Consider the following 55,196-nt stretch of genomic DNA (forward strand, 5'->3'; position numbering starts at 1 on the left):
TATCAGCACCCTGACCGGCGCACCGGCAAGAAGCTCATGGCCACCCTCATCGACAAGCTCCGCCGTGGGCTGCCCGACGGGCTGGAGGAGATCGCCCAGCTCGGGCGCACCTTGTGGCGCAAACGAGACCAGATCTTGGCGTTCTTCGACCACGAGGGAGCCTCGAATGGGCCTGTCGAGGCGATCAACGGACGACTGGAGCACCTGCGCGGGATCGCCCTCGGCTTTCGGAACTTCACCCACTACGTCCTGCGCTGCCTCCTACACTCTGGCCAGCTCGCCGCCCGCATCAACGCACTCTGAATCCGGAAGAGCCATCAATTCGTGAACTCGCCGAATCCACTGACTTCTCGATCTTCCAGTCGCTCGAACTTAACGAGATGCTCGACATACATCGGAAGACGCAGTACTTCGCCGCAAGGTTTGGGACTGCGCTTCCTGCTCGACCTCCGGTCGAACAGGCCCCGGAAGTTCCTGCGCCAAGCGAAGCGATCTATGTAAGGAAGCTTGTAGACGTCTATAACGAGCAGGACCCCGCATCCTGCTCCGATGTCGAATCGGTCGCTGCGCATGCCAAGCACGGTCCGCACCTCCAGAGGCAGCGAGAGGCCTTCTATTCCGCCGAAGCGCTTCGCCTGTACGCGAGGGACTCGGTGCCCGACGGTACGTATGAACTGCTCCAAGACGACGTCTACATCGGCGTAATCGATACCGCAGAAGCGAATCACTCCAGTGGCCTTTCCCGACTCCGAGCTCTGCTTACACAGTCTGGCCAACTCGACCTTGGCGCCCACACGCTTATCTCGATGTCGAACCTCAAGGACCGTCAAGGTATCTGCCACCAGCTAGCCAACGCCGACAAGCTGACGTGGGTGGAAGTCGATGAGTAATCCCCTCAACAGTCCTCTTGAAGTGGGGATGCGTGTCCTGATGATCCTCGTCGAAGCTTTTCCTGCTCATCTGGATATCAACCGCCTTGTCCTCCTCGACCACGGCTTACTACACAGCGCGGACCTCAACGGCCCCGAGAGCCTCCACCCTCCTATCCCCGTACGAGTCGGTGAGCTCGGGGTGAAACGACAGCACATCGAAGATGGCCTCCATGTCATGATCCGAGCTGGACTCGCCGAGATGTCACCGGAGGACAGTGGTATCGAGTTCTGGGCTAGCGAGAGCTCCGAGAGCTTCCTGAAGCTCCTTGAATCTGAGTACGCGCGCGCACTCCACGACCGTGCGCACTGGGTTGTTGAAGAACTCGGCGCCGTTGATGACGCGCGCCTGCGAGAGCGCATGAGGGAGATCTCTTCGCATTGGGCCGAAGAGTTCGAAGTCATGCAACACGAGAGCGGGAACGACATCTGATGGGACGGCTCGCGCTTTCGCACTTGACATTCACCGGCACAAATGCCGCCCCGGCCTCGGTCGACTTCAGCCCGCACGTCACCGTCATCCATGGGCCCTCGGACACCGGCAAGTCATTCATCGTCGATGCGATCGATTTCGTCCTCGGCGCCAAGGAGCTCAAGGAGATCCCGGAGCGGGAAGGGTACAGTCGCGTCCTGCTCGGGCTGGAACTCCCCACCGGTGAACGCATCACGCTCGCACGGTCGGTGGACGGCGGCAGTGTCTCCCTCTACCGATCCGACATCCGCGTCGAGCCCTCGACCCCCGCGGATGAGACGCTCGCGGCGAAGCACAGCGCAACGAGCACGAAGAACATCTCCCGGTTCCTCCTCGACCAGGTTGGTCTCGACGAGAAGCAGGTGCGGAAGAACGCGCGGAACGAGACTCACATGCTCAGCTTCCGCGACTTGACCCGCCTGTGCCTCATCGGTGAGAGAGAGATGCAGGCCGAAGAAGCCCCTGGCCTCAGCGGCAACCCAGTCAACAAGACCAAGGAAGTCTCGGCTCTCAAGCTCCTTCTTACGGGAGAAGACGACTCTGCGTTGACTGCGGTTCCCTCGGCACAAGAGCAGAAGCGGCTGCGCGGCGCTCGGCAGGAAGTTGTCGAGAGGATGCTCAGCCAACTTGAGTCGCAGCTCCAAGACGTTGCTGAGCCGACAGAACTTACGACGCAGCTCGGCAAGCTGAACAGCACAATTGACGAGCACAGCACGATGATCGGTAGCCTCACGGAACAGCGTGGCCAGCTCCTCGTTGCGCACAGCAAACTTCAGTCCGCCGACAACGCCCAGCGGTCGGAGTATTCAGATGCGGCGGCGCTCCGCCAGCGGTTCACTCTCTTGCAGAAGCAGTACGAGAGTGATCTGGCACGCCTCGAAATGATCGCAGAGGCCGGGAACCTGCTTGGGTACTTTAGGCGCGGGACCTGTGTCTTCTGCGGTGCAGAACCGGCCAGTCAGCATCTCAATTTGGATTGTGAGGGAGATGCGACCAGCTTCGGCGCCGCCGTCGAATCCGAGACTCGGAAAACCCAGGGCCTTCTGGATGATCTTCGCGTGACCATCGAGAGCCTCGATGCGCGAACCGAGGTGCTTCGCACATCGATCAAGACGACTCGTCGAGAAGCCTTTTCGTTACAGAAGCGCATCGAGAATCTGGACGCGAGGATGAACCCAGAGGAGGGGAACCTCCGGGAACTTCTCGCGAAGCGTAGCGAGATCGAGAAACACCTCGGCCTCTATGGGCAAGTCAAAACCTTCGAGGACATGATTCGACGGATCGCTGACGAGACTGAAGCGGAGGTGGCAACAGCGGTTGCGGGATTGAGCCTCACCGCCGTACGGGAGTTCTCGGCGGAGATTTCCAAGCGCCTCGCCGAATGGGACTACCCGTCCGCAGCATCTGTTCGTTATGACCGAAACGAACTCGACATTATCGCGGGCGACCAACGGCGCTCGGCGCACGGCAAGGGAGTACGCGCAGTTCTCCACGCCGCCTTTACGCTCGCCCTCGCCCAGTATTGCTTTGACCGGGAGCTGCCGCACCCTGAATTCGTCGTGCTCGACTCGCCCCTCGTCACCTACCGGCCACCCGATCAATCAATAGACGCCGACGGCGAGCCACCGGAGGGCGTTATCCGGGCCTTTTACCGTGACATCCAGGCCAACTTTGACGGCCAGATTATCGTCATGGAGAACACTGATCCGCTGGATCCTCTCGGACCCGATGCGCGCGATATCCGCTTTACGAAATACATCGACGTGGGAAGGTACGGCTTCCTGCCTGTCGTCGACGGCGCGGAGACCACTGACACCCTCGTGATCGAAGGCTGACCGGCGGCAACGGCGAGGCCCGTTCCACCTAACGTTCGCGGCCGTGGGGATCGCGGAGCGCCATCCCCGCGCGGAGCAGGTACACCCGAACAGAACTTGGATTGAAGCCGAGCCTCTCGCCGACCCTCGCCAAGGACTCGCCCTGCTCGTAACGCAGGCACATCTCGCGCACCTGCTCAGATGACGGCTTCTCACGGCGCAACCGCACACCTCGCGCCCGCAACCGCTCAGCGAGACGCTGACGGCTCATCCCCAGATCACCCGCGATCACGCGCAGGATCTCGCCGTCCTTGTAGCGGCGCTCTGCCTCATCCAGCATCGCCGCCGTCAACTGCGGAACTGGTCGCGGCAAGGGCCGCGAGAAGGCCGGGCCTGACCCTGCCGACCTACGGCGACGCCGGATCGCCCGATGCGACGAGACCGCCAACTGTAGAGCCGGGGCAAGGTTAGAGCACTGTCGCGCTACCTCCACCAGAAGGTCGTTGTTCACAAACCAGCGACATCACCGGTTTGAGTTCCAGACTCCGCCTTCCGTCCTTGGCGGTGGCGGAGGGCGAGAGTCTGCACGTCCGGGAAGAACGCGTTGAACGGGACTCTGGGTTCGCTGTGGATGGTGTCGTCGTGGACGATGAGCATGTCGAAGAAGGCTTGGTTGGCGATCCGGCGTAGTGAGTCGTCGATGCTCATGTAGATGGCGTGCATGTCGCCTGCGAGGGCCGCTGCACCCCAAACACTGTCACCAACCTCGCGGCATAGAACATCTAGATTCGGACGGGGTCTGATCGCGGTCGCACCGTCCGGATTGTCCCTGCCGTGCGGCTGGGCCGTGCTCGAGTGCCGTCACCTCAGATGGTGGTGCCAGCGAGGATGGCCACTACGCCACCTGCGATGAGGAGCGAGTGCAGGATCATGTGCTCAAGATTCGGACGAGGTCTGTCCCCGATGGCTGGCAGCACGGTGACCGTATGCGCGTAGGTGCGGGTATGTAGCTCGCTCCAGGACTGGTCGGTGCCTGCGGTGGCCCAAGGCACGCTGATCCCCACGAGGTATGGAAGCCACCACAAGACGACACCGCCTGCGGCGACGACCAATTCAATGGCGCCACCGACATACGCGAGTGCGGGCAGGTGCCGTGCGGCGGCAAAGGCGACCAAAATGATCGGGACGGTCAAGATTGGCGCATTGGTGGCAATTTCTGCGCGGCGTTCCGCGTGTGTCGCAACACGTGCGTTATTGAAAGGGAAGAGATCGACGATGGTTGTCACAAGAAAGTAGACCAATGCGAATGCTAGTAGGACGAGAGCGGTAATGAACATGCAATGGTTCTCCGTTCAGGCGCGGGGAGCCTGGGGGCGGTAGCGGAACTGGACGCCGTCGAGAAACGTTTCGACTGCTACCTCGTACCAGGTGTCGTAATAGACGGCGGGCGCGGCCGGTGGGTTCGGCACATTGCCGCACTCGGCCGACGCGAGCCCCACCACGAGCACAATCAGGCCCTGAAGCAGGTGCAGTGCAGTCTCGTCATCGATATCGAGAGCGGGGAGAAATGCGTCGTTGACAAGCGGCATGACCGGATCGAACACTGCTGGTGAGACCTCTTGGACGGCGACGATCTGCGCTGCACCCGGATGCTCTCGAAGGACGGAGCGCATCCCATCAGCCAGTCCGCGCGCAAGCGCCCGCCAATCAGGTGTAGCCGACACCCGTGCGAGAGCTGTCTGAGCGACGCTGTCTGCAACGAGACGCAACAGTTCGTCTCGGCCCGCGACATGGTGATAGAGCGAAGCCGCTTGGACGCCCAGCCTGGTAGCGAGTGCGCGCATCGTGAGTCCTGCGAGACCTGCGTGATCGATCAGTTCGAAGGTCGCAGCCACCACGGCGGTCCTGTCGATCCGCTGAGCCGGACTCATCGGAAGCTCCTCTCTCACAATGCTGGGACAACCTAACGGTGTTAGAATGGAGTGTCAATGCTGTTTAGAGGGCAGCTCCTCGAGTGCCTCGGTCAGGGCGTGGAGGGCGGCGTATATCCGGGCAGTTCGCGGTTCGCCGTATCCTGACGGCTGTACCTGATTCCGGGCGCTCGGAGGAGCGATGGCCACCAACCGTCTCACCCACCTGCTCGGAGTCCCCGAACCGATCCTGCTCGGCGCCTTCGGCGGGGTGTCCTCGGTGGAGCTGACCGCCACGGTCAGCGACCTCGGTGGGCTGGGGTCCTACGGCCTGTACGGCTACGACGCCGACCGCATCACCGAGACCATCACGTCGCTGCGGGCGGCGACCTCCGCACCGTTCGCGGTGAACCTGTGGGTGCCCACCGGAGACGAGGTACACCCCAGCAACGTCGACCTCGCCCCAGCCCGGGCCGCGGCCAAGCTGCTGTTCGACGAGGTCGGTCTGCCGCTCCCGGACGCGCCGGAGAAGTTCCTCCCGGACTTCGACACCCAGATCGAGGCCATTCTCGAGGCGGCCCCGCCTGTAGTCAGCTTCGTCTTCGGCCTGCCCGACCCAAGCGTGATGGACCGGCTGAAGACGGTCGGCATCCGGGTGTTGGGCACTGCGACGACGGTGGCGGAGGCGGTGCACCTCGCCGAGCACGGCGCGGACGCCATCATCGCCACCGGCAGTGAGGCCGGCGGCCACCGCGTCTCCTTCCTCCGCCCCGCAGAAGACTCCCTGGTGGGCGCGTTCGCGCTGGTGCCGCAGGTGGTCGACGCTGTCGAGGTGCCAGTGGTGGCTGCAGGCGGCATCGCCGACCGGCGCGGGGTCGCCGCCGCGCTCGCGCTCGGGGCCGACGGCGTGCTGGTCGGCACCGCTTTCCTGCGCACACGGCAGTCCGCTGCCAGCCAGGCGCACCGGCAGGCGATCGCTGCCGCCGGTGACACCGGCACGATCCTCACCACGGCAATGAGCGGCCGGCTCTCCCGGGGCGTGCCCAACCGTGCGGTCGAGGTGCTCTCCGAGGCCAGACAGATCGCGCCGTTCCCGGCGCAGAACTGGCTCACGGGCCAGTTCCGCGCAGTCGCCAACCGAGAGGGAATCGGCACCCTGCAGTCGCTGTGGGTGGGGCAAGGAGCCGGCCTGACCCGCTATGCGGAGACCGCTGAGGTCTTAGCAGAGCTGCGCGCCGGCCTCTAGGATGGCCTACCAAGGGATTGATGATGAAGGACGTGCTGCTCACCATCGGGTTCTTCGTCGGCAGCGGACTGCTGCTCTGGCTGTTCGTGTGGAGCTGGCGGGGACGGTCTCACGTGGCCCGGTGGTGGTACCAGGACATCTACGGCAGCGACAGCATGGCCATGGGTGTCTTCCCGGGCGCGGGGGTCGTGGTGTTCGGCGTCGGACTCTATCGGGCGCTGCCCGAGGGACTGGTGGGGCTCTCGTACCTGTTCATCGTCATCGGCGCCCTGGGCGGCATGATCGGCATGGTGTTGCCGTTCCTGTGGGGCCCCCGGTTCTACAAGGAGTACCGCAAGCGTCAACGGGCGAGGGCCAAGGGCAGGTGAGCTCCGCCGTCGTGCTGGAGCGGGGGCCACGGTGCAGGAACGCAGACCGGGAGGGCCAGCGCCCTCCCCTCAGTACCCGCGCAGCCGGGTGATCTGCCGGCGTTCCCGCTTGGTCGGCCGCCCCGATCCACGCTCGCGGCGAGGGACGGCCGGCTGCTCCACCTTCGGCGGGGGCGGTGGTGTCTCGTCGATCATCGCCTGTGCGGCCCGCGGTGCGCCCACCCGCTTGCGCAACGGCTCACGCACCACCACTGTGCGCTCCCGGTCCGGTGCCGTGACCATGATCCGGGTCCCGGGGCCCACGAGCGTCGCTGGTTTGACGCTTTCGCCGTCGATCTTCACGTGCCCGCCACGGCAGGCCGCCTGCGCCTGGGTGCGGGTCTTGAACACCCGCACCGCCCAGAGCCAGGAGTCCACGCGCACCGAGTCGGCCATGCTCTGAGGGTACGGCCCGGAGGTGCATGTCGTCACTGCAGGGCCGCGGGGAGCGGTACCAAAGGCAGGGTCGGTAGATTCGGCCGGGTGACCCACTACCTGGACCCCTTCGACGGCAGCACCTATCCGTTGGACGAGCCGCGCTGGTGCTCGGCGGACGGCCGGCCGCTGTGGATCGACCCTGGGCCCGGGATCGGACGGGACGAGATCGATAGCACCCAGCGCTCGTCGTGGCGCTACCGGGCGGCCCTGCCTGTGGACCTGACCGCACCGATCACCCTCGGCGAGGGGTGCACACCGCTGCTGGAGCAGGACTGGGGAGAGGCGGGCCGGGTGCTGGTGAAGGCCGAGTGGTTGAACCCCACCGGGAGCTTCAAGGACCGCGGCAGCAGCGTGATGCTTTCCTACCTGCGCGAGCGCGGTGTGGCCGCTGTGGTCGAGGACAGCTCCGGCAACGGCGGATCCTCGGTGGCCGGCTATGGCGCTGCCGGTGGTTTGCAGGTGACGATCGTGGCACCGGAGAGCACCTCGGCGGCGAAGATCGCCCAGGTGCGTGCCTACGGCGCCGACGTCGAGCTGGTGCCCGGCCCGAGGGAGGCCTCCCAGCAGGCAGCGATCGGCATCGCCGAGTCCGGCGAAGCGTTCTACGCCAGCCACAACTGGCAGGCGTTCTTCCTGCAGGGCACCAAGACGCTCGGCTACGAGCTGTGGGAGGACCTCGGCTTCCGGGCACCGGACAACGTGATCCTGCCGGTCGGTGCCGGCAGCAGCCTGCTCGGCTGCTCCCTGGCCTTCTCCGAGCTGCTCACCGCCGGGCAGATCCGCCGGATGCCGCGACTGTTCGCCGCCCAGCCGCTGCACTGCTCCCCGCTGGATGCCAGTGTGACCGCCGGGGTGGGCACACCCGTGGACCGGCCGGTGCGACCGACCGTCGCCGAGGGCACCGCCATCGCCCGGCCGCTGCGGCTGGCGCAGATGGTGGCCGCAGTGCGCAGCACCGGCGGCGGCACCATCGCAGTCCCCGAGGACCGGATCGTCGCCGCACTGGAACGGCTCTGCCGGCGGGGCCTGTTCGTGGAGCCGACCAGCGCCACTGCGGCGGCTGCCTGCTCGATGCTGCGAGCAGCCGGGACGATCCGGCCAGAGGAGAGCACCGTCGTCGTGCTCAGTGGGTCCGGGCTGAAGGCCGGGAGCACTGTGGCCGAGCTGGTGGAGCCGCTGCGGGACTGAGCCGGCGGTCCCGCCCGTGCGGCGGCGGTGGCAGCCACGCCGCAGCGATCACGGTCGCGCCGCGTGCGGGAACCCGGTCCAGCGCAGCTCCGGGGGGAAGCTGGTTCAGCCGGGGAGCCCGAGCGCTCCCGCCTCCTTCCTGGTCAGGTGGACGAGAGCGTGACGGACCCGGCGGTGCCGTCGATGGCGATCGTGCTCCCGTCCGGGATGGCGCTGGTGGCCTCTGGCACTCCGAGCACAGCCGGGATGCGGTGCTCCCGGGCGACGATCGCCGCATGGGAGAGCACGCCACCGGTCTCGGTGACGATGCCGCCGGCGACCCGGAACAGCGGCGTCCACGCCGGATCGGTGTGCCGGCAGACCACGATGTCCCCACGCACCACCCGCCCCGCCTCGGCGATGCTGCGCAGCACACGGGAGGGCCCCCGCGCGGTGCCCTGGGCGCCGGGGGTGCCGGTCAGGGCGCGGCCGGGTTGGCGGGCCAGCTGGGCTGGCGGCGGGGGAGGGGCCGCGGTCACCGGGCGGGACTGCAGCAACCAGACCTGCTCGCCTGCTACCGCCCACTCGATGTCCTGCGGCCGGCCGAGGACCGCCGCCACGTCCTCGCCCAGGGCCGCCAGGGTGCGGGCAGTGCTCTCGCTGATCGCCGGGACGTCCTGCAGTGCCCGCGGTACCGGCGTGGTGGCCAGGCCGGTGCCGCGCTCGCGCCGGTCGGCCCGAGTCGCCTTGCGACCCAGGTGGACCTCGGCCGGCTGCCCGGGACGCAGCTGCCAGCTGTCCGGTGTGACCGTGCCGCCGACCACTGCCAGACCCAGCCCCCAGGACGCCTCGATCCTGGTGCTCGCGTCCGGACCTCGGGTGAACATCACCCCGGAGGCGGTGGCATCGACCAGCTGCTGCACGATCACCGCCATCGCCGGGCGCTCGAGGGACGCCGCACCGGTCAGGTGGGCCCAGTAGTCGGCCGCGTGGACGGCGCCGGCGGCCGCCCAGCACTGCTGGACCGCCTGGCCGACCGCCACCGCACCGTGCACACCGAGCAGGCTCTCGTACTGCCCGGCCCCCGATGCCTCGGCGGTGTCCTCGGTCGCAGCCGACGAGCGCACTGCCACATGCGGATCGCCCCACGCGGTCAGCGCCTGGGCCAGCTCGCCCTGCAGCGTGCTGCTCAGACCAGCGGGCGGCGCCCCGCAGGTCTCCACCCCACCCTGCTGCGCGTCGAAGGGGACCACGACGCCGTCTGGCACCGGCAGCCCAGCACGCAGCAGCGTTCCCAGGGCTGCGGCCTTGCCGCCGCAGGTGGCAGACCGGGCTGCGCTGAGCGGAATGAGCACCGGACCCCAATCAATGAAACATTGACAATGGTTCGTTGATTCTGCATGGTGGCGTCATGGAACGCAAGCAGGAGCAGGAAGCCGACGCCAGCGCAGACCAGACGCGGGCGAGGCAGGAGCAGGCGGCCGTCCAGCGTCTCCTCGATCGCGGTGCAGACCAGCTCGAGCCTCGCCCATGGCGCCCACCGCCGGTGCCGCCGACCGCTGTGGACCTCACCCAGCACGCGCTCTGGCGCGGCGGTGAGCTCGACGAGGAGGACCTGCGTGCGGCGCTCGCCCTGCTGCCGGCCGCTCGTGCGGAGGTCGACGGCGTGGAGTCGGGTCTGTTGTTCCTCGCCCGGAGCGCAGGTCTCACCTGGGCACAGATCGCGGACGCGATGGGCTTCCGCTCCCCGCAGGCCTGCCAGCAGCACTTCACCCGGCTCGCCGCCCGAACCGCGGACGCGAAGTGAGCAGCACCCAGGTGCCCGTGCTGCATGCCGTCCGGCTGCTCGGCTTCGCCGACACTCCCGAGGTGGCGATCCGTGCGCGGCTGCCGGTGCAGGAGGCGGCCACCGCACTGGCCGACGCCGAGGCCCGCGGCTGGTTGCAGCACACCGGGTTCGCCGACCTGTACGGCTGGTCCCTCACCGACGCCGGCCGCACCGAGGGGGAGCGCATCCTTGCTCTGGAGCGGCAGCGGGCCGATGGGGACGGCGGGCTGGATGCCATCTACGCCGCGTTCTTGCCGCTGAACACGCGGCTGCTGCGTGCCTGCACGGACTGGCAGATCCGGCCGACGCCGCAGGAGCCCCTCGCCGTCAACGACCACGACGACCCGGTCTGGGACCGTCGCGTCCTGGGCGAGCTCGGGGCGCTCAGCCACGACCTGACGCACCTGGTGACCAGGCTTGCTGCCGTGCTGCCGAGGTTCGCCGGCTACGACGACCGGTTCCAGACGGCGCTGCAGCGCGCCCAGGCGGGGGAGCGGGACTGGGTGGACCGGTCCGACGTCGACTCCTGCCACCGGGTCTGGTTCGAGCTGCACGAGGACCTGGTGGCGACGCTGGGCATCACCCGGGACGGGTCCTAGTACCAGGTGGCGGGTGCGTCAACCCAGCGCTGTGGCGAGCCAGTCCCGGGCGCGTTGCTCCACCGCCCGTGAGACCTCCGCCTCCGGCGCCCAGCCCTCGAACCCGTGCGGCACGTCCGGCACCACCTCGAGCGTGACCGGCACCCCGGCACCGGTCAGCCGCTCGGCGTAGGCCACGTCTTCCGCCAGGAAGAGGTCCAGGTCCCCGACGCTCACCCAGGTCGGCGGCAGCCCGGACAGATCGGTCCGCCGGGCCGGGGCGGCATGGTCGCTCACGTCCGGGCCGCCTGGCTCGGTGCCCAGACAGGCCGACCAGCCGAAGTGGTTCGACCGGTTGTCCCACACCCAGTGCTTGATTGCGTCCAGCTCCCGACGGGTGGCGGTGCGGTCATCGAGCATCGGTGCGAACAGCCACTGCGCCACCGGCTGCACTCCGCCCATGTCCACCAGGTGCAGCACCAGACCCGCCGCCAGGTTCCCGCCTGCGCTCCCACCACCGAGGGCCACCCGGTCCGGGTCCACCCCGAGCTGCTCGGCGTGGTCCTGCAGCCACTGCCAGGCGATGAGCGCGTCCTGGTGCGCCGCCGGGAACGGGTGCCGTGGGGCGAGCCGGTAGTCCGCCGAGACCACTGTGATGCCCAGCTCCTCGGCCACGGTGGCGCACAACCGGTCGTCCATCACCGCCGCACCGATCACCAGCCCGCCACCGTGGAACCACAGCAGCGCTGGTCCCGCCCCGCCGCCGGACCGGACCGGCTGGTAGACCCGCAGCCGTGGGCGGCGCACCCGCCGGACCCGCACACCCGGGCGGCGGTCGCGGGGGAGCAGGTGCACCCCGGCCCGCACCAGCAGGCGTCCCCACAGCCGGTACACCGGGAGGTCCGGCATCCGCCGGGCGGCCCGCACCTGCGGGTCCACCCGCTCAGCGTCCATCAGCGGCGTACGTCCGGCTCGGTGGGCTGGCGCCCGGCCTGGCCGACGAAGTGGTCCATCGTCTGGTTGATGCCGAAGAAGTCCATCATCGCGTCGAACGCCCGCACCGGGAGCACCCGCCCGATCGGCACCAGCCGCGCCAGCAGCGGGGCGATGTACTGCTGCCGACCGGCTTCGACCGCATCCAGGATCGCCCGGGCCACCTTCTCCTCGCTCAGGATCGGCAGCAGCCGCGGAAACTTCGTGCGCACCCCGGTGAACATGCCGGTGTCCACGTAGTACGGGCACACCAGCAGAGTGCGCACTCCCGTCACACCCGCGGTGCGCAGCTCTGCGCGCAGCGACTCGGTGAAGCCCACCACGGCGTGCTTGCTCGCCGAGTAGTCCGTCTGCCGCGCCACGCCCGCCAGCCCAGCGGCACTGGCCAGGTTCACCACAGTGCCCCTGTCCCGGTCCAGCATCCCGGGCAGCAACGCACGCGTGGTCCAGTACAGGGCGAGCACGTTCACCTCGAACGTGCGCCGGACCTGCGCACTGGAGTTCTCCAGCAGCGCCCCGCCACTGACGATGCCGGCATTGTTCACCAGCACATCCACCGGGCCGGCCTGCTCGGCCGCCGCCTGCACCGCCTGCTCGTCGGAGACGTCCACCCCCGCCGCCCTGGCAGCCCCGCCCCGGGTGGTGATCTGCGTGCAGGTGGCCTCGGCGGCGGCCAGGTCCAGGTCCCACACGGCCACCCGGGCGCCGCGGTCGGCTGCCAGCAGCGCCATCCGCCGCCCCAGACCGCTGCCGCCACCGGTGATCAGCACCTGCTGACCCGCCAGCGGCAGTCCTCGGCGGCGCATCAGCCGACCTCCGGTGTGCCCCGGGCAGCGTTCGCGGCGCTGAGCAGGTCGTCGACCAGCTGCTCGGTGATCGGAAGACCGCCGTAGCCGGGGAGCCGCCCGACCGGGAAGGAGGACATCAGCGTCATCATCTCCTCGTCCTGCAGCAGCCCGGCCGCTGCGGGCACCTGGTCGGCCAGCTGCTGCACAGCCTGCGCGACCAGCGGCGCCGCATGCCGGTCAGCGAGCACCTCCGCCAGCGAGGACTCCCGGGTCAACGGCGCCTGCAGCCCGTCCCCGGGCAGCTCCACGGTCGCGCTGGTGCGCAGGTCCCGGCTGGAGGCACCCACCTGCACCAGGTACTGCCCGCCCTCCACCCACCAGGAGCCGGTGCGCACGTCCCAGACCGCCAGTGCGCTTCGTGGCACGGCCACCTCTACCTCCGCGGTCTGCCCGGGTGGGATCTCCACCGAGGCGAACCCCTTGAGCTCCCGGGGTGGGCGAGAGACCGCCGAGCCGGACAACGACACGTACACCTGCACGACCTCCCGCCCCAGCCGACCCCCGGTGTTGGTGACGGGCACGCGCACCTGCCAGCCGCCGTCGTCGGCCGTGACCACGCTGGCCTGCCCGTAGGAGAACGTGGTGTAGGACAGACCGTGGCCGAACGGAAACGCCACCGGCATGGTGCGTGCGTCGTACCAGCGGTACCCGACCAGCTGGCCCTCGCCGTAGCGCACCTGGCCGTTCTCGCCCGGGAAGTTCCCGAACGCCGGGGTGTCTGCCAGCCGCAGCGGCACCGTCTCGGACAGCCGCGCCGAGGGGTTCACCCGCCCGAACAGCACATCCGCGGTGGCCCCGCCGCCCGCCTGCCCGAGCAGCGAGGCGTCCACGATCGCCGGCACCTGCTCCGCCTGCGGGACGTGCACCACCCCGCCGTGGGAGAGCACCAGCACCACGTTCTCGGTGGCCGCCAGCACCTCGGCCAGCAACGCCACCTGCTCGGCCGGCAGGTCCAGGTGCTCCCGGTCGAAGCCCTCCGACTCCGCCTCCGGCGGCAGACCGAGGAACAGCACCGCGACCTCGGCCCCGGCCGCCACGCGCACCGCCTCAGCACGCAGCGCCGTCACGTCCCCGGCACCGTCCAGGGTGAACCCCGGCGCGTAGGTCACCTCACCGGTGCCGAGCGCCCGGATCTCGGTCAGCGCATCCTCCAACCGGGTGGGATCGATGCGGGAGGAGCCCGCCCCCTGGTACCGGGGCTGCTGCGCAAACGCGCCGATCACCGCCAGCCGTGCGTCGGTCGCCAACGGCAGGAGCTCGTCGGTGTTCTGCAGCAGCACCACGCACCGGCCGGCCACCTCCCGGGCCAGGTCGTGGTGGGCGTCCACGTTCAGCTGTGCCGGCGCGGGCGGACGCTGCCCGGCACGGCGGACCAGCTCCAGCACCCGCCCGGCGGCAGTGTCCAGGTCCGCCTCGGCCAGGTCACCTGCCGCCACGGCGCGCACCACCTGGCCGTCGGTGTAGCCACCGGTGGCGGGCATCTCCAGGTCTAGCCCCGCTGCTATGGACGCCACCCGGTCGGCCACCGCACCCCAGTCGGAGACCACCAGGCCGTCGAAGCCCCACTCCTCGCGCAGCACCTCGGTGAGCAGCCACCGGTTCTGCGCGGAGTACACGCCCTCGATCCGGTTGTAGGAGCACATCAGCGTCCACGGCCGGCCCTCACGCACCGCGATCTCGAAACCGCGCAGGTAGATCTCCCGCAGCGTGCGCGCATCGACGTCCACGGAGACGCGCATCCGGTCGGTCTCCTGGTTGTTCGCCGCGAAGTGCTTCACGCATGCGCCCACGCCCCTCGACTGGATGCCACGCACCAGGCCGGCCCCCATCAGCCCGGAGAGCAGCGGGTCCTCGGAGAAGTACTCGAAGTTGCGTCCGCACAGCGGGGAGCGCTTGATGTTGATCCCCGGGCCGAGCACCACCGCGACGTCCTCGATCGCCGCCTCGGTGCCGATCGCCTCTCCCACCCGCTCCGCCAGGACAGGGTCGAAGCTGGCGCCCAGCGCCACCGCCGGTGGGAAGCAGGTGGCCGGCACGCTCGGGCCCAGCCCGGGACCGGAACCTGCCTCCTTGCGCAGCCCGTGCGGCCCATCGGTGACCATGATCGCCGGCACGCCGAGGCGGTCGATCGCCTTGGTGTGCCAGGCGTCGGCTCCGCTGGTGAGCCCGGCCTTCTCCGCCACGGTCAGGTCCGCGGGCGTGACCGGGACGGTATCGCCGCCAGCCGCACCCGGCGCGCTGGCCGCGCCGGCTGCGGGCTGGGAACCACTGGTCGTCGGATCGGACATGGGACTCTCCTTCGGACGTCGGCTCTCTCACCGTACGGACTTGATCGGGACCACGGCGGCCGCACCGAGCAGTGCCAGCACGATCGCCGTCGGGAACAACCAGGCGTACCCGGCCACCAGCACGATGCCCCCGGCCAGAGCCGGGGCGAGGGTCTGCGGCAGGGTGATCGCCATGTTCACGATGCCCAGGTCCTTGCCGAAGGTCTGCTGGTCCGGCAGCACCTCGGACATCAGCACCGAGTCCACCGACTGGAACACCCCGTAGCCGAACGCACCGATCGCATAGGCCACCACCATCCCCGCCACTGTGGGGCTGACCAGCGGTGCGACCATCGCACCGGCGAACAGCACTGCGGCCACGCCGATGAAGATCTTCCGCCGGTCCAGCCGGTCCGAGAGCGGGCCAGCCACGGCCGTGGCCAGCACCGCCCCGGGGGCACCGGCCAGGGTGAGCAGCGGGATGGTCGCTGCCGCCCGGTCGCTGCCCAGGTCGATGTAGTCCGCGAGCACGTACAGCAGGTAGCCGCCGGCCACCACGTAGTAGGCCAGGTTCAGCAGCATCCGGCCCGCGAACCCCCAGGCGAAGTCCGGGTGCTGGCGCGGACTCACCCAGTAGGTGCGGGCGAACGTGCGCAGCGAGAACGGCTCCCGCGGGTCCGCGGCGCTGGAGCGGTCCGGGTTGCGCCAGGTGAACACGGTGAGCATCACCAGGCACGCGGCCGCCAGCACCAGGTACGCCAGCAGCACCACGTCGGACAGGCTGGAGGCGAGGAGCTGACCGGCGAGCATCCCCACCAGCGTGCCCATCCCGGTCACCGCGGAGAAGCTGCCCCGGGCCAGCCGCGGGATCCGGTCCGGCAGGATCGCCGTCAGCGGCGCCTGGGCCAGGTTGTAGGCGATCGAGACGCCCACCCAGCCGAGCAGCAGCCCGAGCAGAGAGTGCTGCATGCCGAGCACCACCATCAGCACCGCCCCTGCCGCGGTGCCGACCACCATCCACGGGGCACGGCGCCCGTGCCGGGAGCGGGTGCGGTCGGAGATCAGCCCGGCCACCGGCTGGGTGAGCATCGAGACCAGCGCGCCGGCCGTGGTCACCAGGGCGAGGTTGGCCACCTTCTGGGCCGGGTCGAGCCGTTCCACCTGCAGTGCGAGCAGGATGCCGGGCACTGCACCCCAGACCGCGAACAGCACCAGGTAGGTGGGCGCGAGCCAGAGCAGCAGCCGGCGCAGCGGTCCGCGCACGGTGACCGGACCCTCGTAGGAGCCGTCGAGCAGGTGCTCCTGGGAGGCGGACGTGCGCGTCGTCGGCATACCGGTCCTCTCTGCACCATGCACCGGGAGTGAAAACAGTCTGCCAGTCGGTTTTCAATTTGCCAAGAGTCCGGTTTACTGGACGGCATGGGCAAGCGAGGACCGTACGCGAAGGGACTTGCCCGGCGGGAGGAGATCGTCGCCCGGGGTCTGGAGGTGATCGCGGCCGAGGGCTACTCCGGCGCCTCGGTGCACCGCATCGCCTCGGCCGCAGGGTTGAGCAAGACCGGTCTGCTGCACCACTTCGACTCCAAGGAGCAGCTGTTCACCGAGATCCTGCGCAAACGGGACGAGGTGGACGACCCTGGACTGGATGAGCTGAGCGCCCAGCTCGCCGACCTGGAGAGCGCCTACGTGCGCATCGTGCAGCGCAACGCGGACATCCCCGGGCTGGTGGAGCTGTTCACCCGGCTGTCGATCGAGGCCGCCGACCCGGAGCACCCGGCGCACGAGTTCTTCTCACGCCGCGACCGCGACCTGGGGGAGCGGGTGGCGCGCACCATCGAACGCGCCACCGCCGACAGTGGGCGGCTGCCTGCCTCGGCCAAGACGATGGCCCTCCTCCTGCTGGCGGCCACCGACGGTCTGCAGCTGCGCTGGCTGCGCGACCCGGAGCTGGACATGGCCGGCACGCTCACCGTGCTCTTCGAGCTGTTCGAGCACGCGATAGCCGACGGCGCAGCCCGGCCGGAGTAGCCACGCTCACCGTGGCGGCGCACCGCCTTGGTGATCCAGATGGGCGCGTACGGGCAGGTGTACCAGGGCCCCGCCTGTCACACTTCGCCACCTCGTTCCGACACACCAGGTGACGCCAACCGGCGCCTGCCAACCCTGGAGGGAAACCATGCCCCGGATCGAGATGGGCCGCACCAACAAGCTCGGCTACGCCGCCGTGATCGGACTGGAAGGGTACGCGCGCAAGTCCGTGGACCCGGTGCTGTACGAGCTGATCAAGCTGCGTGCATCGGTGCTGAACGGGTGCGGATACTGCGTGGACATGCACGCCACCGCCGGGCGCAAGCGTGGCATCCCGGTGCGCAAGCTGTTCGCCGTGGCCGCCTGGGAGCACTCGCCCACACTGTTCGACGACCGGGAGCGGGCCGTGCTCGCCCTGACCGACGCCGTCACCCGGCTCGGACCGGACACTGTCACCGACGAGATCTGGGCGGCCGCCGCGGCGCACTTCGACGACGGTGAGCTCGGCGCCCTGGTGCTGGCCATCGCCACCATCAACGTGTGGAACCGGATCGCGATCAGCACCGAGATGGCCCCGCCGGTGGACGCCAAGCACCCGGTGGAGTGATCGACGACGCCGACCGGGCGGTCAGCCACCCTGGTCGGTGCCGTCGGTACGGTGGAGGTATGACTGCCGCCTCCCCGGCCGCCGAGGCCTGGCGTGCTGAGCAGCACCGGCTGACCGGGATCGCCTACCGGATGCTCGGCGACTACGGGCTGGCCGAGGACGTGGTCTCCGAGGTGGCCCTGGCGGCCGTCCGCGCCGAGCGCACCGGCGGGGCGGAGGTACGGTCCTGGCCGGCGTGGTTGACCACGGTGTGCGTCCGGCGTTCCGTCGACCAGCTCCGCGAGCTCGCCGCCGAGCGGGAGTTCTACCCGGGGCCGTGGCTGCCCGAACCGGTGGCCACCGACCGGTTGCCTGAGGACGTGGTCGCCGACCGGGAGCTGCTCAGCATCGGCCTGCTGCACCTGGCCGAACAGCTCAGCCCGCACGCACGCGCTGCCCTCGTGCTGCACCGGGGGTTCCGGATGACCTCCGCGGAGATCGGCACAGTGCTGGAGCGCAGCCCGGCCGCGGTGCGCCAGCTGGTCTCCCGGGCCGAGCGCAGGCTGCAGATCGACGACGCCCCGCCAGTGCGCTCAGCGGCTGCCGCCCAGACGCTCTCGGCGATGGTCACCGCGATCGAACGCGGCGAGGTGGCCACCCTGGTGCACCTGCTGGCCGAGGACGCCGTGCTCTGGACCGACGGCGGCGGGAAGACCAGGGCGGCCCGCAACCCGATCTACGGGGCGGACCGCATCATCCGGTTCTACACCGGGGTCTTCACCGCCGCGATCACCCAGCGCCCGGACGCGGTGCGGGCCAGGCTCGTGCACATCAACGGCGAGCCCGGGCTGGACGTGCGCACCCTCGACCGGCGCGACCTGGTCGCCCTCGACCTCGACCCCGCTGGCCAGGTGCGCGGCGTGCGGCAGATCGCCAACCCGGACAAGCTCACCCGGGTGCCGGTATGAGGGCACGGCGCCCGGTGGTCGCGTACGTGTTCGGCTACGGTTCTCTGCTGCATCCGGACTCGCTGCGCCGCACCCTGCCGGAGGTGGACCTGGACGCCTGCATCCCGGCGCGGGCGGCCGGCCTGCTGCGCTGCTTCGACGTCGCGTTCCCCAACGACGGCAGCCAGCAGGACAAGGCCTACTACGACACCGGCGGGTCCCGCCCGTCCCGGGTGCTGCTGTGCAACCTGCGCCCCAGCCCCACGGCACGGGTGAACGGTGTGTGCATCCCCGTGGACGCTGATGACCTGGACGCGCTGCGCGCCCGCGAGCGGCGCTACGCACCCCAGCAGATCGCCGTCGAGCCCTACCCGGGCTGGCCCCACCCGGAGGCAGAGGTGCTCGCGTTCCTCGGCCGGGCCGAGTTCACCCGGCCCGACGACGTCTCCCGCGGGCTGCTCTCGTCCCGCTACCGGGAGGTGGTGGTCACCGGCGCGCAGCACTGGGAGGGCCAGGTCCGCAGCTTCGGTGCCGACTTCCGGGAGAGCACCGGCTTCCCGCCGGCCGAGCAGATCCACCCCCTGCAGCGCGTGGACCTGGCCACCGACGCCGATAGGGTGGCACGGCCAGACCACCACGAGAGGTGACCGTGCTCCGCGAGTGCGCGCTCGGGCTCGAGGCGCTGCACCGCTGCCCTCGGTCCACGCGGGTGCCCTTGTGGTCGTAAAACCGCGGTGCTACAACCACAAGAGCACCCGCGACGTGGGGTGGGTACGCTCGGCACAAGCGACCAAGGAGGGCGTCGGTGGCCGAGAGGGTGGACCTGACGAAAGAGCTCGACTCCTACCGTGCCCGCCGCGGTGAGTTCCGGGTGCTCGACCTGCCCACCCGCCGCTACCTGATGATCGACGGCCACGGTGACCCGAACAGCGCCACCTTCACCACCGCCGTCGAGAGCCTCTACCCGGTGGCCTACACGCTGAAGTTCGCCTCGAAGCACGAGCTCGGCCGGGACTACGTGGTGCCACCGCTGGAGGGACTGTGGTGGGCCGAGGACATGAGCACCTTCACCACCGCGCGGGACAAGTCCGCCTGGGACTGGACCCTGCTGCTGCTCGTGCCCGACTGGGTTTCGCCCGCGATGGTTGAGGCGGCGATCGAGCAGGTGGATCGCACCAAGGTACCGCCCCGGCTGGCCGACGTGCGGCTCGAGGAGCTCACCGAGGGACGCTGCGTGCAGACCCTGCACATCGGCCCCTTCGACGCTGAGACCGACGTGCTCGCCCAGCTGCACCAGGAGGTCATCCCCGCCCACGGGTTCACCCTGGCTGGCAAGCACCACGAGATCTACCTCTCCGACGTGCGCCGCACCGCGCCGCACCGGTTGCGCACCATCCTGCGCCAGCCGGTGACCGGTGGTCGGACATGACCGCGCCGGGGGAGGAGCCGCCCGTTCCCGCGGACGCACCAGGATTCGGGGAGCTGCCGGTCCCGAGCGGACGTGGCCGTAGCCGGGTGCGCCGGTTGCTGCTGTGGGTCATCGTCGTCGTGGTCACGATCGGGGTCGCCCGGCTGATCGGCCGCATCGAGTGGGCGGCGGTGTGGCAGGCGATGGGCCGCCTCAGCTGGTGGCAGCCGTTCGTGCTGCTGGCCCTGCTGGTGGTGCGGCAGGTGGCGAACGCGGCCCCGCTGGCGTTCTACATCCCCGGGGTGAGCCTGTACCGGGCCACCGTCAACGACCTGGGCGCCGCCACGATGGCCGCCTTCGCCCCACCGCCGGGCGACATGGTGCTCCGGGTGGCGATGTTCAAGTCCTGGCAGGTACCTGCGGGCCGCGCGGTGGCCGGCACGCTGATGAACGCGCTCAGCTTCTTCATCGTGCGGTTCTCCGCCCCGCTGCTCGGGTTCGTGATCGTGCTGGTCAGTGGGCGGTCGCTCGGGCTGCGCTGGCTGGACCTGATCAGCCTGGTGATCGCCGCCGCGCTGGGGACCGGTTTGGTGCTGCTGCTGCGCACCGATGCCTGGGCGGCCTGGCTGGGGCGCACCGGCGGCCGGCTCGTGCACCGGGTCCGCCCGGCCGTGGACCCAGAGGGATGGGCGGCCGCGTGCATCCGGTTCCGCGGCGAGATCGCGGCCCGGTTCGGCTACGCCTTCCCCCGGGCGGTGGCCGCGTTGCTGGTGATGCTGCTCGCCGACCTGTCGATCATGCTCGCAGCCTTACGGTTCGTGGGCCTCGGCGCGGAGCAGCTCTCCGTGCTGGACGTGGCGGTGGCGTTCCTGTTCGCCTACCCGCTGACCGCCTTCGCGATGTCCGGGCTGGGCATCGTGGACATGGTCGCGCTGGCGTCCCTGGTGGCCTCCGGCGGTGACCCGGTCCAGGAGCCGGCGCTCGCGGCCCTGATCATCTGGCGGGTGTTCACCGTGGCCGGCCCGCTGCTGATCGGGCTGGGCGCCGTCGCGCTGTGGCGGCGTTCCACGCGTACTGTCGACCAGGCGAGGCCCACGACCGGCGGGAGAGACCGATGATGCGTCCTGACCCAGACACTGCAGCGTCCGCCGACCCCGCTGGGCGCGGGCAGAGCCAGCGGCTGGACCGGAAGTGGAACGAGCTGCTGCAGGAGCTGCGGGTCGCGCAGACCGGGGTGCAGATCCTCACCGGGTTCTTGCTCACCATCCCGTTCTCCGCCCGGTTCGGGGACCTGGACCAGACGATGCGCACCGTCTACCTGTGCGTCCTCGCCGGTGCTGTGGTCGCCACCGCGTTCCTCATCGCGCCGGTCGCCTTCCACCGCAGCGTCTTCTACCTGGGTGAGCGGCCCTGGTTGCTGGCCGCGGCGAACCGCACCTCCCGGGCCGGTCTGGCCACGCTGGCGCTGACCATCTGCGGTGTGGTGTGGATCGCCTTCGCCGTGGTGGAGTCCACGATCGTCGGGACGATAGCCGCCGGGGCCACGTTGCTGTTCTTCTTCCTCCTCTGGGGGCTCGCGCCGCTCACCGGGGGGCAGGCGGGGGTCGCAGGACAAGGATGGTTGACCGGTTCGCCTAGCGCGGGAGGGCAGGGAGTGCGACGGTCGAGAGATGATCCCGCAGGTTCCGCTCCGCCGACTGTCCGCTCTGCTCAGCCAGGGGTACGCATTCGTCTCCCGCACCTGCGACGAGCTCGGCACCGATGCCTTCCGCACCAGCGTGGCCGGCCGGGAGGTGACATTCCTGCGCGGCGCCGAGGCCTCCGGCCTGTTCTACGGCGGCCAGGGCCGCTTCACCCGGTCCGGTGCCGTACCCACGTTCATGCAGCACCTGCTGCAGGACGAAGGGTCCGTCCAAGGGCTCGACGGCGCAGCGCACCAGCACCGCAAAGCGATGTTTCGCGCTCTGCTCACCTCCTGCGACGCGGGCACGATCGTGGATCTCTTCGCCGAGGATTTCGCCCGGGCCAGCACGTACTGGGCCGGTCAGGACCAGGTCGTGCTGCACGACCAGGCCGAGCTGCTGCTCACCCGCACCGCGCTGCGCTGGGCCGGGGTGCCTCTGGTCGGCACCAGTGTGCGGCACCGGGCGCGGGAGCTGTCGGCGATGGTGGACTGGATCGGCCTGCTCGGGCCGGGGAACTGGGCGGCGCGCGCGTTGCGTCGGCGGACCGAGGCGTGGGCGGTCGGTCTGGTGCGGGCGGTGCGCACGGGTGAGCTGGCGGCACCGTCCGGCAGTGCGTTGGCGGTGATCTCGCAGTTCCGGGACACCGGCGCTGAGCTGCTCGACGAGCAGGTGGCTGCGGTGGAGCTGATCAACGTGCTCCGCCCGATCGTGGCGGTCAGCTACTTCATCACCTTCGCTGCCGCCGCGTTGATCACCTACCCGCACTGGCAGGAGACGTTCGCCAGCGGCGAGGAGACCGACCTGAGCTCCTTCGTGCACGAGGTCCGCCGCTACTACCCGTTCTTCCCAGCAGTGCCGGGCCGGCCCACCCAGCCGGTCACGTTCGCCGGTGCTGAGCTGAACGCTGGAGCGCTGGTGGTGCTCGACCTGTACGGCACCAACCACCATCCTGCGCTGTGGCAGCAGCCGGAGCAGTTCCGTCCGGAGCGGTTCCGCGACTGGTCCGGCGACCCGCACACCCTCATCCCGCAGGGTGGTGGTGACCGGGCCACCGACCACCGTTGCCCGGGCGAACCGATGACCATCGCGCTGATGGCCGAGGCGGTGCGCCAGCTCACCCGCACGATCCGTTACCGGGTGCCCGCCCAGGACCTGAGCGTGCCGTTGAACCGCGCCCCGACGCTCCCGCGCGAGCGCGTGCTGCTCGCCGACGTGCGCCCGGCCGGGTCTCGGCAGAACAGCTGATCGTGCGGCTCGTACCGGAGCCCGATGTCACCTCCGTCGCGGCTGCGTTGTCCTGACGGTGACAGGGCAGGTACGGCTCGAGGAGGGATGAGGATGGCCGGTCAGGGTGTGGGGAAGGAGGAGCCGACCGCACGGGCCGAGGAGTTCGTGGCGCTGCAGCCGCTGCTGTTTGCGATCGCCTACCGGATCCTGGGCAGCGTCACCGAGTCGGAGGACGTGGTCCAGGACACCTGGCTGCGCTACGACGCCGCCGACGTCCGTCCGGAGTCAGCGAAGGCGTACCTGTCCACGATCGTCACCCGCCTGGCGGTGAACGTGCTCAAGTCGGCCCGGGTGCGCCGGGAGGAGTACGTGGGCGAGTGGTTTCCCGAACCGTTGCTCGAGGACCCGTACCAGGACCCGCAACATTCGGCAGAGCTGGCCGACTCGGTCTCGATGGCAGCGCTGGTGCTGCTGGAGCGGCTCAGCCCGCTGGAACGTGCCGCCTTCGTGCTGCGGGACGTGTTCGGCTTCGACTACACCGACATCGCGGCGGCGCTCGGCCGGAGCGAGGCGGCCTGCCGGCAGCTGGTGGTCCGGGCCCGGCGGCACGTGCGCGCCGGTCGGCCACGGTTCCGGGTCGACCGGCAGGAGCAGCAGCAGCTCGCGACGCGGTTCTTCGAGGCCATCCGCACCGGCGACGTGGACAGCCTGCGCACTTTGCTTGCCGCCGACGTGCAGCTGGTCACCGACACCGGCGGCAACGCCCCGGCCCCGCCGCGGCCGATCGTGGGTGTGGAGAACACCGTCCGGGTGCTCGGCTCGGTGCTGCCGCAGCTCGGCCGGGTGGGGCTGACTCTGCAGCCGCAGCAGATCAACGGGGAGCCGGGGGCTCTGGCCCGGGACCGGGACGGTCACGTGGTGCAGGCGATCACCCTGGAGATCGCCGAGGGCCGGATCCATACGATCCGGTCGGTGAGCAACCCGGACAAGCTCACCCATCTCGGACCGGTGGCCGACCCCTGGCAGCTCGCCCGCGACTACCGCGAGGCCCGCCGCGGGCACCGCTGATGGCGCGGAGGACGCTGCCGGCGTCCCGTCGGCCGCAGTGGTGATGTCACGGCCGCAGGAGCCGGGTTGTCCCAGGGGTGGACATGGTCCCACTCACCCGGGAGGCACGATGACCACGCACACCACCGGCACCGAAGCTCTCGCACCCGGCAGACGTCGACAGCTGCGTCTCGCGGTCACTGTGGTGCTGACCGCCACCGCCGTCAACCTCGGCCTCTATGCGATCGGCCGCTTCGCTGGCGCCACGCTCCGGCTGGACCCTGCCGTCGGGCCGGCCAACCACCAGATCACCGCACCGGACGTGGCCTGGAAGACGGTCGTCCCGCTCGCTGCCGGGGTGCTGGTGCTGCTGCTCGCTCGACGACGTTCCACCCGTTGGTTGACCGCGGTCACCGTGCTCGGTGCGGTGGTCGCTCTGGGCACCGGTGCAGTGCCACCGCTCGGTGCGCACGACCCGCTCACCGGGGTGCTGCTGGCGGGGATGCACACCGTCCCGGGGGTGGCCATCGTCCTGGTGGGGGCTACGCTGCGGCGCAGGGCATCTGGTCAGTCGGATGCCGCCGTCGTCGAAGACCCCGCCAGCCGGCGCAGCAGGTAGCGCTGCTCGCCGAGCTGGACGGTCTCACCGGTCAGGCTCGGCGTGCAACAGGTCAGCGAGGGACTCCAGCGCGGGCAGTGCCGCTGCGATCCGTTCCTGGTCCTCGGCTCCGAGCCTTCCCAGGGCACGGGAGAGCCGGTCCGAACGGCGCTCCATCTTCACCGCCCGGCGTGCGGTGGCGCCGGGGGAGAGGAAGAACTGGGCGGCGCGGCCGTCCGCGGGATCGGCCTGGCGTACCAGCAAGCCGCTGCGGGTCAGCGCGCTGCACAGCCCAGAGACGGTGTTCGCACGCAGGCGCAACGCGGTCGCGATCCTCGAGGTGCCGCGCCCCGGATGGGCGGCGACGTACCGGAGGATCTCCTCCTCCGCGGGCGTCAGCCGGGGTGCTGTCTCCTCTGAGCCGTCGGCGGACCCACCGCCGGGCCCCGCGGAGGGGCGGCCCGACGGCCGCGTCGCGGCGTCGGCGACCGGCGCTCCAGAGCTGCGCCGCAGGCTCCGGCGCAGCTCCACGATCAGCGCAGCCAGACGGTGCGGGTCCGGTGCAGACACGACCCCTATCGTGCCCGATCCGCCCGGCCCCAGCGCACACCTGGGCCGTAGCGTCTCGCCCAGGCCGTGCGGCATCCTGCGGTGCCGCACCCGGCCGGATCGCCGTCCACAATTCGACTAAGGTTTGCCTAATGAGGTTTACCTAACCTAATATCTCGATGGCTCGGTTACCGAGGTATTTACCGAGGCGGATCTGTGCCGACCTGTCCTTGTCCTCGTTCATCTGGAGAGAACGTGTCTCGATCAACGCGACGTCCCCTGTTCGTGTCCCTGGCCCTGGCGGCCGCTCTCGCACTGACCGGTTGCGGCTCGGGTCAGAGCAGCAGCCCAGAGGCGGCCGGGGAGCAGGACGCACAGGGCAGTGCTGACCAGGGCGGCAGCGAAGGTGCCCCCACCACGGCCGAGGCGGACGGGCAGGTCCCCTCCGTCGAGGCGGCCGAGCCGCAGCTGCCGGTCACGTTCACCGGTGATGACGGCGTCGACATCGAGGTGGTCAGCCTGGACCGGGTGCTTGTCCTGGACGACCCGACGATGGAGATCATGCAGGCGCTCGGGCATGACGAGCTGATCGGCATCGCCCCCGACACCTCCCTCATCGAGGACGTCGCCGCCCAGGCCGAGGAGCGGATCACCACCGCCGGGCGGGGCAGCCTGACGGTCGAGGGAGTGGTCGCCCTCGAGCCCACCCTGGTGATCGGTACCAGCATGCGCCGGCATGCGGACGTGATCTCCGGGCTCCAGGCCGCCGACATCCCGGCCACACTGATCGACTCCAGCCAGGAGGCGCCGGACAAGATCCGCAAGACCGCCGAGCTGCTGGGAGTGCCGGAGTCCGGGGAGGAGCTGGCTGCCCAGGTGCAGGAGCAGTTCGATCAGGCCGATGCCGCCCTGGAGGGTGTCGAGGCGCGCCCGCGGGTGATGATCCTGTCCTCCAGCGGCGCCGGCGACAGCGGCAACACCACCGCTGCTGGGGAGGAGACCCCGGCGCACCAGATCATCGTCAACGCCGGCGGGCTGAACACTGGCGCGGAGTCCGGGCTGGACCGGTACCAGTCGATCACCGCCGAAGGTCTGGTCGCCGCAGCACCGGAGGTGATCGTGGTCGCCGCCTCGGAGATCGACGACCTCGGTGGCGAGGACGGGATCTGGGAGCAGGTCGACGGGCTCAGCGGCACCCCGGCGGCGGCCACCGGCTCGCTGGTGGTGATGGACGACATGCAGCTCAAGGGTGGTGCGGTCAGCGCCGGCCTGGGCATCCTGGCTCTGCAGGCCCAGCTGCACCCGGACGCATGACAGCCACCGGCGTCTCTTCGGCACGCACGGTCGAGGACACCGAGGGGACCGTCCGCCGCCCGTACGGCCCGGTCATCCTCGGAGTCTTCCTCGCCCTGCTGGTCGTCGCGCTGGTGGCCGGTGTGGCGATCGGGCCGCTGCGGCTGGCGCCCGGTGCGGTGCTGGACATCATCGCCGCCAAGCTCGGTGTCGGCGAGGCCACTGGCTACACTGCGGCCGAGGTCAGTGTGGTCTGGGACATCCGCCTGCCCCGGGTGCTGCTCGCCGCGCTGGTGGGCTCGGCTCTAGCCGTCTCCGGAGCGGCACTGCAAGGCTTGTTCGGCAACTCCCTGGCCGACCCCGGTGTCATCGGCGTGACCGCCGGTGCCTCCCTGGGCGCGATCACCGCCATCGTCCTCGGCCTGACCGTGCTCGGCAGCTGGACCGTGCCCGGGATGGCCTTCATCTTCGGGCTGATCACCACCGGGCTCATCTACGCTCTGGCACGCCCGGGGCGCAAGGGCGGCACTGTGCAGCTGCTGCTCGTCGGTATCGCCATCACCGCGGTGACCGGTTCGGTGAACGGCTTCTTCACCTACATCGCCGACACCACCGAGCTGGAGTCCATCACCTACTGGTCGATGGGCTCGCTGAACCGTGCCTCCTGGACCACGTTGGCGGCCGGTCTGCCGTTCTACGTGGCCGGTGTGGTGGCCGTGCTGAGCCTCGCCAAGCCGTTGGACGTGCTCGCCCTCGGCGAGCGGCAGGCCCACCACGTCGGGCGGAACGTGCGCCGCACCCGCATCCTGCTGATCGTGGCCAGTGCGCTGGTGGTCGGCGCCGCCGTGGCCCTGGCCGGCTCGATCGGGTTCGTCGGACTGGTCGTCCCGCACATCGTGCGCCTGCTGATCGGCCCTGGGCACCGGTGGTTGCTGCCGCTGTCCGCGGTGGGAGGGGCGTTGATGCTGGTGGTCGCCGACATCGGCGCGCGCACCCTGAACCCACCGTCAGAGGTGCCGATCGGGCTGTTCACCGGGCTCGTCGGTGGTCCGTTCTTCCTCTGGCTGCTGTTCCGCCGACGTACGGAGATGCGCGCATGACCCCCGTGCTGCAGGCCGAGGGCCTGAACGTGGTGCTCGGCACCAACCACGTGCTCAAGAATGTCGACCTGGACGTTCATGCCGGCCGCCTGACCACGCTCATCGGCCCCAACGGTGCCGGCAAGTCCACCCTGTTCGCGGCACTGTCCGGCGACCTGGAACCGAGCAGCGGACACGTGCTGCTGCAGGGCCGCGAGGTACGTAGCTACCGGCCCAAGCAGCTCGCTCTGCTGCGGTCCGTGCTGCCGCAGGACCACCTGGTCCGCTTCTCCTACTCGGTGGAGGAGATCGTGCAGCTCGCCCGGCTCTCCCACGCACCGGATCCGGACCGCGATGCGCAGATCGTGGCCGACAGCCTGGCCGCCGCCGAGATGGCCGGGATGCGTCGCCGGGACGTGCAGACCCTCTCCGGCGGTGAGATGGCGCGCACCGCCTTCGCCCGCACGCTGGCGCAGACCACCCCGGTGGTGCTGCTGGACGAACCCACCGCCGCACTCGACCTGCGCCACCAGGAGGTGGTGCTCCGCCATGCCCGCCGTCTGCGTGACGAAGGAGCCTGTGTGGTGGTGGTGATCCATGACCTGAACCTCGCCGCGGCCTACTCCGACCGGGTGGTGATGCTGCAGCACGGTGCGATCGTCGCCGACGGGCCAGCGGAGCAGGTGCTCACCGCCGAACGGATCGGTGCGGTCTACCGGCAGCGGGTGCTGGTCACCGATCATCCGACCCGCGGCTGTCCGATGGTGGTCACGGTGGACTGACCGGCTCAGTCTGCCGGCTTTGCCACCGGCTCGTGGGCGCTCACGCTGGTGGCCAGCGGCACCTCCTTGAGGAAGATCAGGGCCACCAGCGCCACCACCGCCAGCGGCACGAGGAACGCGAAGATCGGCATCAACGCATGGTTGTAGGCGTGCACGATCACCGTGCGCACCTCCTCCGGCAGGGCGTTCACCCCGGCCGGGGTGAGCGAGTCGATGCTCGTGCCGGCCGGCACCCCGCCGGCCGCGGTGAACTGCGCCACCAGCTCGCTGGTCAGCCGGGAGGCGAACACCGACCCGACCACGGCCGACCCCAGCGTGGCCCCGACCTGACGGAAGTAGTTGTTCGCCGCCGTCGCTGTGCCCACGATCGCGTTCGGGAACGTGTTCTGCACGATCAGGGTGAGGATCTGCATGCTCATCCCGATCCCGAGGCCGAACAGGCAGATGTAGGCGCACAGCACCACCAGCGAGGTCTCGACCGTGAGCGTGGAGATCAGCACCAGCCCGATCGCCATCACCACCGACCCGGTGAGCGGGAACGCCTTGTACCGCCCGGAGCGGGAGACCATCTGCCCGGAGACCACCGAGGCGACCAGCAGCCCGCCCATCATCGGGATCATCAGCAGACCGGCCTCAGTGGCGTCCACTCCGGTGACCATCTGCAGGTAGGTCGGCATGTACCCGATGGTGCCGAACATCATCACCCCGACGGCCAGGCTGGCGGTGGCGGTCAGCACGAAGTTGCGCTCCCGGAACAGGGTGAGCGGGATCACCGGGCTGCTCGCGCGCGACTCCGCCCACACGAACACCGCCCCGAGCACCACGAACGCGGCGATCAGGCCGAGGATCTGCGGGGAGGCCCAGTCGTAGGTGCTGCCGCCCCAGGTGCTGGCCAGCACCAGTGCGGTGGTGGCCCCGGCCAGCAGCGCCATGCCCAGGTAGTCCAGCCGGGGGCGGGTGCCGGTGCGCCGCGCGGGCAGGTGCAGGAAGATGCTCACCGCGGTGATCGCCAGGGCGCCCAGCGGCAGGTTGATCCAGAACGCCCAGCGCCAGCCCGGTCCCTCGGTGAACCAGCCCCCGAGCAGCGGTCCGGCCACCGAGGAGACCGCGAACACTGCGCCCATCGCCCCCATGTACCGGCCGCGCTCCCGGGCCGGGACCACGTCGGCGATCGCGGCCTGGGAGAGGATCATCAGCCCGCCGGCGCCCAGGCCCTGCACCACCCGGGCCACGATCAGCAGGCTCATGTCCTCGGCCAGCGCCCCGAGGATCGAGCCGATCATGAACACGGCGATCGCGGAGATCAGCACCGGTTTGCGGCCGAGCTGGTCGCTGATCCGGCCGTAGATGGGCATCATGATCGTCGAGGCAAGGATGTAGCCGCTGATCACCCAGGTCATCTGGTCCACGCCGTGCAGCTCGCCGACCATCGTCGGCAGCGCAGTGGCGAGCACGGTCTGGTTCAACGACGCCAGCAGCATCGTGACCATCAGTGCGGCGAACAGCAGACCCACGTTCGTGGGGCGTGTCTCCTCCTCGACTGGCGCAGGTGTGGATGAAGGCACCCATGCACAGTACGCATGTAGATTACATAGAACAAGCGGGGGTCGGATGCTGGACCGGACCGACCGCTCCGCGACCTCCGGTGGTGCTCAGTCCTGGTCGGCGCGGGTGTAGCCGTACAGGTCGCGCTGGGTGCCGTTCACCCACAGCTTCGCCCCGTGCGGGGCATCGATGAGCAGCGTGCGGTTGTAGGCCTCGTCCACCACGGTCGCGCTGGCGCCCACCTCGGCCAGCGCCGGCACCAGCGCGTCCAGGTCGCCGGAGTGCTCCAGGCTCAGCTCGAGCGCTACGGAGGGTGAGCCGTGCCAGGCCACCTGACCTCCGCCGTCGGCAGTGAAGTCGCGCCAGCTGCCCGCATCGGAGGCGAGGCGCGGCGCGAGCCCGAGCGCGGACAGCACCTCGAGGGGCTGCTGCGGGTCGGGGGAGTACCAGATCGGCATCACTGCCACCTGCCTCTGGCCGGAGGCCAGGGTCGGAGTGCGCAGATCGTCGACGGCGGAGCTCACCGTGATCGTGGTCCCGTCCGTGGCCTGCACGGCTGGTCCGGTGGTGCGGGCCACGTTCCCGGCGGCCGCGAGAGTCGCGGCCGGGTCGGGGACCAGGACCTCCAGCTCGGTGGCACCGTCCTGGTCGGCCGCACCGGCCTGGCGGATGGTCAGCAGCCCGCTGCCGGCCCAGGTGCCGGGGCGGTCGGTGGCGCCGAAGCCGAGCACCGGCAGCACCCGCTGCCACCAGGAGACATCGTTGGTGTGGTGGATGGTGTGCACGATGGTCACGGCGCGTCCTCCTCGAGGTAGTCGGTCATCACCCGTTCGACGAGGGCGGACAGCGACTCTTCCTCGTCGATCGCGCGATGCTTGATCCGGCGGACCAGGTCGCCGGGCAGATACACGTTGAACTGCACCTTGGGCTCTCGCATGCTAGCACCATAGCATCAGTCCCAGGGGTGGCGGTACCGGCCGCCGCTGCCCGGTGGGCATGGCCCCAGCCCGTGCGGACAGATACATTCGAGGTATGGACGCACCGCTGCACCTGCATGACGTGATCGACTTCCTGGAGCGGCGCTACCCGCCCGCCACCGCCGAACCCTGGGACGCCGTCGGCCTGGTGGTCGGCGACCCGGTGGCGCCGGTCGAACGCGTGCTGTTCGCCATCGACCCCACCGAGGAGGTGGTCGCCGAGGCTGCCGCCGCCGGCGCCGACCTGCTCGTGACCCACCACCCGCTGCTGCTCAAACCGGTGCACTCGGTGGCCGCCACCAGTGCCAAAGGGCGGGTGGTGCACAGCCTCATCTCTGCCGGTGTGGCCCTGTACGTGGCCCACACCAACGCCGACATCGCCGCCGGCGGGGTGAACGAGGCACTCGCCGCCACCCTCGACCTGAGCGGCACCCGCCCCCTGGTGCCCGCCCCCGGTCAGGCCCTGGACGTGCTCGTGGTGTACGTACCAGAAGAGGACGCCGAACAGCTGCGCGGCACGCTCGCCGCAGCCGGAGCCGGTGCCGTGGGGGACTACACCGGCTGCGCCTGGTCGGTGTCCGGCACCGGAGAGTTCACCCCGCACGACGGCGCCGACCCGACGATCGGGCAGGTGGGCCGGCACGAGCGCGTGGCCGAACGGCGCATCGAGATGGTGGTGCCCCCGCAGCGGCGGGAGCAGGTGGTGGCGGCACTGCGGGAGGCCCACCCGTACGAGGAGCCCGCCTTCTCCTTCCTCACCACTGCGGCTCCGGCCAGCGCCGTGGGCTCGGGCCGGGTCGGGTACCTGCCGTACGAGATCACCCTGCGCGAGCTCGCCGAGCAGGTGGCCACCGCGCTGCCGGCCACCGCCCAGGGCATCCGGGTCAGCGGCGACCTGGACCAGGTGGTCTCCACCGTGGCGGTCTGCGGCGGCTCCGGGGACGCCTACCTGGATGCCGCGCACCGCTCCGGGGCGGACGTGTACCTGACCGCCGACCTGCGCCACCACCGAGCCGAGGAGGCCCGCGCCGAGTCCGGTGCCCCGGCCCTGATCGACGCCGCGCACTGGGCCACCGAGTGGCCCTGGCTGCCGGTGGCCGCCCGCGCGCTGGACACCGACGCAGGCGGGCGGCTGGAGACCATCGTCTCCACGCGGGTCACCGACCCGTGGACCATTAGGCTGGGCGCAGCCGAGACCGGAGGTACCCCGTGACCACAGCACCCGCTGCCGACCAGGTGCGACTGCTGGACGTGCAGGCGCTCGACACGCACCTGGCCAAGCTCGCCCACCAGCGCAAGACCCACCCCACCCTCACCGCCCTGGCCGAGCTCACCGCCCGGGCTGAGGACCTCACCCGGGCGAAGACGGCGGCCGAGGTGCTCGTCTCCGACACCCGGCGGGAGCTGACCAAGGCAGAGACCGACGTCGAGCAGGTCACCACCCGCGCCGCCCGCAACCAGCAACGCCTGGACGCCGGCGCCGGCAGCCCCAAGGACCTGCAGGCCCTCGGGCACGAGCTGGAGTCCCTGGCCAAGCGCCAGTCCGACCTGGAGGAGGTCGAGCTGGAGGTGATGGAGCGGATGGAGCGCGCGGAGAAAGAAGCAGCAGCAGTGACCGACCAGCTCGAGGCGCTGCAGGCGGACGTGGCCCGCACCGAGGCCGAGCGGGACGAGGCGCTCGCCGGTCTGGACGCGGAGATCGCCGAGACCCAGACCAAGCGGGACGCGGCCGCCGAGGGCATCGACTCCGGCCTGCTCGCCCTCTACGAACGGATCCGGACCCAGACCGGGGGACTGGCCGCCGTCGCCCTGCGCGGGACGGCCACCGAAGGGGTGCAGGTGCCGCTCAGCCTCACCGAGCAGGACGCGATCGCCAGCGCCGGCCCGGACGAGGTGATCCGCAGCGAGGACTACGGCTACATCCTGGTCCGGGTGTCGTGACCACCGCCGGCACGGGCACCGGTGACTGGGTCGCCCTCGCCCTGGTGCGCCACGGCGAGACCCCGCTGACCCCCACCGGGGCCTACTCCGGCTCCGGAGTGCCCGGCCCGCCGCTGACCGCCTACGGCCGGGCGCAGGCCGCCGCAGCCGGGCGGATGCTGGCCCGGGTCGGGGGCGTGCTCTTCGACGACCTGCCCCGGCCCTCGGTGCTGATCACCTCCCCGATGGTGCGCGCCCAGGAGACCGCGCAGATCCTCGCCGAAGAGCTCGACGACCTGCCGGTCCGCACCGACGAGCGGGCCCGGGAGTGCCACTTCGGGCAGTGGGAGGGGCTCACTGAGGCGGACATCGACGCCCGCTGGCCCGGGGAGCTGGACTCCTGGCACGTCACCGGCACCAGTCGTCCACCCGGCGGGGAGTCGATCGCCGAGGTCGGTGAGCGCAGCGGTGAGCTGATTGCCGACCTGCTCGCTGCGCACGCCGGGAGCACCGTGGCGATCGCCGCGCACGCGGTGACCATCCGCTCGATGGTCGGTCAGTGCCTGGCTGCGCCGCCGGGGGCCTGGTGGCGGCTGCGGCTGGAGGCAGCCTCGATCAGCGTGCTGCAGGTCTACACCGACGGGCTCGCGAAGGTGCATGTGGCAGGGCTGCCGAGCGACGCCTGAGATGGGGCGCTTCTACGACGCCCTGGACGGCGGACCGCTCCGGCTGGAGCTGCGCAGCATCGACGGGCGCTCCTTCGCCCTGCTCCGCCCGATCGCCTACGCCGCGACCGGGTACGCCGAACCGTTCGTGGTGCCCGCGCACCTGGAGACGTTCCGCACCGACATGGCCTCCGTGCCGTGGGTGTTCACCTGGCTGGTGCCGCGCAGCGGACGGTTCCTGCCCGCTGCGGTGCTGCACGATGCTCTCGTGGTTCCCGGTGCCTACCTGGGCCCGTCGATCCCCCGGCCGGAGGCGGACCGGCTGTTCCGGGTGGCGATGGCCGACCTGGGCACCGGCCGGATCCGGTCCTGGCTGATGTGGGCGGCCGTGACCATGGCGACCATGTGGGACACCGGACGGCCGCGCTGGTACTGGCGTGGCGCCGTCATCGGCCTGATCGGTGTGGTGACCGTGCTCGGCATCCTGGCCACCCTGGACCTGTTCGACGTGTGGAACCACCTGCCATGGATGGGCCGGCGGTCGCTGGGTGCCGAGCTCGTGGGTGGGGCGGTGGGCGCTGTGGTGGTCCCGGCGGTGCTGGCGCTCAGCTGGGGGCGGTTCGCCCCGGCCGGCATCATCACCGGGGTGGCGCTGGCGTTCCTGGTGCACGTGACCCTGGCGATCGCAGCGATCTACACCCTGTACTGGCTGCTGGAGCGGGCGGTCAGCGGCCGGCAGGTGCGCCGCGGCCCACCGTTCGCGCGCTGACCCCCGCCGGTCAGGCGAGCACGAGCTCCAGGGTGTCCGGGCCCTTCGCCGCCGGCAGGTGGTTCACCTCTCGCAGCACCGAGCCGACCAGTTCGCTGGCGGCAGCCACGGCCGCGGACACAGTGCGCGGCGGGCGGCCCGGCCGGGTGAGCAGGTGGTGGGTGAGCACCCCGCGGGTGTGCTTGGCGTGGTGGGAGACCACAGTGCGGACGCCGGCGTTCTCGGCCACCACCCGCACCGTCAGCCACGGGGTGCTGGCCGGTGGCTTCCAGGCGGCGAGGTAGGCGGCCGAGCGGCAGTCGATGATCACGTCCTGACCGGCACCCGGATGGCCCTCCTGCGCACCTGGGGCGTTCTCCTGCGGGCCCGCGGCCTGGCGAAGACCGGTGCCCAGTGCGCTGCTCCAGTGCCGGGCGAGCGGGCCGACGCCGGGCAGGGTGGTGCCCATCGACTGCCGGTAGGCGGGGATCCGGTCACCGGGAGCCAGCACACCCCACAGGGCGGAGACGATCCGCACCGACGCGTTCGCCCGCCGCCGCGCCGCACCGGTCAGGTCAGCCAGCCCGGCGGCGGCGTAGAGCACCCCGGTGTAGACCTGGTCTGCCGGGGCTGTGGGCGCCTCGGTCAGGTTGGTGTTCCGGGCGACCTCCTCCCGCAGCGAGGCGCCCACGCCCAGCAGCGCGGCAGCGTCCCGGCGGCTGCTGGCTCGCTGCAGCGCCTGTAGCACCTGCGTGCGGGCGTCGGCGAGGTCCGGGCGTGTCAGGGCGGTCAGGTCGACCGGGCGGCCACGAGCGGGAGCGGTCTTGCCTTCCGAGGGCGGCAGCAGGATGAGCACGGGCAACTACTCTACGACGGCTCGCCGGCCGGTAGACTGAGGGTGGATGAGTCGGCCAGGCGGCCGCGTCGCGGGGCGACCCGCGCCGAGGAACGTCCGGGCTCCACAGGGCAGGGTGGTGGGTAACACCCACCCGGGGTGACCCGCGGGACAGTGCCACAGAGATCAGACCGCCACCCGGTCCGCCGGGCGGTAAGGGTGAAACGGTGGTGTAAGAGACCACCAGCGCACCGGGTGACCGGTGCGGCTAGGTAAACCCCACCCGGAGCAAGACCAGACAGGAAGTGTTCGAGGGCTGCCCGCCCGAGCTTCCGGGTAGGTCGCTGGAGGCGTGCGGCAACGTACGTCGTAGATGGATGGCCGCCACCGGACCGCGTGCGGTTCGGGACAGAACCCGGCGTACCGGCCGACTCATCCGCCCATCACCGGGCGCCCCGCGCCCGCGCCGCCCACGCCGCGCCCCGGGCCCGCGCCCACTCGCTCCGATTGGAACACCCTTAGCGCATTCGAACCAGGCTGCAACCGTGCTCCAACGCGCTAAGGGTGTTCGAATGCGCGCGGGGCGCGGGGTGCGGGCGCCGGGTGGGGAGTGCCCGGGTGGGGAGTGCGGGCGCCGGCCGGGGGAGTGCGGGTGTGTGCCCGGGAGTGCAGAGGTGCGCGCGGGTCAGGCGTTCTCCGCAGCCAGCGCTGCCGCCCCCACGATGCCGGCCTTGTTCCGCAGCTTCGCCGGGACGATCGGCGTCTTCAGGTCCAGCAACGGCAGGAACTTCTCGTGGTCCTTCGACACCCCGCCGCCGACCACGAACAGGTCGGGGGAGAACAGGAACTCCACGTGCGAGAAGTACCGCTGCAGCCGCACCGCCCACTGCTCGTAGCTGAGCCCTTCCTCCTCCTTCACCGACGACGCAGCGCGAGTCTCCGCGTCATAGCCGTCGATCTCCAGGTGGCCCAGCTCGAAGTTCGGGATCAGGTGCCCGTCATGGATCATCGCCGATCCGATGCCGGTACCCAGGGTGATCACCAGCACGGTCCCCTTCTTGCCCTTCGCGGCGCCGTAGGCGACCTCCGCGTAGCCAGCGGCGTCGGCGTCGTTGGCCACGTAGGCGGTGTGCCCGGTCCAGCGGCGGGTCACTGCGGCCACGTCGGTGTCGATCCAGCGCTTGTCCACGTTGGCGGCCGAGTGCGAGACACCGTTCTTGATGATCCCGGGGAACGTCACCCCGATGTGGGCGATCGAGGGCAGCTCGAAGTGGGCCACCACATCGGCCAGCACGGCCCCGACCGCGTCCGGGCTGGACTCCGCCGGCGTGGGCAGGCGGAACTTCTTGGTGAGCAGCTCACCGGTGCGCAGGTGGACCGGTGCCCCCTTGATGCCGGAGCCGCCGATGTCGATGCCGAAGCCGACCTGTTCGGCCGCGACCTCCGCCACCTTGGCAGCGTCCTTGTCCTTGCTCATCTGTGCGTTCCCTTCATCGTGCCAGGAGAGTACCCACACAAGCCACGGCAGGACTCGGGGCAGGCAGCAGTCTAGAGTTTTTCCCAGCAGCCGGTGGCGGCGCCGGCCGAAGAGAGGGACAGGTGAGACCGTGGCGAAGAAGGACAAGCTCGATCCTGGTCAGGCGTACTACTACAACCTGGCAACTGGTAGGGTAGAGCGCGGTCTGGTCAGCGACTGGATCGAACGGATGGGCCCGTATGCCACCGAGGCCGAGGCTGCCAACGCTCTGCAGCGCGCACAGGCGCGCAACGAGGAGTGGGAGCGCCAGGACCGGGAGTGGGACGGCGACGACGAAGACTGACACGAGGAGCGCGCAATGAAGCAGGGCATGCGTCGACTGGCTGGCGCAGCTGCTCTGGCGCTCGCCTCGTCTCTCGCGCTGGCACCTGCCGCATCGGCGGATCCGCCGTTCGTCCCGGAGGGCAAGGGGCCCGGGCTGCCGGTGGCGGCGCAACCGTTGGTGGGCGTGCGCATCGCCGTGGACCCCGGTCACAACGGCGGCCGCACGCAGGACCCGGAGGCCGCGAACCACCCGGTGCCCGACGGCCGCGGCGACCGGGTGGCCTGCAACACCACCGGCACGGCGAGCGTGGACGGCTACAGCGAGCACGAGTTCGCCTTCGAGGTCAGCGAACAGCTCGCCACCCACCTGGACGGCCTCGGCGCCCAGGTCTGGATGACCCGCAGCGACGACGAGGGCATCGGCCCGTGCGTGGACCGCCGCGGCACGTTCGCCGAGGACAACGACGTGGACCTGATGGTCTCCATCCACGCCTCCAGCATCGAGGACGAGGACACCCCGGGCTTTGTGGCCGTGGTCGCCGGCCCGCCGCTGTCCGAGTCGCAGGGCGAGCCGAGCCACGAGCTGGCCGAGAGCCTGGTGCAGGGGCTCGAGGACGCCGGCTTCACGGCGAACCAGGACGTGGACGAGCCGGTGGTGGAGCGTTCTGACGACGCCACGCTGAACTTCTCCCGGCGACCCACGGTGCTGCTCGAGCTCGGCCAGCTGCGCAACCCGGACGAGGCCGAGATGATGCGCAGCGAGGAGGGCCAGCAGCGCTACGTCGAGGCGCTCACCGATGGCGTGATCGCCTGGGCGCACGACCACCACTGAGCACCAGCACCGGGCGTTGCAGCACGCCCTCGACGGCGCAGCTCGCCGTGCGGACGTCTCTCACCTGGCCGGCCGGGCATCCCGTGCGGGCCGGGCGTCCCACGCGGGTGTCCGCGTGCCGGACCGGGTCAGCCGGGCGTCCTGCGCGGGCGGGTGCGTGCAGCACCGGCGGCCCGGCTGCGCCGGGCCGCCCGGGTCACTGCTGGTAGGACTGCTCCGGAGCGGGGAACGCGCCGGTGCGCACCTCCGCCGCATAGGCCTGGGCCGCCTGCCGCAGCGCAGCACCCACCTGACCGAACTGCTTGGCGAACCGTGGTGACCAGTCGCCCATCCCGGCCATGTCCAGCCACACCAGGACCTGCCCGTCGCAGGAGGGCCCGGCACCGATGCCGATCGTGGGCACAGTGAGGATCTCGGTCACCCGCGCGGCCACCGGGGCGGGCACCATCTCCAGAACCACCGCCGCCACCCCGGCCTCCTGGAGCGCCACGGCATCCTCACAGAGACGCTCGGCGGCGTCGTCTCCCCGGCCCTGCACCCGCTTGCCGCCGAGGATGTTCTCCGACTGCGGGGTGAACCCCAGGTGCCCGACCACGGGGATGCCGGCGTCGGTGATCACCCGGACCTGCTCGGCCACCCGGGCACCACCCTCGAACTTCACCGCGTGCGCACCGGTCTCCTTCATCACCCGCACCGCGGCGGAATAGGCCTGCTGTGCACCGCCCTCATAGCTGCCGAACGGCAGGTCGACCACCACCATCGCCCGCTTGGCGGACCGGGCCACTGCCCGCGCCGGCGGGAGCATCTCCTCCAACGTGACCGGCAGGGTGTTCTCGTGCGCGAGCATGTTGTCGCCGATCGAGTCGCCGACCAGCAGCAGGTCGATCCCGGCCTCGTCGAAGAGGCGCGCGGTCGGCGCGTCGTAGGCGGTGAGCATCGTCAGCCGTTCACCGGCGGCCTTCGCAGCGGCCAGGTGGTGCACCCGCACCCGCTTGCCGGAACCAACGGGGGGCAGGACCGACCCTGCAGGGGCGTCCGGGGTCTGCTGTGACATGCCACCACCCTAGTGCTCCGCCCGCCGGCGCGAGTCACCCCGCCGCCACACCGGGCCATCTCGACGCGAGTGGCTGCTTGCGCCGGGTCTGTCCCTCGCTCGACCCGGCACCCATGACCAGCCGCGTGCCGAGGTATCGGCGAGGAGGTGCCCCGGCGGCCCTCCGGCTGACAGACTGGGGGGATGAACTCGCCGGCCGCCGGTCCCACCAGCACGTTCACCAGCATCTACAGCCACAACTTCGTCCGGGTGGCTGCCGGCACCGTCCCTGTGGCCCTGGCCGACCCGGTCAGCAACGCCGCACAGATCGGCGCCGCGGCCCAGCAGGCGCACGACGACGGGGTGGCGCTGCTCATCTTCCCCGAGCTGACCCTGACCGGCTACAGCATCGAGGACCTGCTGCTGCAGACCCCGGTGAGCGACGCCGTCGAGAACGCCCTGACCACCCTGACCGAGGAGACCCGGGACCTGCTCCCGGTGCTGGTGGTCGGTGCCCCGCTGCGCTGGCGGCACCGGATGTACAACTGCGCCGTGGTGCTGCACCGGGGCCGGGTGCTCGGCGTCGTGCCCAAGTCGCTGGTGCCCACCTACCGGGAGTTCTACGAGGGCCGGCACTTCGCCTCTGGCGCCGGTATCAGTGGTGCGCAGATCACCGTCGCCGGACGGCAGGTCCCGTTCGGCACCGACCTGCTGTTCGCCGCCACGGACTACCCGGACCTGGTGCTCGGGGTGGAGATCTGCGAGGACATGTGGGTGCCGGTGCCGCCGGCGGCGAAGGCGGCGCTGGCCGGTGCCACCGTGCTGGCCAACCTCTCCGGCTCCCCGGTCACGGTCGGCCGCGCCGAGGAGCGCCAGCTGCTGTGCCGGTCCGCCTCGGTGCGCTACAAGGCGGCCTACGCCTACGCCGCGGCCGGGGCGGGGGAGTCCAGCAACGACCTGTCCTGGGACGGGCAGGCGATGGTCTACGAAGCCGGCGACCTGCTCGCCGCCACCCCGCGGTTCGACCCGGAGACGCGCATGGCGGTGGCCGACGTGCACCTGTCCCGGCTGCGCAACGAACGTCTGCACCAGGGCACCTTCGACGACAATGCCACCGGTCTGCCGGACTACCGCACCGTCGGCTTCGAGCTGCACCCGCCCACCGGCGACCTGGGCCTGCGCCGCAGGCTGGACCGGTTCCCGTACGTGCCGAACGAGCCCGACCGGCTCGCCCAGGACTGCTACGAGGCGTTCAACATCCAGGTCTCCGCCCTGGTGCGGCGGATGCGCGCGATCGGGTCGCCGAAGCTGGTGATCGGTGTCTCCGGCGGCCTGGACTCCACGCACGCGCTGCTGGTGGCCGCCCGGGCGATGGACCGCCTCGGCCGGCCCCGTACCGACATCCTCGGCTATACTCTGCCCGGGTTCGCCACCAGCGAGGGCACCCGGTCCAACGCCTGGGCGCTCGGGGAAGCGCTCGGGGTCACGTTCGCCGAGATCGACATCACCGGCGCGGCCCGGCAGATGCTCACCGACATCGGCCACCCGTTCGCCGCGGGGGAGCCGGTCTACGACGTCACCTTCGAGAACGTGCAGGCCGGGCTGCGCACCGACTACCTGTTCCGGATCGCCAACGCCGAGGGCGGGATCGTGGTCGGCACCGGGGACCTGAGCGAGCTGGCGCTGGGTTGGTGCACCTACGGGGTGGGCGACCAGATGAGCCACTATGCGGTGAACGCCGGCGTGCCGAAGACCCTCATCCAGCACCTGATCCGCTGGGTGGTCTCCGCCGAGGAGGTCGATGCCGGCACCGCCGAGGTGCTCGCCGCCGTGCTGGACACCACGATCAGCCCCGAGCTGGTGCCCACCGGTGCGGACGGTGCGGCGCAGTCCACCGAGGCGCAGATCGGCCCGTACGCACTGCACGACTTCACCCTCTTCCACGTGCTCCGGCAGGGGCTCGCGCCGCGGACCATCGCCTTCCTCGCCCACCACGCCTGGCACGATGCGCAGGCGGGTTCCTGGCCACCGGGGTACCCGGAGGGCGACCGACCGGCCTACGACCTGGCGCAGGTGCGGCACTGGCTGGAGGTGTTCTGCCGCCGGTTCTTCGCCAACCAGTTCAAGCGCACCGCGATCCCGAACGGACCGAAGGTGGCCCGTGGTGGGGCGCTGTCCCCGCGCGGGGAGTGGCGGGCACCCTCGGACGTGGGCGCGGCCGCGTGGTTGGCGGACCTGGACCGGGTGCCCACCAGCTGGCCGGAGGAGTGACGCGCCCACCCACCTCCACCCGGCGCCCGCCGCCTGTCCGAGTGTCTGAGGCAGTTTTTGCCGTCGGAGGCCACTGGGAGCTACCTCCAACGGCGAAAAGTGCCTCAGACGTGCGTGCAGCAGCGGCTACCCCGGTCGCAGGGCTGACATGATGGGTCCCGTCGGAGCAGCGGCAGCACCGGAGCAGATCAGGGAGCACAGCAGCATGGACAAGCAGCAGGAGTACGTACTGCGGGCCATCGAGGAGCGGGACGTGCGGTTCATCCGGCTCTGGTTCACCGACGTGCTCGGGGTGCTGAAGTCGGTGGCGATCGCCCCGGCCGAGCTGGAGGGCGCCTTCACCGAGGGCATCGGCTTCGACGGCTCCTCGATCGAGGGCCTGTCCCGGGTGAGCGAGTCCGACCTGATCGCCCAGCCGGACCCGTCCACATTCCAGATCCTGCCCTGGCGCGGCGGCCACCACGGCACCGCCCGGATGTTCTGCGACATCCTCACCCCGGACGGGCAACCCGCTGCCGCCGACCCCAGGAACGTGCTCAAGCGGGCGCTGGCGAAGGCGGCCGACGCCGGGTTCACCTTCTACACCCACCCGGAGGTGGAGTTCTACCTGTTCCAGGCGCTGGAGTCCGAGGACGACCCGCTGGTGCCGGTGGACAACGCCGGCTACTTCGACCACGTCGCCCGTGGGCAGGGTCACGACTTCCGCCGCGCGGCGATCACACTGCTGGAGTCGATGGGCATCTCGGTGGAGTTCTCCCACCACGAGGCCGGCCCGGGGCAGAACGAGATCGACCTGCGCTACGCCGACGCGCTGAGCACCGCGGACAACATCATGACGTTCCGGTCGGTGGTCAAGGAGGTGTCCATCCAGCAGGGGTTCACCGCCTCGTTCCTGCCCAAACCGCTGCCCGGGCAGCCCGGGTCGGGGATGCACACCCACCTGTCCCTGTTCGAGGGGGACACGAACGCGTTCCACGAGCCGGGCGCCCGCTACCAGCTCTCACCCACCGCGCGGGCGTTCATGGCCGGGCTGCTGGTGCATGCCGACGAGATCACCGCCGTCACCAACCAGTTCGTGAACTCCTACAAGCGGCTCTGGGGCGGGCAGGAGGCCCCGAACTACCGCTGCTGGGGGCACAACAACCGGTCTGCGCTGGTGCGGGTACCGATGTACAAGCCGACCAAGGGGCAGTCGGTGCGGGTGGAGTACCGCGCGCTGGACGCCTCGGCGAACCCCTACCTGGCGCTGGCGGTGCTGCTGCGGGCCGGGCTGAAGGGGGTCGAAGAAGGGTACGAGCTGCCCGAGGAGGCGGAGGACAACGTGTGGGAGCTCTCCGAGAACGAGCGCCGCGCACTGGGCATCCAGCCCCTGCCGGGCAGCCTGGAGCAGGCGGTGACGGCGATGGAGTCCTCAGAGCTGGTCGCCGACACCCTCGGGGAGCAGGTGTTCAGCCACTTCCTGGCGAACAAGAAGCAGGAGTGGCGCGACTACCGGGCGCAGGTCACCCCGTACGAGCTGTCCCGCATCACCCTGATCTGAGTGTCGTGGTGCGGCCGCAGACCTTGACCGGGGCGCTCGCACGGGCGGGGTTCGCCGACACCGCTCGTGCTGCCGAGCTGCTCGCCGACCCCGCGTTGCAGGGGGCGGACGACGGCGCTGCCACCCGGCTGATCGGCGCGCTCGGTGCCGTGGCCGACCCGGACCGGGCGCTGTTGGCCCTGGTGCGTCTGGCCGAGACCGAGGCCGAGCTGGGCACGCTGTTGGCCGACGGCGGTGCTACCGGTGGTGCGGCCCTCTCACCTGCCGACGGCGGTGGCGGCGGGGGCGAGGTCACCTCACCTGCCGACGGCGGTGCTGTGGCGGGCGGGGGCACCTCGCCGGCCGGGGGCGGTGCCTCCGACACCGAGTCCGACCCGTCCCCCCGCACCTCCGGCCCGGCCCGGTTGCTGGCCCTGCTCGGTGCCTCCTCGTTCTGGGGCGACTACCTCGTCGCCCACCCGGACCAGGTGGCCGTGGTGCTCGACGAGGCGGCCCCGGCCCCCGGCCCGGGCCCGGCCGATGCCGCACAGCTGCGCACGGCGCTGCTCACCTCCGTGGGTGCCGACCCGCACGCGCCCGTGCCGGTGGCCGCCGTCCGGGCCGCTGACGGCGGGGTGGACGAGCTGCGCCGCGCCTACCGGCACCAGCTGCTGGCCGTTGCCGCCGCGGACCTGGCCAGCCCGGACCCGCAGGCGCTGCTGCCCCGGGTCGGCGGCGCCCTGGCCAACCTCGCCGCCGCCGCCCTGGACGGCGCGCTCGCCCTGGCCCGCGCCGAGCTGGCCGACCACGGCGCCGGGGTCCGCCTGGCGGTGCTCGGCATGGGCAAGACCGGCGGGATGGAGCTGAACTACATCTCCGACGTGGACGTGGTCTACGTGGCCGAACCGGTCGAGGGCACCTCGGAGGAGGAGGCGCTGCCGGTGGCCACCAAGCTGGCCGCCACCCTGGCCCGGATGTGCACGATGCCCTCCCGGGAGGCGCCGCTGTGGGAGGTGGACGCCGCGCTGCGCCCGGAGGGGAAGAACGGACCTCTGGTGCGCACCCTGGACTCCCACCTGGCCTACTACCGCCGGTGGGCGAAGACCTGGGAGTTCCAGGCGCTGCTCAAGGCCCGGCACGTGGCCGGGGACGCCCGCTTGAGCCAGGACTACCTGGACGCTCTGCAGCCCATGGTGTGGACCGCCGTCGAGCGGGAGCACTTCGTGGAGGACTCCCAGGCGATGCGTCGACGGGTGGAGGAGCACGTGCCCCCCGTCGAGGCCGACCGGCAGATCAAGCTGGGCCGCGGCGGGCTGCGGGACGTGGAGTTCACCGTGCAGCTGCTGCAGCTGGTGCACGGCCGCGTGGACGAGAGCATCCGGCAGGCGAACACGCTCGCAGCGCTGGCTGCCCTCACCGACGCCGGCTACGTGGGCCGCGACCACGCCGAGCAGCTCGGTTCCTGCTACCGGTTCCTGCGGGTGCTCGAGCATCGGGTGCAGCTGGCCCGGATGCGCCGCACCCACCTGCTGCCCACCGACCGTCACGAGCTGACCGTGCTCGCCCGCGCTGCCTGTGTGGACGGTGGTGAGGCGGACGCACTGCTGGCCCGGTGGCGGTCGGTGCGCCGGCAGGTGCGCACACTGCACGAGGACCTGTTCTACCGGCCGCTGCTGCCGCAGGTGGCCCGGCTGTCCGCGAGCGACGTGACGCTGGACCCGGACCGCGCCAAGCAGCGGCTGCGCGGTATCGGCTACCGCGACCCTGCCGGGGCGATCCGGCATATCAGCTCCCTGACCGAGGGCGTCTCCCGGCGTGCGGCGATCCAGCGTCAGCTGCTGCCGGTGCTGCTGGGCTGGTTCGCCGAAGGTTCGGACCCGGACGGCGCGCTGCTGGCGTTCCGGAAGATCTCCGACTCGTTGGGCACCACGCACTGGTACCTGAAGCTGCTGCGGGACTCCGGGGCCGCCGCGGAACGGCTCGCGCACATCCTGTCCGGCAGCACCTTCGCCGCGGAGCGCATCGCCCGCCTGACCGAGGCGGTCACCTGGCTGGACGACGATGCCGACCTGGCCCCGCGCCCCCGGGAGGCGATCGAGTCGAGCATGTCGGCGATGGTCGCCCGGCGCCGCCAGGCCGGGCAGCGACCGGAGCTGGCCGTGCGGTTCGTGCGGCGCCGCGAGCTCACGCGTGCGGCGATCGCCGATGTGCTCACCGGGGTGCCGGTGGCCACCTGCGCGCAAGCCATCTCCCCGGCCGCGGAGGTCGCTGTGGTCGGCGCGCTGGGAATCGCACAACGGTCGGCGACGGCGAAGCTCGCCCTGGACGAGGTGCCGTCACGGTTCCTCGTCGTCGCCATGGGGCGGCTGGGTGGCGCCGAGATCGGTTATGGCTCCGACGCCGACGTGATGTTCGTGCACGACCCGCTGCCCGGCGCCGACGAGGACGTGGCGCAGCGGTGGGCCCTGGAGGTGGCCACCACAGTGCCGGCGCTGCTCGGCTCCACGGGCAGCGAGCCGCCGCTGGCCGTGGACGCCGACCTGCGACCGGAGGGTCGGCAGGGGCCGCTGGTGCGCACGCTGGCCTCCTATGCCGAGTACTACGCCCGGTGGGCGCAGGGGTGGGAACGGCAGGCACTGCTGCGCGCGCGTGCGATCGGCGGGGACGTGCACCTGGGCGAGCAGTTCCGCGAGCTCATCGACCCGTTGCGCTACCCCGAGGGCGGGGTGGATGCACGCGAGCTGCGCGAGCTGCGGCGGATCAAGGCACGGGTGGAGGCCGAGCGGATGCCCCGCGGGGTGCCGGCCACCCACCACCTCAAGCTCGGCCGCGGCGGGCTCGCGGACGTGGAGTGGACCGCCCAGCTGCTCCAGCTGCAGCATGCCGACGCGCACCCGGAGCTGCAGGTCACGGGCACGCTGGCCGCCCTGGCGGCGGCGGTGCAGGCCGGGCTGCTCAGCGCCCGGCAGGCCGGTGCCCTGTCCGAGGCGTGGGAGCTGGCGACCCGGCTGCGGAACGCGAACGTGCTCGCCACCGGGCGCACCAGTGGCGCCCGGATCGACCAGCTGCCGGGGGAGCGGTCCGTGCTGGTGCGCGTCTCTCGGCTGCTCGGCTACCGGGCCGGGCACGCCGACGACCTGGAGCAGGACTGGCTGCGCGCCGCCCGCCGGGCGCGCAGGGTGATGGAGGACGTCTTCTACGGCTGACCCCGGGTGGCGTCAGGCGCTGTCGGTCATCTTCTCCCGGATGCAGGCCAGGAACTTGTCCAACATTTTGTTCGAAATGCTCTGGATCATCCCGCGGCCGAACTGGGCCGGTTTGCCGCCGATGTCCATCTCGGTGACCACCTCCACCGCGGTACCTTCACCGGCCTCGGTGAGCACCGCCGTCACTGTGGCCCCGGCGTTGCCGTTGCCGCGGCGGTCCTTGCCGGAGGCCTCGATGACGATCCGCCCGGCGGCCTCGTCCCGCTCCACGTACCGGCCGGAGCCGTTGTACTGCAGCGAGATCGGTCCGAGCTTCACCTTCACCGACCCGGTGAACTCATCACCGTCCACCTCGGTGAGGCTGGCGCCGGGGAAGCAGGGCACCACCTGCTCCAGGTCGTTGAACCGCGCCCAGGTCTCGGCCCGGGAGGCGGGTACCTCGAAATGGTGTTCCAGCTGCACTCCTGGCTCCTTTCCGATCGTCGGGTGCTGGCGAGCTGCCGGCAGGCTCGGCCTGGCGGGATGGTCAGGCGCCGGCGTCGGCAACAGCTGCGAGCACCGCCCGGCGGGCCAGCACCGTCGCCAGGTGACGCCGGTAGGTGGCATCACCGTTCAGGTCCTCGGTGGGATTCGTGCCCTCGGCGGCGGAGGCGCACGCAGCTGCGACAGCCTCCTGCGTGGGTGCGGCACCCGACAGCGCCGCCTCCACGCCAGCAGCCCGCACCGGGACGGTGTCCATGTTCCCCAGCGCCACCCGCGCCTCGGCGATGCTGCCACCCTCCAGACGCACCATCGCTGCGACCGACACGATCGGCCACTGCTGCGCCACCCGGGTGAACTTCTCGTACCCGATGCCCCAGTCGTCGTAGCTGGGCACCCGGATCGCGGTGAGCAGCTCGTCCTCCTCCACCACAGTGGTGAAGAAGTCCTCGAAGAACTCCGCCGCCGGCACCGTGCGCTGCCCGGACGGGCCCACGACCTGCATCTGCGCCTCAAGGGCGCACAGTGTGGCCGGCATGTCACTGGCCGGGTCGGCGTGCACCACCGCACCGCCGATCGTGCCACGATGGCGTACCTGCGGGTCGGCGATCTCCGCGGCGGCGCGGGCTAGCAGCGGCGCGTGCGCACCGATCAGCGGTTCGCGGGCCACGTCCGCGTGCCGGGTCATCGCCCCGATCACCAGGGTTTGGTCCTCCATCCGCACACCGCGCAGCTCGTCGATCTGCTGCAGCGAGACCACCAGCTCTGGGTCGGCCATCCGGAGCTTGAGCACCGGCAGCAGGGACTGTCCGCCGGCGAGCACCTTCACCTCGCGGGAGTCGTCGGCCAGCAGCGTGAGTGCCTCGGCCACGGTCGCGGGGGCCTCGTAGTCGAACGCGCTCGGGATCATCGCCGGGCCTCCTCTCCACCGGTGCCGGTATGGCCCGTGCCAGCACCGGAACCAACGCGTGCCGCCTGGATCGCGTGCCACACCCGCGAGGGGGAGCAGGGCATCTCCACATCGCTCACCCCGAACTGGCGGATCGCATCCAGCACACCGTTGACGATCGCAGGGGTGGAGGCGATCGTGCCCGCCTCGCCCACCCCCTTCACACCGAGTGCGTTCGTGGTCGAAGGGGTGACCGTGCGGTCGGTGGTGAAGCTCGGCAGGTCCGGTGCGGAGGGCACCAGGTACTCGGTGAACGACCCGGTCAACAGCGTGCCCGAGTCGTCGTAGACAGCCTCCTCGAACAAGGCCTGGGCGATGCCCTGAGCGAGCCCACCGTGCACCTGCCCGTCCACGATCATCGGGTTGATCACGTTCCCGACGTCGTCCACGCACACGTACTTGCGCACCCGCACCTGCCCGGTCTCGGTGTCCACCTCCATGGCAGCCAGGTGGGTGCCGTGCGGGAAGGAGAAGTTCTCCGGGTCGTAGGTGGCGTCGGAGTCCAGGCTCGGTTCGAACCCGTCCGGCAGATCATGGGCGGCAAACACGGCGAAGGCCACGTCCCCGAAGCCCACGCCCTGGTCGGTGCCGCGCACGGTGAACTGACCACCGGAGAACTCGATGTCGTCCGTGGCCGCCTCCAGCAGGTGCGCGGCGACCACCTTCGCCTTCTCGATCACTTTGTCCGCGGCGGCGACCACCGCCATCCCGCCCACGGCCAGGGAACGCGACCCGTAGGTGTCCAGCCCGCGCTGGGAGACCTGGGTGTCCCCGTGCAGCACCTCCACGTCCTCGAACGCCACCCCCAGCCGGTCGGCCACGATCTGGCTCCAGGAGGTCACGTGCCCCTGCCCGTGCGGGCTGACACCGGTGACCACCTCAACCTTCCCGGTGGGCAGCACCCGCACCTGCGCGTGCTCCCACCCGCCGGCGGCGTAGGAGAGCGCGCCGAGCACCCGGGACGGGGCGAGTCCGCACATCTCGGTGAACGTGGAGACCCCAATCCCCAGCTGCACCACATCACCGGACTCCCGCCGCCGGGTCTGCTCGGCGCGCAGCTCGTCGTAGCCGAAGAGCTCCAGCGCCTTCGCCGTGGCCGCCTCGTAGTTGCCGGAGTCGTACTCCAGCGAGGACACTGTGGCGAAGGGGAACTCGTCATGCTGGATCCAGTTCTTCTCCCGCACCTCGATCGGGTCCATGCCGAGCTCGGTGGCCAGCTCGTCCATCATCCGCTCGATCGCGAACGTGGCCTCCGGCCGGCCGGCACCTCGGTAGGCATCGGTCCACACCTGGTTGGTGAACACGTTGGTGCACTCGAACCGGTAGGCGGGGAACTTGTAGATGCCGTTGTACATGAACGCACCCAGGATCGGGATGCCGGAGGTGATCAGGCCCAGGTAGGCACCCATGTTCGCCACCAGGTGCACGTCCAGCCCGGTCACGGTGCCATCCGCCTTCGCCGAGATGCGCAACGTCTGGATCTGGTCCCGCCCGTGGTGGGCGCCGACCATCGTCTCCGAGCGGGTCTCGGTGTACTTGCACGGTTTGCCCGTGTGCCGGGCGGCCAGCACGGTGATGACCTCCTCCGGGGTCACCTGCAGCTTGCCTCCGAACCCGCCGCCGACGTCCGGGGCGATCACTCTCAGCTTCGACTCCGGGATGCCCAGGGTCAGGGCGAGCATCACCCGCAGGATGTGCGGGATCTGCGTGGCCGACCAGACGGTGAGCTGTTCCCCGGTCGGATCCACCACGGTGGACCGGGGTTCCATGAACGCCGGGATCAGCCGCTGCTGCCGGAAGGTGCGCTCGACCACGATCTCCGCGGCGCTGATCGCCTCCTTGATGTCCCCGCCGGTGCCGGCCTCGGCGGAGTCGAACACCCAGGTCGCTGAGTGGTTGGTGCCCAGCTCCGGGTAGATCAGCTCCTCGTCCCGGGCGGCGGTGGCCAGGTCCACCACCGGGGTGAGCGGCTCGTAGTCCACGTCCACCAGCTCCACGGCGTCGCGGGCTGCGGCGGGGGAGCGGGCGATCACCACCGCGACGATCTCTCCGGCGAAGTTCACCGTCTCCTCGGCCACCGCCGGGTGTGGCGGAGCCTTCTGGTCCTCGGTGACCGGCCAGGCGTTCGGCATCGAGCCCTGCTCCCCGGTCAGGTCCTTCCCGGTGAGCACCCGGACCACCCCGGGGGCGCTGCGCGCTGCGGAGGTGTCGATGCTGGTGATGCGGGCGCGCGCGAGCGGGCTGCGCACCATCGCCAGGTGCAGCATCCCTGGCAGCACCATGTTGTCGGTGTACCTGCTGCGGCCGGTGATCAGCCGGGCGTCTTCCTTGCGGGCCCGGGCCTTGCCGATCTCCGGTGCGTGCTCCTCGGTGACGGTCATCGCGCTGCCCCCTCACCGGCGGCCTGCTGCACAGCAGCGACGATGTTCTGGTACCCGGTGCAGCGGCACAGGTTGCCCTCCAACCCTTCCCGCACCTCTTGGTCGGTGGGCCGGGAGTTCTCCGCCAGCAGGGAGACCGACTGCATGATCATCCCGGAGGTGCAGAACCCGCACTGCAACGCGTGGCACTCGTTGAACGCCTTCTGCAGGGGGTGCAGCTGGCCGTCGGTGGCCAGCCCCTCGATCGTGGTCACCTCGTGACCGTCGGCCTCCACGGCGAGCATCGTGCAGGACTTGATGCTCTCCCCATCGACCAGCACCGTGCAGGCGCCACAGTTGGTGGTGTCGCAGCCGACGAGCGTGCCGGTCTTGCCGAGCACCTCGCGCAGGTACTGCACCAGCAAGAGCCGGGGCTCGACGTCATCGGTGTAGCTGACCCCGTCGACGGTGAGCGTGATCGTTCGCGACGCCATCTGTTGCTCCTTCGCGCTGTGACATCTCAGATGGTGGGCACTCTACCGGCGAATGTGACATAGCGCACAGGAATGGTGTAACGGCGTCAGCCGACCAGGTCGTCGTGGTGGATCCGCCCGGTGGTCTCCCGCAGCGGCGCCTTGCCGCCACCCCACTGCACGGCGATGATCTCCGCGGCGATGGAGACGGCGGTCTCCTCTGGGGTGCGTGCCCCCAGGTCCAGCCCGATCGGGCTGTGCAGCCGGGACAGCAGCTCCTCGTCCACCCCGGCTGAGCGGAGTCGGTCGAGCCGGTCGTCGTGGGTGAGCCGGGAGCCCATCGCCCCGACGTAGGCCACGTCCAACGGCAGGGCCACCTGCAGCACCGGTACGTCGAACTTCGGGTCGTGGGTGAGCACTGCGATCACCGTGCGGGCATCCACGTTGCCTGCCTCCACCTCGGCCTGCAGGTACCGGTGCGGCCAGTCCACCACCACCTCGTCGGCCTCCGGGAACCGAGCCGGCGTGGCGAACACCCCGCGGGCATCGCACACTGTCACCCGGTAGCCGAGCATGTGCCCCTGGCGGGCCAGCGCAGCGGCGAAGTCGATCGCGCCGAACACCAGCATCCGCGGCGGTGGGGCGAAGCAGGAGACGAACACCTGCATGCCCTCCTCCATCCGTTGCCCGTCCAGGCCATAGGTGAGCATCCGGTTCCTCCCGGTGGCCAGCAGTCCGCGGGCGTCGTCGGTGACCGCCTGGTCGGTGCGCTCCGAACCGAGCGTCCCGGCAGTGTGGTCGGCGAAGACCACCAGGTGCCGGCCCACCCGCGCGGGGTCGGTGTGCTCCACCACCACCGCCACTGCGACCGGGGTGCCCGACTCGATCGCCTCGGCCACCTCGCCCAGCTCGGGATAGCGGGCGGGGGAGACCGGCTCTACGAACACATCGATGATCCCGCCGCAGGTCAGCCCGACGGCGAACGCGTCGTCGTCGGAGAAGCCGTACCGGTGCAGCTCCGCCTGCCCGGAGTCCAGCACCCGGCGGGCGGTCTCGTACACGTCCCCCTCCACGCAGCCGCCGGAGACCGACCCGCTGACCGTGCCGTCGGCGGCCACCAGCATCGCCGCCCCCGGCAGCCGGGGCGCGGACTTGAACGCGTGCACCACCGTGGCCAGGCCGGCGTCCTGACCCGCTTGCCAGGCAGCCATCAGATCCGCCAGCACCTCACGCATCGATCTCCCTCACCTTCTGTGCGGCCCCGCCCCGACCGGCGGACAGCTCGAGAAGCACCTGCTCGAACGCTGCCAAGGAGTGCCCGGCCACCAGTGCGTCCAGGTGCGGAAGGGCCGCCACGATCCCGCCCTGCACCGGCTGGTAGCCGGCCCTCCCGGCGTGCGGGTTGGACCACACCACCCGGTAGGCCAACCGGGCCAGCCGGGAAAGCTGCTCGCCGAGCAGGTGCGGATCCCCGCGCTCCCAGCCGTCGCTGGCGATCAGCACCACCGCTCCGCGGGCCAGGCCGCGCCGACCCCACCTGCTGATGAAGGCACCGAGGGTGTCGGCCAGGCGGGTGCCGCCGGACCAGTCCGGGATCGTCTCTCCAGCGCGCAGCAGCGCCGTGTCCACGTCCGGGTGCGTCAGTGCTGCGGTGATCCGGGTCAGCCGGGTGCCCAGGGTGAACACCTCCGCCTCGGTGCCGCGGGCCACCCGGTGGGCGAGCCGCAGCAGCGTGTCGGCATAGGGGCGCATCGAGCCGGAGACGTCGATGAGCAGCACGAGCCGCCGTGGTCGCCGCCGCACCCGGGCGTGGTGCAGCGGTCCGGGCTCCCCGGCGCGGCGCAGCTCGGCGCGCAGCGTGCGTACCCGGTCCACCCGGCCGTGGTGGTAAGGCTCGGTGCGGCGTGTGCGCCGCAGGGGACGGGGCAGGGGCAGCGCCTGGATCGCCTGGTTCAGCCAGGCCCGCTCAGCGGCGGACAGCTCGGCCACGTCCCGGTGCCGCAGCTGCTCGGCGGAGGAGGCGAGCGTGGAGACCAAGGAAGTTGCGCCGTCCTCGATGTCGCCGGGACCCACAGCGGCCTGGTGACCGGACTGTTCCGGGTGCGGCTGCGCCGTCCGGCTCTGGCCGCGCTCGAACCAGGCAGTGAACACCCGGTCGTAGCCGGGCAGGTCGGCGGCGCGGGTGCAGAACGTGGCCCGCCCGGCCCAGTACACGTCGCTGCGGCGGCCCAGGTCCAGGTGGGCGATCGCGGCCACGAAGGAGCGGGTGCGGTCGGTGGTCACCGGCAGCCCGGCAGCGCGCAGAGCGTTGCCGAAGCCCACCAGCAGGGCCTCAGGGGAGTGTGTTGCCGACGACGGCGGAGGCTGGCTGGGCATGTCAGCCCGCCAGGATCTTCTCGAGGCTGGCGCGCACTCGGTCCAGGTCCTCCCGGTGCTTGCACAACGCACCGGTCGTGGCTGCGGCGGTGGCCAGGTCCAGCTCGCTTGCGCCCAGCTCGACCAGCGCCTGGGCCCAGTCCAGGGACTCGGCCACGCCGGGCGGTTTGATCAGGTGCTCGTCCCGGCGCAGCTGCTGCACCACGGTGACCAGCTGCTCGGCCAGGCGCTCGGAGACCTGCGGCAGGCGGGTGCGCACGATCGCCACCTCCCGGGCCAGGCTCGGGTGGTCGATCCAGTGGTAGAGGCAGCGGCGCTTGAGGGCATCGTGCAGCTCGCGGGTGCGGTTGGAGGTGAGCACCACGATGGGCGGACAGGTGGCGCGGATCGTGCCCAGCTCGGGGATGGTGACCTGCCCGGCGGAGAGGATCTCCAGCAGGAACGCCTCGAACTCGTCGTCCGCGCGGTCGATCTCGTCGATGAGCAGCACCGACGGACCGCCGCGCAGTGCCCTGAGCAGCGGTCGGTCGAGCAGGAACCGCTCATCGAACAGGGACTTCTCGATCGCCTCGGTGGACAGCCCGTTGCCGATGGTGGCGTCCCGGGCGCCCTGGGTGACCGCCGCGGTCTCCAGAGCGCGCAGGTGCAGGATCTGCTTGGTGAAGTCCCAGTCGTAGAGGGCTTGCGAGGCATCGATGCCCTCGTAGCACTGCAACCGGATCAGCGGGCGGCCCAGCCCCTGGGCGAGGGCTTCGGCCAGCGACGTCTTCCCGGTGCCCGGCTCGCCCTCGAGCAGCAGCGGGCGGCCCATCGCCAGCGCGAGGTAGGTGATCGTCGCCAGGCCCTCGTCGGTGAGGTAGCCGGTGGACTCCAGCAGCTCGCTCACCGCTTCGCTCGAGGCCAGACCCGACGTCGCAGTCATGTCGCCACGATAGGCCAGCCACGCGGGGTGTGCGGGGTCGTTGGTGCTGGGCGGTTGGCGGCGCCTACGCTCTGCAGGCATGGAGACGGTGGTCGGGCTGGTGCTGGCGGGTGGGGAAGGCCGCCGGCTCGGGCTCGGCGCCAAGGCGTTGCTGCGCAGCGGGGGAGCGACGCTGGTGGAACGAGCCGTCGGGGTGCTCCGTTCGGGTGGGTGCGAGCCGGTACTGGTAGTGGTGGGGGCGCAGGCCGAGGAGGTGTCGCCGCTGGTGGCTGGTGCCGGGGCGCAGGCGGTGGTCAACTCCGACTGGGCGATCGGGCTGGCCTCTTCGTTCCGGGCCGGTGTGGGGGCGGTGCCTGCCGGGGCTGACCGTGTGGTGGTGCTGCTGGTCGACCAGCCGGGCGTGAGCGCCGATGTGGTCGCGCGCCTGCTGGCTGAGCATCGCCCGGGAACGGTGATCGCAGCCGAGTACGGCGACGGCGGGGCTCGGCACCCGATGGTTTTCGACGCCGACCTCGCCCGGGCCGCCGCGGAGCTGGCCGAGGGCGACCGGGGTGCCCGGGCCTACCTGCGCCGGCACCCGGAACTGCTGCACCTGGTGGACGCTTCCGACCTGGGCTCGGCCGCCGATGTGGATACCCCCGAGGACCTGCACCTGCTGCAGCCCTGAGATACTCGCCTGGTTGGAATCCACCCACCCCTGCCGCGGAGGCACTTTGCGGCGTTCCAGGTGACTCTCAGGTACTTCGGACGCCGAGGGACGAGGCCGAGAAGGAGGCCTACGACAGCTGGGAGGAAGACAGCGCCGAGCTCCTGGGCGCATGACTGCCTGCCGCGCCCTTCTGCCTGGCCCTGGTGGGCGGAGGCACTCCTGTGACACTGAGGCACACAACGAATACCTCGGTGTCACAAAAGTGCCTCCGCACAGGTGCTCGTGGGTCGGCCCGGCGCCGAGGGCTCCGGGAACGTGATCGCCCTGGACGTGCTGCGGGCCCTGACCCGCGACCCGGCCGGCGTGGAGGCGTTCGCCGGGGAGGTGGAACTCGCCGCTGGCGCGTACCGAGTGTTCGATGCGCACTGGTCGCGCACCAACGCGCTGCTACTGCAGGTCGCTGCCGTGCGAGCGAACTGGCAGCGACCCCGATCGCGCACATGTGCCTCCGTGGGGGCGACGGAGCGGCGAGCGGTGCCGGGCGGGGCGCAGTCAGGGATTGACCCCGCCCGGCAGTGGCGTCGCGGCCCGCAGACCCCGGCGAGCAGACGAGCCACTGCGCGCAGGTCCGCCCCGGCGTGCTCCGCCGCGGTGCCGTCCTCGTCGCGGGGCAGGGGCCGCGCCGTGGTCACTGCGGCCCAGGCTGCGGCAGCGGCACGGATCGCATCCGCTCCGGCCCACTCGACCAGGCTGGCACGCAGCACGCGCTCGATCGAGTCGTGCAGGGCCTGACGGTAGCGGGTGAGGACGGTGAGGACCTCGGGTCGGGTGTGTGCTTCGTGCCAGACGATCTCCCGGAGCACCTCGGACTCGGCATGGTCGGCCAGGATCCGCTCGCCCACGTTCATCAAGGTCTGCTCGGTGTCGCCGCGCACCGCTAGCGTCGCGGAGTCGAAGGGTGCCACCACGAGCCGCTCATCGAGCAGGGCGGTGAGGATCGTGGCCTTGGTGGAGAAGTAGTAGAAGAGCAGCCCCTTCGGGACGCCTGCCGTGTGCGCGATGCGCGCGGTCGAGGTGCCGTCGAACCCGTGCCGGGCGAACAGGGTGACCGCGGCATCGAGGATCTTGCCCCGAGCCTCGGGCAGATCGGCCTTGCCCCGCATGCTCTCCTCCGGTGTTCGTGGTCGGTGGTTGCTCAGTGAGCGGACTGGTGAGTGACCAGGGGCCTGCTCTGCGGCCGGTGCGCGGCCGGCGGCCGGCCGTCGCCCGCGCACCGATCACCCGGTGTGCCTCACGCGTGGGCAAGCTGCCCGCCGCCATGGGTCATGTGGTGCACCTTCTCTGCCGGTGCGATGGCCCAGAGGCCCATGATGATGCCGAGGCCACCGCAGACCCATGAGGTCCAGGCGGGGCCCGGGTCGCCGGCGAAGCCGAACACCCAGGGGCTGATGAACAGCAGCGCAGAGAGCACCGCGAGGATCCACGTCATCGACACCAGGCCCGGTGCCG

57 protein-coding genes, 1 other RNA gene and 1 pseudogene (1 of these 59 running past the window's edge) are annotated in these 55,196 nt (G+C 70.8%); 33 read left to right on the forward strand and 26 right to left on the reverse strand.

Going from position 1 to position 55,196, the window contains the following annotated elements; translation table 11 throughout:
* From K338_RS0113660 to K338_RS22735, 4 genes are all read left to right on the forward strand, one after another.
* Positions 1-303: ISL3 family transposase (locus K338_RS0113660; protein ID WP_022918732.1), on the forward strand; the 303-nt coding region annotated here is incomplete at its 5' end.
* Positions 304-380: 77 nt separating this feature from the next.
* Complete coding sequence (locus K338_RS26635) at positions 381-890, forward strand: ABC-three component system protein (RefSeq protein ID WP_051154825.1); 510 nt, start codon at positions 381-383, stop codon at positions 888-890.
* The gene (locus tag K338_RS22730; RefSeq protein WP_022918733.1) at positions 883-1,362 is read left to right on the forward strand and encodes an ABC-three component system middle component 2; all 480 of its coding nucleotides are present in this window, start codon (positions 883-885) and stop codon (positions 1,360-1,362) included. Before K338_RS26635 ends, K338_RS22730 begins: the two co-directional genes overlap by 8 nt.
* On the forward strand, positions 1,362-3,236 hold the full coding sequence (locus K338_RS22735; RefSeq protein WP_022918734.1) for an AAA family ATPase: 1,875 nt from the start codon (positions 1,362-1,364) through the stop codon (positions 3,234-3,236). Before K338_RS22730 ends, K338_RS22735 begins: the two co-directional genes overlap by 1 nt.
* 28 nt (positions 3,237-3,264) lie before the next feature.
* On the opposite strand, the gene K338_RS22740 is transcribed toward K338_RS22735, so the two are convergent.
* The 4 genes from K338_RS22740 to K338_RS25210 form a co-directional block, all read right to left on the reverse strand.
* Positions 3,265-3,567, reverse strand: a complete 303-nt coding sequence (locus K338_RS22740) for a hypothetical protein (protein ID WP_157612456.1) — start codon at positions 3,565-3,567, stop codon at positions 3,265-3,267.
* Positions 3,568-3,722: 155 nt separating this feature from the next.
* Positions 3,723-3,923, reverse strand: coding sequence for a hypothetical protein (locus tag K338_RS0113685; protein WP_157612458.1), 201 nt, complete (start codon positions 3,921-3,923; stop codon positions 3,723-3,725).
* Between the two features lie 158 nt (positions 3,924-4,081).
* A complete protein-coding gene (locus K338_RS0113690; protein WP_022918737.1) occupies positions 4,082-4,552 on the reverse strand; it encodes a hypothetical protein in 471 nt (156 codons plus the stop codon).
* Positions 4,553-4,567: 15 nt separating this feature from the next.
* Positions 4,568-5,146 carry a TetR/AcrR family transcriptional regulator gene (locus K338_RS25210; RefSeq protein ID WP_084481196.1) on the reverse strand — a complete coding sequence of 193 codons (579 nt, stop codon included), beginning with the start codon at positions 5,144-5,146 and terminating at the stop codon, positions 4,568-4,570.
* 181 nt (positions 5,147-5,327) lie between these two features.
* On the opposite strand from K338_RS25210, the gene K338_RS0113700 reads away from it, so the two are divergent.
* Together K338_RS0113700 and K338_RS0113705 are read left to right on the forward strand one after the other, a co-directional pair.
* Entirely contained in the window at positions 5,328-6,371 is a 1,044-nt protein-coding gene (locus K338_RS0113700) for an NAD(P)H-dependent flavin oxidoreductase (RefSeq protein ID WP_022918739.1), read from the forward strand.
* A gap of 23 nt (positions 6,372-6,394) precedes the next feature.
* Positions 6,395-6,739: a hypothetical protein gene (locus K338_RS0113705; RefSeq protein WP_027286835.1), complete on the forward strand. Its 345-nt coding sequence runs from the start codon at positions 6,395-6,397 to the stop codon at positions 6,737-6,739.
* 69 nt (positions 6,740-6,808) lie between these two features.
* Here K338_RS0113705 and K338_RS0113710 read toward each other — a convergent pair whose 3' ends face one another.
* The gene (locus K338_RS0113710) at positions 6,809-7,174 is read right to left on the reverse strand and encodes an RNA-binding S4 domain-containing protein (RefSeq protein ID WP_022918741.1); all 366 of its coding nucleotides are present in this window, start codon (positions 7,172-7,174) and stop codon (positions 6,809-6,811) included.
* Between the two features lie 87 nt (positions 7,175-7,261).
* Here K338_RS0113710 and K338_RS0113715 point away from each other — a divergent pair, with 87 nt between their 5' ends.
* Complete coding sequence (locus K338_RS0113715; protein ID WP_022918742.1) at positions 7,262-8,404, forward strand: threonine synthase; 1,143 nt, start codon at positions 7,262-7,264, stop codon at positions 8,402-8,404.
* Positions 8,405-8,547: 143 nt separating this feature from the next.
* On the opposite strand, the gene K338_RS0113720 is transcribed toward K338_RS0113715, so the two are convergent.
* The gene (locus tag K338_RS0113720; RefSeq protein WP_022918743.1) at positions 8,548-9,738 is read right to left on the reverse strand and encodes a PEP/pyruvate-binding domain-containing protein; all 1,191 of its coding nucleotides are present in this window, start codon (positions 9,736-9,738) and stop codon (positions 8,548-8,550) included.
* Positions 9,739-9,794: 56 nt separating this feature from the next.
* Between K338_RS0113720 and K338_RS0113725 the strand changes: the two genes are divergently transcribed.
* Both K338_RS0113725 and K338_RS0113730 read left to right on the forward strand, forming a co-directional pair.
* Positions 9,795-10,190: an SANT/Myb-like DNA-binding domain-containing protein gene (locus K338_RS0113725; protein WP_022918744.1), complete on the forward strand. Its 396-nt coding sequence runs from the start codon at positions 9,795-9,797 to the stop codon at positions 10,188-10,190.
* Positions 10,187-10,810: a hypothetical protein gene (locus tag K338_RS0113730; RefSeq protein ID WP_022918745.1), complete on the forward strand. Its 624-nt coding sequence runs from the start codon at positions 10,187-10,189 to the stop codon at positions 10,808-10,810. The genes K338_RS0113725 and K338_RS0113730 overlap by 4 nt, the downstream gene beginning before the upstream one ends.
* Before the next feature lie 18 nt (positions 10,811-10,828).
* Here K338_RS0113730 and K338_RS0113735 read toward each other — a convergent pair whose 3' ends face one another.
* From K338_RS0113735 to K338_RS22745, 4 genes are read right to left on the reverse strand one after another with little or no spacing between them, the layout of a single operon-like run.
* Positions 10,829-11,743 (reverse strand): alpha/beta hydrolase, encoded by a 915-nt coding sequence (locus K338_RS0113735; protein ID WP_022918746.1) that lies wholly within the window; start codon positions 11,741-11,743, stop codon positions 10,829-10,831.
* The gene (locus K338_RS0113740; RefSeq protein ID WP_022918747.1) at positions 11,743-12,588 is read right to left on the reverse strand and encodes an SDR family oxidoreductase; all 846 of its coding nucleotides are present in this window, start codon (positions 12,586-12,588) and stop codon (positions 11,743-11,745) included. The genes K338_RS0113735 and K338_RS0113740 overlap by 1 nt, the downstream gene beginning before the upstream one ends.
* The gene (locus K338_RS0113745; protein WP_022918748.1) at positions 12,588-14,918 is read right to left on the reverse strand and encodes a glycoside hydrolase family 3 C-terminal domain-containing protein; all 2,331 of its coding nucleotides are present in this window, start codon (positions 14,916-14,918) and stop codon (positions 12,588-12,590) included. Before K338_RS0113745 ends, K338_RS0113740 begins: the two co-directional genes overlap by 1 nt.
* 27 nt (positions 14,919-14,945) lie before the next feature.
* Positions 14,946-16,229, reverse strand: a complete 1,284-nt coding sequence (locus K338_RS22745) for an MFS transporter (RefSeq protein WP_022918749.1) — start codon at positions 16,227-16,229, stop codon at positions 14,946-14,948.
* 87 nt (positions 16,230-16,316) lie between these two features.
* Here K338_RS22745 and K338_RS22750 point away from each other — a divergent pair, with 87 nt between their 5' ends.
* The 10 genes and pseudogenes from K338_RS22750 to K338_RS24580 all read left to right on the forward strand — a co-directional run bounded on the left by K338_RS22750 (position 16,317) and on the right by K338_RS24580 (position 24,444).
* Positions 16,317-16,925 carry a TetR/AcrR family transcriptional regulator gene (locus K338_RS22750; RefSeq protein ID WP_022918750.1) on the forward strand — a complete coding sequence of 203 codons (609 nt, stop codon included), beginning with the start codon at positions 16,317-16,319 and terminating at the stop codon, positions 16,923-16,925.
* 148 nt (positions 16,926-17,073) lie between these two features.
* Positions 17,074-17,532: a carboxymuconolactone decarboxylase family protein gene (locus K338_RS0113760; protein WP_022918751.1), complete on the forward strand. Its 459-nt coding sequence runs from the start codon at positions 17,074-17,076 to the stop codon at positions 17,530-17,532.
* Between the two features lie 59 nt (positions 17,533-17,591).
* Complete coding sequence (locus K338_RS0113765) at positions 17,592-18,479, forward strand: sigma-70 family RNA polymerase sigma factor (protein ID WP_022918752.1); 888 nt, start codon at positions 17,592-17,594, stop codon at positions 18,477-18,479.
* Positions 18,476-19,105 (forward strand): gamma-glutamylcyclotransferase family protein, encoded by a 630-nt coding sequence (locus tag K338_RS0113770; RefSeq protein WP_157612459.1) that lies wholly within the window; start codon positions 18,476-18,478, stop codon positions 19,103-19,105. The genes K338_RS0113765 and K338_RS0113770 overlap by 4 nt, the downstream gene beginning before the upstream one ends.
* Before the next feature lie 158 nt (positions 19,106-19,263).
* Positions 19,264-19,887, forward strand: coding sequence for a GyrI-like domain-containing protein (locus K338_RS0113775; protein WP_022918754.1), 624 nt, complete (start codon positions 19,264-19,266; stop codon positions 19,885-19,887).
* Positions 19,884-20,984 carry a hypothetical protein gene (locus K338_RS0113780; RefSeq protein ID WP_157612461.1) on the forward strand — a complete coding sequence of 367 codons (1,101 nt, stop codon included), beginning with the start codon at positions 19,884-19,886 and terminating at the stop codon, positions 20,982-20,984. The genes K338_RS0113775 and K338_RS0113780 overlap by 4 nt, the downstream gene beginning before the upstream one ends.
* Positions 20,984-21,388, forward strand: a pseudogene (locus K338_RS26640) (DUF6328 family protein); the annotation flags it as partial. The gene K338_RS0113780 and the pseudogene K338_RS26640, both read left to right, overlap by 1 nt.
* Before the next feature lie 148 nt (positions 21,389-21,536).
* Positions 21,537-22,796 carry a cytochrome P450 gene (locus K338_RS0113790; protein ID WP_022918757.1) on the forward strand — a complete coding sequence of 420 codons (1,260 nt, stop codon included), beginning with the start codon at positions 21,537-21,539 and terminating at the stop codon, positions 22,794-22,796.
* Between the two features lie 93 nt (positions 22,797-22,889).
* Positions 22,890-23,846, forward strand: a complete 957-nt coding sequence (locus tag K338_RS0113795) for an RNA polymerase sigma-70 factor (RefSeq protein ID WP_022918758.1) — start codon at positions 22,890-22,892, stop codon at positions 23,844-23,846.
* A 109-nt stretch (positions 23,847-23,955) separates the two neighbouring features.
* Complete coding sequence (locus K338_RS24580) at positions 23,956-24,444, forward strand: DUF6069 family protein (protein ID WP_022918759.1); 489 nt, start codon at positions 23,956-23,958, stop codon at positions 24,442-24,444.
* Between the two features lie 24 nt (positions 24,445-24,468).
* On the opposite strand, the gene K338_RS22760 is transcribed toward K338_RS24580, so the two are convergent.
* Positions 24,469-24,993 (reverse strand): MarR family winged helix-turn-helix transcriptional regulator, encoded by a 525-nt coding sequence (locus tag K338_RS22760; protein ID WP_022918760.1) that lies wholly within the window; start codon positions 24,991-24,993, stop codon positions 24,469-24,471.
* 234 nt (positions 24,994-25,227) lie between these two features.
* Between K338_RS22760 and K338_RS0113810 the strand changes: the two genes are divergently transcribed.
* From K338_RS0113810 to K338_RS0113820, 3 genes are read left to right on the forward strand one after another with little or no spacing between them, the layout of a single operon-like run.
* Positions 25,228-26,286, forward strand: a complete 1,059-nt coding sequence (locus K338_RS0113810; protein WP_157612465.1) for a heme/hemin ABC transporter substrate-binding protein — start codon at positions 25,228-25,230, stop codon at positions 26,284-26,286.
* Positions 26,283-27,365, forward strand: a complete 1,083-nt coding sequence (locus tag K338_RS0113815; RefSeq protein ID WP_022918762.1) for a FecCD family ABC transporter permease — start codon at positions 26,283-26,285, stop codon at positions 27,363-27,365. Before K338_RS0113810 ends, K338_RS0113815 begins: the two co-directional genes overlap by 4 nt.
* Positions 27,362-28,126 carry a heme ABC transporter ATP-binding protein gene (locus tag K338_RS0113820; protein ID WP_022918763.1) on the forward strand — a complete coding sequence of 255 codons (765 nt, stop codon included), beginning with the start codon at positions 27,362-27,364 and terminating at the stop codon, positions 28,124-28,126. Before K338_RS0113815 ends, K338_RS0113820 begins: the two co-directional genes overlap by 4 nt.
* Positions 28,127-28,131: 5 nt before the next feature.
* On the opposite strand, the gene K338_RS22765 is transcribed toward K338_RS0113820, so the two are convergent.
* The 3 genes from K338_RS22765 to K338_RS0113835 form a co-directional block, all read right to left on the reverse strand.
* Complete coding sequence (locus K338_RS22765; RefSeq protein ID WP_022918764.1) at positions 28,132-29,691, reverse strand: MDR family MFS transporter; 1,560 nt, start codon at positions 29,689-29,691, stop codon at positions 28,132-28,134.
* An 87-nt stretch (positions 29,692-29,778) separates the two neighbouring features.
* Positions 29,779-30,465 carry a hypothetical protein gene (locus K338_RS0113830; protein ID WP_022918765.1) on the reverse strand — a complete coding sequence of 229 codons (687 nt, stop codon included), beginning with the start codon at positions 30,463-30,465 and terminating at the stop codon, positions 29,779-29,781.
* Positions 30,462-30,608, reverse strand: coding sequence for a ribbon-helix-helix protein, CopG family (locus tag K338_RS0113835; protein WP_022918766.1), 147 nt, complete (start codon positions 30,606-30,608; stop codon positions 30,462-30,464). Before K338_RS0113835 ends, K338_RS0113830 begins: the two co-directional genes overlap by 4 nt.
* A 95-nt stretch (positions 30,609-30,703) precedes the next feature.
* On the opposite strand from K338_RS0113835, the gene K338_RS0113840 reads away from it, so the two are divergent.
* Genes K338_RS0113840 through K338_RS24585 form a run of 4 tightly spaced genes read left to right on the forward strand, consistent with a single transcriptional unit; the run spans position 30,704 to position 34,002 of the window.
* A complete protein-coding gene (locus K338_RS0113840) occupies positions 30,704-31,861 on the forward strand; it encodes a Nif3-like dinuclear metal center hexameric protein (RefSeq protein WP_022918767.1) in 1,158 nt (385 codons plus the stop codon).
* Entirely contained in the window at positions 31,858-32,589 is a 732-nt protein-coding gene (locus K338_RS0113845) for a zinc ribbon domain-containing protein (protein WP_022918768.1), read from the forward strand. Before K338_RS0113840 ends, K338_RS0113845 begins: the two co-directional genes overlap by 4 nt.
* Entirely contained in the window at positions 32,586-33,254 is a 669-nt protein-coding gene (locus tag K338_RS0113850; protein ID WP_022918769.1) for a histidine phosphatase family protein, read from the forward strand. The genes K338_RS0113845 and K338_RS0113850 overlap by 4 nt, the downstream gene beginning before the upstream one ends.
* Before the next feature lies 1 nt (position 33,255).
* Positions 33,256-34,002 (forward strand): DUF1353 domain-containing protein, encoded by a 747-nt coding sequence (locus K338_RS24585; protein ID WP_022918770.1) that lies wholly within the window; start codon positions 33,256-33,258, stop codon positions 34,000-34,002.
* 10 nt (positions 34,003-34,012) lie between these two features.
* On the opposite strand, the gene K338_RS0113860 is transcribed toward K338_RS24585, so the two are convergent.
* A complete protein-coding gene (locus K338_RS0113860) occupies positions 34,013-34,837 on the reverse strand; it encodes a YaaA family protein (RefSeq protein WP_022918771.1) in 825 nt (274 codons plus the stop codon).
* Between the two features lie 47 nt (positions 34,838-34,884).
* On the opposite strand from K338_RS0113860, the gene rnpB reads away from it, so the two are divergent.
* Positions 34,885-35,255: RNase P RNA component class A (gene rnpB, locus K338_RS24635), an RNA gene on the forward strand.
* Between the two features lie 246 nt (positions 35,256-35,501).
* Here rnpB and ppgK read toward each other — a convergent pair.
* Positions 35,502-36,293: a polyphosphate--glucose phosphotransferase gene (ppgK, locus tag K338_RS0113865; protein WP_022918772.1), complete on the reverse strand. Its 792-nt coding sequence runs from the start codon at positions 36,291-36,293 to the stop codon at positions 35,502-35,504.
* Positions 36,294-36,423: 130 nt separating this feature from the next.
* On the opposite strand from ppgK, the gene K338_RS0113870 reads away from it, so the two are divergent.
* Both K338_RS0113870 and K338_RS0113875 read left to right on the forward strand, forming a co-directional pair.
* Positions 36,424-36,636: a hypothetical protein gene (locus K338_RS0113870; protein ID WP_022918773.1), complete on the forward strand. Its 213-nt coding sequence runs from the start codon at positions 36,424-36,426 to the stop codon at positions 36,634-36,636.
* A gap of 15 nt (positions 36,637-36,651) precedes the next feature.
* On the forward strand, positions 36,652-37,449 hold the full coding sequence (locus K338_RS0113875; RefSeq protein WP_022918774.1) for an N-acetylmuramoyl-L-alanine amidase family protein: 798 nt from the start codon (positions 36,652-36,654) through the stop codon (positions 37,447-37,449).
* Positions 37,450-37,645: 196 nt separating this feature from the next.
* Here the strand turns inward: K338_RS0113875 and panB are convergent, their stop codons facing one another.
* Complete coding sequence (gene panB, locus K338_RS0113880; RefSeq protein ID WP_022918775.1) at positions 37,646-38,503, reverse strand: 3-methyl-2-oxobutanoate hydroxymethyltransferase; 858 nt, start codon at positions 38,501-38,503, stop codon at positions 37,646-37,648.
* A gap of 183 nt (positions 38,504-38,686) precedes the next feature.
* On the opposite strand from panB, the gene K338_RS0113885 reads away from it, so the two are divergent.
* From K338_RS0113885 to K338_RS0113895, 3 genes are all read left to right on the forward strand, one after another.
* Positions 38,687-40,753, forward strand: a complete 2,067-nt coding sequence (locus K338_RS0113885) for an NAD(+) synthase (RefSeq protein ID WP_022918776.1) — start codon at positions 38,687-38,689, stop codon at positions 40,751-40,753.
* Positions 40,754-40,958: 205 nt separating this feature from the next.
* Positions 40,959-42,293: a type I glutamate--ammonia ligase gene (glnA, locus tag K338_RS0113890; protein WP_027286846.1), complete on the forward strand. Its 1,335-nt coding sequence runs from the start codon at positions 40,959-40,961 to the stop codon at positions 42,291-42,293.
* 5 nt (positions 42,294-42,298) lie between these two features.
* Positions 42,299-45,478: a bifunctional [glutamine synthetase] adenylyltransferase/[glutamine synthetase]-adenylyl-L-tyrosine phosphorylase gene (locus K338_RS0113895; RefSeq protein WP_022918778.1), complete on the forward strand. Its 3,180-nt coding sequence runs from the start codon at positions 42,299-42,301 to the stop codon at positions 45,476-45,478.
* Between the two features lie 12 nt (positions 45,479-45,490).
* Here the strand turns inward: K338_RS0113895 and K338_RS22775 are convergent, their stop codons facing one another.
* From K338_RS22775 to K338_RS0113930, 7 genes are all read right to left on the reverse strand, one after another.
* Positions 45,491-45,940, reverse strand: a complete 450-nt coding sequence (locus K338_RS22775; RefSeq protein ID WP_022918779.1) for an SRPBCC family protein — start codon at positions 45,938-45,940, stop codon at positions 45,491-45,493.
* Positions 45,941-46,004: 64 nt separating this feature from the next.
* Positions 46,005-46,868, reverse strand: coding sequence for an FAD binding domain-containing protein (locus K338_RS0113905; protein WP_022918780.1), 864 nt, complete (start codon positions 46,866-46,868; stop codon positions 46,005-46,007).
* Positions 46,865-49,288, reverse strand: a complete 2,424-nt coding sequence (locus tag K338_RS22780; RefSeq protein ID WP_022918781.1) for a xanthine dehydrogenase family protein molybdopterin-binding subunit — start codon at positions 49,286-49,288, stop codon at positions 46,865-46,867. The genes K338_RS0113905 and K338_RS22780 overlap by 4 nt, the downstream gene beginning before the upstream one ends.
* On the reverse strand, positions 49,285-49,761 hold the full coding sequence (locus K338_RS0113915) for a (2Fe-2S)-binding protein (RefSeq protein WP_022918782.1): 477 nt from the start codon (positions 49,759-49,761) through the stop codon (positions 49,285-49,287). The genes K338_RS22780 and K338_RS0113915 overlap by 4 nt, the downstream gene beginning before the upstream one ends.
* 86 nt (positions 49,762-49,847) lie before the next feature.
* Positions 49,848-50,975, reverse strand: a complete 1,128-nt coding sequence (locus K338_RS0113920; protein WP_022918783.1) for an XdhC family protein — start codon at positions 50,973-50,975, stop codon at positions 49,848-49,850.
* The gene (locus tag K338_RS0113925) at positions 50,968-52,116 is read right to left on the reverse strand and encodes a vWA domain-containing protein (RefSeq protein ID WP_022918784.1); all 1,149 of its coding nucleotides are present in this window, start codon (positions 52,114-52,116) and stop codon (positions 50,968-50,970) included. Before K338_RS0113925 ends, K338_RS0113920 begins: the two co-directional genes overlap by 8 nt.
* A gap of 1 nt (position 52,117) precedes the next feature.
* Positions 52,118-53,038: an AAA family ATPase gene (locus K338_RS0113930; RefSeq protein ID WP_022918785.1), complete on the reverse strand. Its 921-nt coding sequence runs from the start codon at positions 53,036-53,038 to the stop codon at positions 52,118-52,120.
* A 79-nt stretch (positions 53,039-53,117) separates the two neighbouring features.
* Here K338_RS0113930 and K338_RS0113935 point away from each other — a divergent pair, with 79 nt between their 5' ends.
* Positions 53,118-53,705: a nucleotidyltransferase family protein gene (locus K338_RS0113935; RefSeq protein WP_022918786.1), complete on the forward strand. Its 588-nt coding sequence runs from the start codon at positions 53,118-53,120 to the stop codon at positions 53,703-53,705.
* A gap of 236 nt (positions 53,706-53,941) precedes the next feature.
* Here K338_RS0113935 and K338_RS26245 read toward each other — a convergent pair whose 3' ends face one another.
* Positions 53,942-54,850 (reverse strand): TetR/AcrR family transcriptional regulator, encoded by a 909-nt coding sequence (locus K338_RS26245; protein WP_022918787.1) that lies wholly within the window; start codon positions 54,848-54,850, stop codon positions 53,942-53,944.
* A 128-nt stretch (positions 54,851-54,978) separates the two neighbouring features.
* Positions 54,979-55,196 carry the 3' portion of an SPW repeat protein gene (locus K338_RS0113945; protein WP_022918788.1) on the reverse strand. Its footprint extends 157 nt past the window's final position, so only the last 218 of its 375 coding nucleotides appear in the window; its start codon lies off the right edge, out of view; it ends in the stop codon at positions 54,979-54,981.

It is taken from the genome of Ruania albidiflava DSM 18029 (genome assembly GCF_000421225.1).
Taxonomy (GTDB): domain Bacteria; phylum Actinomycetota; class Actinomycetes; order Actinomycetales; family Beutenbergiaceae; genus Ruania; species Ruania albidiflava.

Excerpts from the sequence above, each read along its gene's own strand:
- K338_RS26635 (WP_051154825.1), top strand. The coding sequence starts at position 381 with ATGCTCGACATACATCGGAAGACGCAGTACTTCGCCGCAAGGTTTGGG.
- K338_RS22730 (WP_022918733.1), top strand. The coding sequence starts at position 883 with ATGAGTAATCCCCTCAACAGTCCTCTTGAAGTGGGGATGCGTGTCCTG.
- K338_RS22735 (WP_022918734.1), top strand. The coding sequence starts at position 1,362 with ATGGGACGGCTCGCGCTTTCGCACTTGACATTCACCGGCACAAATGCC.
- K338_RS0113685 (WP_157612458.1), bottom strand. The coding sequence starts at position 3,923 with ATGAGCATCGACGACTCACTACGCCGGATCGCCAACCAAGCCTTCTTC.
- K338_RS0113690 (WP_022918737.1), bottom strand. The coding sequence starts at position 4,552 with ATGTTCATTACCGCTCTCGTCCTACTAGCATTCGCATTGGTCTACTTT.
- K338_RS25210 (WP_084481196.1), bottom strand. The coding sequence starts at position 5,146 with ATGAGTCCGGCTCAGCGGATCGACAGGACCGCCGTGGTGGCTGCGACC.
- K338_RS0113700 (WP_022918739.1), top strand. The coding sequence starts at position 5,328 with ATGGCCACCAACCGTCTCACCCACCTGCTCGGAGTCCCCGAACCGATC.
- K338_RS0113705 (WP_027286835.1), top strand. The coding sequence starts at position 6,395 with ATGAAGGACGTGCTGCTCACCATCGGGTTCTTCGTCGGCAGCGGACTG.
- K338_RS0113710 (WP_022918741.1), bottom strand. The coding sequence starts at position 7,174 with ATGGCCGACTCGGTGCGCGTGGACTCCTGGCTCTGGGCGGTGCGGGTG.
- K338_RS0113725 (WP_022918744.1), top strand. The coding sequence starts at position 9,795 with ATGGAACGCAAGCAGGAGCAGGAAGCCGACGCCAGCGCAGACCAGACG.
- K338_RS0113735 (WP_022918746.1), bottom strand. The coding sequence starts at position 11,743 with ATGGACGCTGAGCGGGTGGACCCGCAGGTGCGGGCCGCCCGGCGGATG.
- K338_RS0113740 (WP_022918747.1), bottom strand. The coding sequence starts at position 12,588 with ATGCGCCGCCGAGGACTGCCGCTGGCGGGTCAGCAGGTGCTGATCACC.
- K338_RS0113745 (WP_022918748.1), bottom strand. The coding sequence starts at position 14,918 with ATGTCCGATCCGACGACCAGTGGTTCCCAGCCCGCAGCCGGCGCGGCC.
- K338_RS22745 (WP_022918749.1), bottom strand. The coding sequence starts at position 16,229 with ATGCCGACGACGCGCACGTCCGCCTCCCAGGAGCACCTGCTCGACGGC.
- K338_RS22750 (WP_022918750.1), top strand. The coding sequence starts at position 16,317 with ATGGGCAAGCGAGGACCGTACGCGAAGGGACTTGCCCGGCGGGAGGAG.
- K338_RS0113760 (WP_022918751.1), top strand. The coding sequence starts at position 17,074 with ATGCCCCGGATCGAGATGGGCCGCACCAACAAGCTCGGCTACGCCGCC.
- K338_RS0113765 (WP_022918752.1), top strand. The coding sequence starts at position 17,592 with ATGACTGCCGCCTCCCCGGCCGCCGAGGCCTGGCGTGCTGAGCAGCAC.
- K338_RS0113770 (WP_157612459.1), top strand. The coding sequence starts at position 18,476 with ATGAGGGCACGGCGCCCGGTGGTCGCGTACGTGTTCGGCTACGGTTCT.
- K338_RS0113780 (WP_157612461.1), top strand. The coding sequence starts at position 19,884 with ATGACCGCGCCGGGGGAGGAGCCGCCCGTTCCCGCGGACGCACCAGGA.
- K338_RS0113790 (WP_022918757.1), top strand. The coding sequence starts at position 21,537 with ATGATCCCGCAGGTTCCGCTCCGCCGACTGTCCGCTCTGCTCAGCCAG.
- K338_RS0113795 (WP_022918758.1), top strand. The coding sequence starts at position 22,890 with ATGGCCGGTCAGGGTGTGGGGAAGGAGGAGCCGACCGCACGGGCCGAG.
- K338_RS24580 (WP_022918759.1), top strand. The coding sequence starts at position 23,956 with ATGACCACGCACACCACCGGCACCGAAGCTCTCGCACCCGGCAGACGT.
- K338_RS0113815 (WP_022918762.1), top strand. The coding sequence starts at position 26,283 with ATGACAGCCACCGGCGTCTCTTCGGCACGCACGGTCGAGGACACCGAG.
- K338_RS0113820 (WP_022918763.1), top strand. The coding sequence starts at position 27,362 with ATGACCCCCGTGCTGCAGGCCGAGGGCCTGAACGTGGTGCTCGGCACC.
- K338_RS0113835 (WP_022918766.1), bottom strand. The coding sequence starts at position 30,608 with ATGCGAGAGCCCAAGGTGCAGTTCAACGTGTATCTGCCCGGCGACCTG.
- K338_RS0113840 (WP_022918767.1), top strand. The coding sequence starts at position 30,704 with ATGGACGCACCGCTGCACCTGCATGACGTGATCGACTTCCTGGAGCGG.
- K338_RS24585 (WP_022918770.1), top strand. The coding sequence starts at position 33,256 with ATGGGGCGCTTCTACGACGCCCTGGACGGCGGACCGCTCCGGCTGGAG.
- ppgK (WP_022918772.1), bottom strand. The coding sequence starts at position 36,293 with ATGAGCAAGGACAAGGACGCTGCCAAGGTGGCGGAGGTCGCGGCCGAA.
- K338_RS0113875 (WP_022918774.1), top strand. The coding sequence starts at position 36,652 with ATGAAGCAGGGCATGCGTCGACTGGCTGGCGCAGCTGCTCTGGCGCTC.
- panB (WP_022918775.1), bottom strand. The coding sequence starts at position 38,503 with ATGTCACAGCAGACCCCGGACGCCCCTGCAGGGTCGGTCCTGCCCCCC.
- K338_RS0113885 (WP_022918776.1), top strand. The coding sequence starts at position 38,687 with ATGAACTCGCCGGCCGCCGGTCCCACCAGCACGTTCACCAGCATCTAC.
- glnA (WP_027286846.1), top strand. The coding sequence starts at position 40,959 with ATGGACAAGCAGCAGGAGTACGTACTGCGGGCCATCGAGGAGCGGGAC.
- K338_RS0113905 (WP_022918780.1), bottom strand. The coding sequence starts at position 46,868 with ATGATCCCGAGCGCGTTCGACTACGAGGCCCCCGCGACCGTGGCCGAG.
- K338_RS22780 (WP_022918781.1), bottom strand. The coding sequence starts at position 49,288 with ATGACCGTCACCGAGGAGCACGCACCGGAGATCGGCAAGGCCCGGGCC.
- K338_RS0113915 (WP_022918782.1), bottom strand. The coding sequence starts at position 49,761 with ATGGCGTCGCGAACGATCACGCTCACCGTCGACGGGGTCAGCTACACC.
- K338_RS0113920 (WP_022918783.1), bottom strand. The coding sequence starts at position 50,975 with ATGCGTGAGGTGCTGGCGGATCTGATGGCTGCCTGGCAAGCGGGTCAG.
- K338_RS0113925 (WP_022918784.1), bottom strand. The coding sequence starts at position 52,116 with ATGCCCAGCCAGCCTCCGCCGTCGTCGGCAACACACTCCCCTGAGGCC.
- K338_RS0113930 (WP_022918785.1), bottom strand. The coding sequence starts at position 53,038 with ATGACTGCGACGTCGGGTCTGGCCTCGAGCGAAGCGGTGAGCGAGCTG.
- K338_RS0113935 (WP_022918786.1), top strand. The coding sequence starts at position 53,118 with ATGGAGACGGTGGTCGGGCTGGTGCTGGCGGGTGGGGAAGGCCGCCGG.
- K338_RS26245 (WP_022918787.1), bottom strand. The coding sequence starts at position 54,850 with ATGCGGGGCAAGGCCGATCTGCCCGAGGCTCGGGGCAAGATCCTCGAT.